This is a genomic window from Planomonospora sp. ID91781 (assembly GCF_015711595.1).
GTDB classification, from domain to species: domain Bacteria; phylum Actinomycetota; class Actinomycetes; order Streptosporangiales; family Streptosporangiaceae; genus Planomonospora; species Planomonospora parontospora.
This window is the reverse complement of record NZ_JABTEY010000002.1, coordinates 115344-171105: the sequence shown is the minus strand read 5'-3', so window position 1 is coordinate 171105 and position 55762 is coordinate 115344. Positions and strand designations below refer to the sequence as shown.

Sequence of the window (55762 nt, the reverse complement as noted above, 5' to 3'; positions counted from 1 at the left end):
TGGGCAAGAGGTACGGCAGGCGCTGGGCGCTGCGCGAGTGCACCGTCGACGTCCCGGCGGGCCATGTCGTCGGGCTGGTGGGCCCCAACGGGGCCGGCAAGACCACGCTGCTGAAGCTGGCCGGCGGTCAGCTCGAGCCGACGGCCGGCGACATCACGGTGCTCGGCGGCCGGCCCGGGGCCACGCCCGCGCAACTGGCCAGGGTCGGGTTCGTCGCCCAGGACACCCCCGTCTACGCGGGGCTGACCGTCGCCGACCACCTCCGACTGGGGGAACGGCTCAACCCCCGCTGGGACGCCGCCGTGGCACGGGAGCGCGTCGCGCGGCTCGGCCTCGGTCCCGGCCAGCGGGCGGGCAGGCTGTCGGGCGGCCAGCGCGCCCAGCTCGCCCTCACCCTGGGCCTGGCCAAGCGGCCCGAGCTGCTGATCCTGGACGAGCCGGTCGCCGCGCTCGACCCGCTGGCCCGCCGCGAGTTCCTGCAAGGGCTGATGGAGGCCGTCGCCGAGCACGAGTTCAGCGTGCTGCTCTCCTCCCACCTGGTCTCCGACCTGGAGCGGATCTGCGACTACCTGATCGTGCTGGTCGACTCCCGCGTCCGGGTCGCCGGGGAGACCGAGAAGCTGCTGGCCACCCACCACCGGCTCACCGGCCCGCGCCGCGACCCCGGCCGGCTCCCCGCCGACCAGCACGTCGTCTCCGCCAGCCACACCGACCGGCAGAGCACGTACGTGGTCCGCACCGACGCCCCCATCCACGACCCCGCCTGGACGGTCAGCCGGCTCAGCCTGGAGGACCTCGTCCTGGCCCACATGGACGGGCGTCCCGCCGAGAGCCGGCGCGCCACCCTGGAGGTACAGCGATGATCTGGCTGACCTGGCGCCAGTTCCGCGGTTCGGCCGCGATGACGGCCGCCCTGCTCGTCGTCCTCACCGCCGCCCTGACGCTGACCGGCCCGGACCTGGCCTCCCGCTACGCCACCGGGATCGCCTCCTGTACGCAGGACGACTCCTGCGCCCGCTTCTACGACCGCTTCTTCGACGAGTACCAGCTGCCGTTCCTGGCCGTCAGCCTCGTCGTGCTGCTCCTGCCCGCCCTCGTCGGGCTCTTCTGGGGCGCACCGCTGATCGCCCGGGAGCTGGAGGCGGGCACGCATCTGCTGGTGTGGAACCAGAGCGTCACCCGCGGCCGCTGGCTGGCGGTCAAGCTCGGGCTCATCGGCCTGACCGCCGCGGCCGCCACCTGCCTGTGCGGCCTCGTGGTGACCTGGTGGTCCGGCCCCCTGGACAAGTCGGCCTTCCCGGAACTGGCCGTGATGGCGCCCCTGGTCTTCGGCGCCCGCGGCATCGCCCCGATGGGGTATGCGGCCTTCGCCTTCGTCCTCGGCGTGACCGTGGGCATGCTGGTGCGCCGCACGCTGCCCGCCATGGCCCTCACCCTGGCCGCCTTCGCCGCGATCCAGCTCGCCATGCCGCTGCTGGTCCGGCCCCACCTGATGCCCCCGGTCACCTCGACCTTCGAGATCAGCGAGGCGAACGTGTCCGGCATCGGCATCCAGGGGGACACGGGATCCGCGCACGTCGTGCTGGGACCGGCCGTTCCCGGGCACGCCGGGGCCTGGGCCCTGTCCAGCGACCTCCTCGATCCGTCCGGGCGCGTCATCGCCGGCCGCGGCGAGGAGGGCCCCGTCAAGGTCTCCACCACGTCGGGCCCCTGCGCGCCGGCGGCGGGACCGCCGAACATGGGGGCATGCCTGGCCGAGGCCAGCCGCCTCGGCTACCGGCAGCGGGTGACCTACCACCCCCTCGACCGCTTCTGGCCCTTCCAGTGGATCGAGACCGGGATCTACGCCCTGCTCACCGCCGGCCTCACGGGGTTCTGCTTCTGGTGGATCCGCAGGCGGCTGTCATGACCGGGCCGATCGAGGCCGTCAACGGACACGGCACCCCGGCCGGGCTACCGGTGGAGGGCGCATGACCGCCGTCAGGACCGCCGTCAGGAGCGGGGCCGCCGGACTCGCCCTCCTGCTGGCGGCGGCCTGCACCACGCCGACGCCGCCGCGCGGCCAGGCGGGCGCGGCGGCCGGTGCGGTCTGCGCGCCGCCCCGGGCGATCCCCGGGGCGGAGACGCCCACCACGATCGACGTCGTCGAGCAGGCGTACTTCTGCATCCTCGGCAACCACCACCGCGGCGCCGCACTGGACGCCCGCGCGCTGCTGACCGCCGGGTTCGCCGCCCTGACCCGGGAGCTCAACCGCAACGGGCGCGACGTGCCCGAGGCGACCATGCCGGCGCTGACCGGTGACCGGAAGGCCGACTGGGCCGCCTTCGAGGCCGCCTACCGCACGACCACCGACCAGGTCCCCGCCCTGCGCGACGAACTGGCCGTCGTCACCCTCGAGGCCGTCGTGGCCGCCCTCGACGACGACCACGCCCGCTGGGCGCACGACATCGAGCGGCAGCGGCACCCCGACCACTACGACGGCGACGGCTACGGCCTGGGCCTCCAGACGAACGTCACCGGCTCGGAGGCGAGCGGCGCCCCCGGCCCCACCATCCCCCCGCTGTTCGTCACCGCCGTGCAGGGCGGCGCCGCGCAGGCCGCCGGACTGCGCCCGGGCGACGTCATCGAGTCCATCGACGGCTCGGCGCCCTTCATCGACGGCAGGGCCGGCCCCGCGATCGCGGCCCTCTACCCGCAGTACCCGCAGGCCCGCCCGGTCCGGCTGCGGCTGCTGCGGCAGACCACCGGCCGCCGCTGGTCCGTCACGCTCGCACCCGGCCTCTTCCCGCAGGATCCGGCCACCCTGCGGGCGGTGCGGGCCAAGCTGCTGGACGGCGACGTCGCCTACGTACGGATAGCCGGATTCGCCCCCGATTCCGCCGACCGGGCCCTGCGGGCCGTCTCCCGGCTGCGCACCGGCCGGACGCTGTCCGGCGTCGTGCTGGACCTGCGCGGCAACGGCGGCGGCAGCCCCTCGGAGGCGACCCGGCTGGTGAGCGCGTTCGCCCGCGGCAAGGTCACCGGTTACCAGTGCACCGCCGACGACAGGTGCGAGAGCATGCGGACCGACGACACCGTCGAGCCGCTCGGCCTGCCGCTGGTGGTGCTCGTCGACCGCGGCTGCGCCTCGGCCTGCGAGCACTTCGGCTCCGCGGTCAAGGACCTGCGCGCCGGCCGGCTGGTCGGCACCAGGACCGCCGGCATGATCTCCGGTCCGGCCCGGTCGTACCTGCTGGCGAACAACACCCTGCTGGCCTTCCCGTCCAAGCGCCACCTGGGATCCCGCCGCCAGGTGATCGACCGGATCGGCGTGCCGCCCGACCACCACGTGCCCCTGACCGCCGAGGACGCGGCCGCTGGGCGCGACCCCGCCCTGACCAAGGCCCTGGCCTTGCTGCACAAGTGACCGCACAAGTGAACGGACTTCTCCATGAGACAGCTCCTGGCGGTCGCCGCGGGACTGGTCGTCCTCGCCGCGTCCGCCTGCTCCGCACCCGCACCGCCCCGGTCCGCCGTCCCGTCGGCCGCACCGACCGGCCCCGCCGCCCTTCCCGCCCCCACCGGTACCCACCCGGTCGGCACCACCGCCCTGTACCTGAAGGACACCTCCCGCCCCGATCCCTGGAACCTCGACGCCGGCGCCAGAGAGCTCAAGGTCACCCTGTGGTATCCGACCGGGCGGCGGGACGGGCGGCGCGCGCCGTACATGACGGCGAAGGAGTCGGAGCTCTTCCTGAAACGCTCGAGGATCACCGGCGTGCCGTACGACACGCTGAGCAGGACCCGGACGAACGCCCTCGAAGACGCCGGCCCCGCGGGGCGGGGGCTCCCGCTGGTGGTGCTCTCCCCCGGCTTCACCAAGCCGGTGAGCACGCTCACGTCCCTGGCCGAGGACCTGGCCAGCCGCGGGTACGTCGTGGCCGGGATAGACCACCCCTACGAGAGCTATGCCACGACCCTCCCCGGCGGGCGGGTCGCAGAATGCCTCGCCTGTGACAGTGACACCGACCCGGGCTTCGGCACGGGTGTGGTCCAGGGCCGGGCGGCCGACGTCTCCTTCGTGCTCGACCGGTTGCCATCGGAGTGGGACGGCGCCGAGGTGATCGACCGCTCCCGGATCGCGATGGCAGGTCAGTCGATCGGCGGTGCCGCCGCCCTGGCGACCATGGTGGCGGACTCCCGCGTACGCGCCGGGATCGACATGGACGGCACCACCTACGCCCGGATCCCCAGGAGCGGCTTCTCCCGGCCGTTCATGTTCATGGGTGCGCCGCAGCACGTCCCCGGGGGCCGCGACACCTCCTGGGACCGCGACTGGGAACTGCTGGCCGGGTGGAAGCGCTGGCTCGTGCTGTCGCGTGCCGAACACCATTCCTTCACCGACCTGCCGCTGCTGGCGGGCGCCCTCGGCATCAGGCCCACCCCGGGCGCCCTGCCCGCGGCGCGCTCCGCCGAGCTCACCCGCACGTACGTGGCGGCCTTCCTCGACCGGCACCTGAAGTCGCGGCGGCGGCCCCTGCTGGAGGGGCCCTCGTCGCGCCATCCCGAGGTCGCGTTCTGCCCCGCGTCGTGCGGCCGGTCCTGAGCCCCGGCTCCCTGAAGGTCCGGCTGCCCCGGCGCAGCCTGACGCGTATGCGCCTGTCAGTCCAGTCGGACGGCCTGGTCGAGGAAGACGACGCCGTCGATCGTGTCGAGCCGGGCCGGGTCCAGCGGGAAATAGGCGAAGTCCCGGGAGACGCGAGGGACGGGCTCCGTGACGGCCTCGGCCAGGCGGCGGGCGTCGACGAGACAGCGGTCCCACGGGAGCGCGGACAGCAGGCCCTCGACGGTGTCCGGGGGCGGGGCGTCGTCGCCGGCCGTGCCGAAGGCCGAGGCCAGGAAGGCGTACCGGCCGCCCAGGTGCGCTTCGGCGATCGCCCCCGCGCTCCACCACTCCAGCACCTGGTCGCCGAACGGCATGAGGCTCTTGTTCCGCTGCAGGTGGACGTTGTGGGCGAAGACCAGGGCCGGGCCGCGCCCGGCGACGGCACGCAGGTTGGCGGCCATCATCGCGTCCCGCAGGGCCGACAGCCGGGTCCACCGTGCCGGGGACGCGTCGGCCATCCAGTGGTGGTAGCGGAGCAGGCCGACGGCGGTGCGCCCGTACAGCTCCGCCCGCTCCCGGTCCTGCGCGCTCAGCCCCGGCGCCTGCGTGTCGAGCAGCGCCACCAGGTCGTCGGCGATCAGCCGCAGCCGCCGGGCCTCGTCGGACCGGCCGATCGACCGGGAGGGGTCCCTGACCGCGGCCTCGCTCGCCCACCGGTCGTCCGGGCCCAGCAGCGTGTCCAGGGTCTCCCGGCTGCAGGGCAGCGGGCCGTCGAGGAGGTCGCAGAGGGCGGTGAGCGCCTGGCGCGGGCTCGCCGCCCAGTACTCCAGGGGACCGTCGATCCCGAAGAACCGGAGCTTCTCGTCGTGCTCCTCGTTGTACGCCCGCATCCAGCGCACGAGCTCGCGGTTGGCCGGGGACGCGCCGAAGCCGTGGCTGAAGCCGCGTTCCATGACGTCGTCGAGCGCGCCCGCGCCCGTCGTGATGTGGTCGTCGACCACGAGCCCCATGAGGCAGTCGCTCTCGATGGCGAACGACCGGTATCCCTCCTGCTCGACCAGATGCCGGAAGATCTCGTTGCGCGACTCGCCCAGTTCTCCCACGAAGTGCCTGGCCTCGCCCAGGCCGAGCAGCAGGGGCTCGGCGGGAAGCGACCGGAGGAACGCCGAGACGCCCGGGCCGTCGAGCGGCCGGGCCGTGTCCTTGATGTCCATGCCTTCAACGGTATCGTTGAACATTCGGTGTAGACTTTTCGGAGGAAATCCCCTCTCCGACCGTGATGGACCCTCAATCGGTGATGCATCCATGAGACCGGTGGACCTGGCGCGGGAGCACGGCCTGTCCACCCAGGCGATCAGGAACTACGAGGACGCCGGCATCCTGCCCGCCGCCGGACGCACCCCCCACGGCTACCGCACCTACACGCCGCTGCACGCGCAGGCCCTGCGCGCGTTCCTGTCCCTCGCGCCCGGGCACGGCCACCGCACGGCCACGTCGATCATGCAGGCGGTCAACCGGGGCGCCGCGGAGGACGCGCTGCGGCTCATCGACGAGAGCCACGGCCGGCTCCTCGACGACCGCCGCACCCTCCAGGCCGTCGAGGCCGCACTCCGCGATCTGGCGCCCGTGCCGCAGGAACGCGGTGACACGTTCATCGGCCCCCTGGCCAGGAGACTCGGCGTCCGTCCCGCCACCCTGCGCAAATGGGAGAGCGCCGGGCTGGTCCGGCCGCGCCGTGATCCGCGGACGGGCTACCGGGTCTACGGCGCGGCCGACGTGCGGGACGTCCGGCTGGCCCACCAGCTCAGGCGGGGCGGCTACCTGCTGGAGCAGATCGCCCCGCTGATCGCCCAGGTCCGCTCCGCCGGAGGCGTCGCGCCGCTGGAGTCGGCCCTGCGCGACTGGCAGGCCCGCCTGTCCGCCCGGGGCCGGGCCATGCTCAAGGGCGCCGCCGACCTGGAGGCTTACCTCCGCGTCCGCGGACCGGGAACGTCCGCGTAGCCCGGGTGCCGTCGCCGCGGCGTACGGCGGGGGCCGGGCCGAGCGGGTCCGGCCGCTCGGCCGTGTCGGCGCACGGCCGCCGGACGCGCTCCGGCCCGGCGCCGGAGGCCTCAGGAGGCGTCGCGGTACAGGTCCCGCCTCTCGGGCAGCGGATCGAGGCCGGCCGACCGGTAGGTGGCGACGGCGCTGGCGTTGGAACTCGGGCAGCAGACGAGCACACTGGACGAACCCGACTGCTGGAGCGCGCGCGCCGCGGCGACCGTGACCGCCCTGCCGTAACCGCGACCGCGGTGTGCCGGGTGCACCCCCATCGGCTCGATCAGCCCCGGCCTGCCCTCACCCGCCGACCACACCGCCACGGCCGCCACCGCCTCCCCCTGCTCGTCACGGACGATCAGGCAGCGCGCGCCGGCGTACGGCGCACCCGCCGCCATCGCGTGCCAGCGCTCGCCGGTGAACGTCGACCCCTCGAACGACGCCCGCACGACCGCGGCCCACTCGTGCGCCCGCTCCGGCCCGATCACCTCGACGCGGACGCCGGGATCCGGCACAGGCGCGCCGAGGTCACGCCGGAGCGGCGTCCACGGCTCGCCGCTCTTCCAGCCGTGCTCGGACAGCAGGTCCTGGACCACCGCGCCCGTCGGCGCCTCGACGTATGCCTCGCCCCCGGGCAGCACGCCGCACTCAGGCGCCGACACGTCCTCGGCCACCCGCCGCGCCAGCTCCTCGTCCCGCAGCACCTCCGGTGCGAACGCCAGCCGCAGCAACTCCGCACCGTCCAGCAGCCCGACCGCCAGGACCTCCCCGGCCCGGCTCCAGGTCCGTACGGCTTCCGCCGTCCGCTCCGCGCCGAACCGCCAGAACCACCCCACATCCCCCGGATGCAGTTGCAGGGGCTCCCCGTCGCACTGCCACTCCCCCATCACCCGCACCACGTCGCCGAGCCCGTCGACCTCCGGCCTGCCCATCTCGATCGCCATCCCCCGATCACACACCACCCCTCCGCCCCTCCGCACCGGGATTTCCCGCGGGTGATCAGCGGCCGGCGCACCGGACCGGAGGCCGTGCGCCGGCGTGGAGACGTCCACCGGCCTGGTCCGCTGTCGGCCGGCGACGTCACCGCATCCGCGCTCCTGCCCGAGCCGTCGGACGGCCCCCGCCGCCGCCGGCTGCGGCAGAGCCGCCGATCTCCGGCCGGAGGGTCAGCCGGAGAACCTCTCCGCGCGCTCCCGGGCCCACCGCGCGGCCTCGGCCGCCTGGTCGCCGGTGAACGGCGCGCCGGGCATCCGGCTCAGCCGCTCCACCTGCTCGGCGAAGCGCAGGTGCTCGCGGTGGGCGTGTTCCCGGCAGGGAAGGCAGGTGACGCTCTCCGGACGGGGCGAGGTCATCGCATAGGGCACCTGGAGCCCGCAGCCGGTGGTGACCGTGCTCGGCGCGTCGGGCACGAGCCCCAGCGACGACACGATCACGTTGCGGAAGGCGGCACCGGCCTGCACCGCTCTCTGCTCGACGTGGATGTGCGGATCGGTCTCGCTCATCTGCGGCGCCTCCGTCCGGGTCGTCCCGGAATCAGGCTAACCGGTGTCCCCGATGAAGACCGGCCGGACCGGTGCTCGTCGCGGTCCCCGGTTCCGCTGGTTCCGCCGGTTCCGCCGGGCATAGACTCACCACCGAAGAAGAGATCTTGAACAGGAGGAGGGGGTTTGGACAGGCCGAGGCCGCGGCCCGGTGCCCGGGCCGTACGGGAAGACCGACCGTTCCTCCTGGTCACGGCGGTGCCGTACACGCTGCTGGCCGCCCTCGCCGCTTTCAAGGTGATCGCGCGGTACCCGGCGGGCGACCGGCTCCTCGTCGACCTGGGCCTGTGCGGGCTGGCCGCGGCGTGGATGCTCGGCATGTTCACCCTGCGTCCCGCCTGGTGGGAGCGCCCGCGGATCATGGGGGTGTTCTTCACCGGACTGCTGGTGATCACAGCGGTCCTGGTGGTGCGGGATCCCGCGTTCGGGCTGTTCACCCCCGCGCCCTACATCTACGCCTTCACCGTCCTGCGCTGGCCGTGGCGGCTGCCGGGCGTGGCCGCCACGGCGGTCGTGGCCGGCACCGCGCAGGCCTCCGACGTGCCCAAGACGACCGCTTCCGGCCTGACGCTGTACCTGTCCATCGTCGTCGCCAACATCGTCCTCATGGGCGGCACGGCCTGGGTGCTGCGGCGCGCCGAACGGGAGAAGGAGCAGCGCGAGCAGGTCCTCGCCGAACTGAGCGAGACGAACCGGCGGCTGGAGGCGACGCTCACCGAGAACGCCGGGCTGCACGCCCAGTTGCTCGCCCAGGCACGGGAGGCGGGGGTCCTCGACGAGCGCCAGCGGATGGCGCGCGAGATCCACGACACCCTGGCCCAGGGGCTCACCGGGATCATCGCGCAGCTGCAGGCGGCCGAGCAGATGCACGAGGTCCCGGCGCCGTGGGTCCGGCCCTTCGAGGCGGTCAAGACCCTGGCCAGGGAGAGCCTGTCCGAGGCCCGGCGCTCGGTCGACGCACTGCGACCCGAACCGCTGGACGGCGGGCGCCTGAGCGACGCGCTCGCCCACGTCGCCGACCGGTGGTCGAAGCTGCACGGGCTCGCCGTCCAGGTCACGACCACCGGCACGGCGCGGGCGATGACGCCGGAGGCCGAGTTCGCGCTGCTGCGCACGGCGCAGGAGGCGCTGGCCAACGTGGCCAAGCACGCGGGCGCCACCAGGGTCGGGGTGACGCTCTCCTACCTGGAGGACGAGGTGGCGTTGGACGTCCGCGACGACGGCAGGGGCTTCGAGCCCGCAGATCTCGGTGCGGCCGCGGCCGCGGGCGGCGGCCCGGGATCGCCGTCCCGCGGCGGCGGGTTCGGCCTGACCATCATGCGGCAGCGCGTCGAAGGGCTGTCCGGGACCTTGCGGATCGAGTCCGAGCCGGGCGCCGGCACCGGGATCTCGGCCTGTGTCCCCCTTCTTCCGGCAGGGAGCCGCGCATGACCGATCAGGTGACCGAGCCCCCGGTCCGGCTGCTGATCGCCGACGACCATCCCATCGTCAGGGACGGGCTGAGCAGCATGTTCGCCTCCGCACCCGGGTTCCAGGTGCTCGGCGAGGTCGCGGACGGCGCCGCGGCCGTACGGCTCGCCCAGGAGCTCCGGCCCGACGTGATCCTGATGGATCTGCGCATGCCCGGCATGGACGGGCTGACCGCCATCACCGAGCTGGCCAGGCTCGGCGTCACCGCGCGCGTACTGGTCCTGACGACCTACGACACCGACACCCACGTCCTGCCGGCGATCGAGGCGGGCGCGACCGGCTACCTGCTCAAGGACTCCCCCCGGGAGGAGCTGCTGCGAGGTGCGCGCGCCGCCGCCAGGGGTGAGAGCGTCCTGTCCCCCTCGGTGGCCGCCCGGCTGATGAACCGGGTCAGGACACCCGCCCCGCAACTGCTCAGCCGACGGGAAATCGAGATCATCGAACTCGTGGCGGCCGGGAACACCAACCGCGAGACGGCCAACCGGCTGTTCATCACCGAGGCCACGGTCAAGAGCCACCTGCTGAACATCTACGCCAAGCTCGGCGTGAAGGACCGCGCCGCCGCCGTCACCGAGGCCTTCAACCGGAGGCTGCTCATCCCGCGGACGCCCGACCGGTCCTGACCCCGGAGATCCGCGTCACGTCTCCAGCGCCGCCGTCTCTCCTGCGGGGTGCGGCCCGGTCGGCGCGAGGGTGCGCAGCCGGTCGGCTGCGCACCTGGCCGGAGCGGACCGGAGCCGCGCGGAGCGCCGGTTTCCCGGCCGCTCGCACCGGGCCTCTGAGCCGGGAGCCGCGGGGTGTGACCGCCGGCGGCGGTCACAGGGTGCGCAGGAAGCCTTCGAGGATCTCGTTGAAGAGTGCCGGGCGCTCCATGTTGGGATAGTGGGCGGCCCCGTCGACGGAGACCGCGCGGCCGTCGGCGACGGTGCGGACGAGACGTTCCGCCATGCCGATGTGGTCGGGCGAGTCGGCGGTGCCGTTGACGGCCAGCACGGGGACGCCGATCCCGGCGGCGCGTTCCCAGGTCTCCCGTACGGGGACGAGCAGGTCGGGCTCACCGGCGGCGTGCTTGGACATGGTGCCCCGGGTCATCCGGCGCAGGCGGCCGACGACCCCGGGATCGAGGTCGTCGAGGGTACGGTGCGGACCTGCGGCGAAGAGCGTGAACGCCTCGACGGAGGCGTCCAGGTCACCGGCGGCCATCGCCGCGTGCCACCTGGCCCGGACCCGGGTGGTCCAGGGATCGGTGAAGTACGGCTCGCTGGTGCCGGCGCCGCTGACGACTACGGCGCCGACCAGTTCGGGGTGCTCCAGCGCGGTGTCGACCGCGGTGGACGCCCCCATGGAGACTCCGACCAGGACCGCGGGACCGGCCTCCAGGTGGCGCAGCAGGGCGGCGAGGTCGTCGGTGAGCCGGTACGGCTCGGTGGCGTTGGCGGACCGGCCGTGGCCGCGGGCGTCGGGCGCGATGACGCGGTGGCGCCGGGCGAGGGTCGGAATCTGGTCGTCCCACATGCCGTGGTCGAGGAAGCCTCCGTGCAGCAGGACGAGAGGGCGGCCGGTACCGGTGTCGAGCCAGAACAGATCCTTCATGACACCTAAGGTGTCATCTTTGGCGAAAGATGACAACTTCGGTGTCATCATGGTGGGGTGAGCGAAGCAGACCGCGGCCCGGCCTCCACAGAGCCGGCAGACCGGCTCATCGAGGTGTTCGACCTGGTGGGACCGCTGTACCGGCGCGCCCATCGCAAGGTCGAGCAGGACGCGCCCATCGAGGGGCTGTCGGTCGGGGTGCGGGCCGTGCTCAACCTGCTCCGCGAGCACGGCCCGATGACCGTCCCCCAGATGGGCCGGGCCCAGGCGCTGAGCCGCCAGTTCGTGCAGCGCACGATCAACGACGCGGCCGCGCGACACCTGGTCGAGTCCGTGCCCAATCCGGCGCACAGGAGGTCCTCGCTCATCCGCCTGACCGGAGAGGGCCGGGCCGCCATCACCGCGGTGATCGAGCGCGAGCGGGCGGTGCTGCGCCGGATCGGCGGCGACCTGACCGACGCCGAGATCGCCGCGTGCGTCCGCGTGCTGTCGCGTCTCCTCCGGCACCTCGACGACGTCGAGGTGGACTGACGGGCCTCCCTCGGGAAGACCCCGATGGCCGGGTTCGGTGCGCCGGGTCGCGGCCGGCCCGCCCCGCCCGCCCGAGCGCGGTCGTCCGCTCACTCCCGGTCCGATCGGGAGGTGGCTGCGGCGGCTCTGCGGGTACGGGCCACGGGAAAGGGGGTTTCTGCGGTGGCGGGCACGCAGCGGGACGCGGCGCTGGTGGCGCTGTTCGACGAGATCACGACTCTGGCGCAGGCCAGCGACGACTTCGAGGCGGCCGCCCACGCGACGCTGGGTTCGGTCTGCGAGCTGATCGGCTGGCCGCTGGGGCATCTGTGGGTACCGGCCGACCTGGGTGACGACTTCGTCTCGGCCGACATCTGGGCCGGCTCGATCGAGGACTTCCCGGCGCTGCGCGAGGTGACGCTGCGCACCCTCTTCTCTCCGGGGACCGGCACCATCGGCCAGGTGGTGACCACCGGCAAACCGGTCTGGTCGCGTGACGTCACCGCCGATCCGCTGTTCTTCCGTGCCCAGCAGGAGCGCGACCTCAGGGTGCGGGCCGCGTTCGCGTTCCCGGTTGTGGCCGCCGACGGGGTGGCGGCGGTGCTGGAGTTCTTCTCCGAGCAGGGGGCCGAGCGGGACGAGCCGCTGCTGCGGATGCTGACCGCCCTCGGCCACCAGCTGGGCCGGGTGATCGACCGCCAGCGGGTCCACCAGCTGGTCGAAGGCAACCGGCACCGCCTGCGGCAGCTCATCGAGACCTCCATGGAGGCGTTCATCTCCATGGACGCCTCCGGGCGGATCACCGAGTGGAACGCCGTGGCCGAGCGCATGTTCGACCGGCCCCGCCAGGAGGCGCTGGGCCGGTTGCTGCACGAGACGATCGTGCCGCCCCGCTACCGCAAGGCGGAGGAGGCCGGCCGGGCCCGGTTCCTGTCCACCGGGCGGTCGAACGTGCTGGGGCGGCGTCTGGAGCTGGCCGGATGGCGGCCCGACGGCAGCGAGTTCCCCATCGAGATCGTCGTGTGGGCCACCCGCGAGGACGGCGAGTGGGCCTTCCACTCGTTCGTGCACGACATCACCGACCGGCGCCGTGCCGAGCGCGCCCTGCGGGAGGCCTACGAGGCCGAGCAGGCCACGGTGGCGCGCCTGAAGGAGCTGGACGCTGCCAAGGACGCCTTCATCGCCACCGTCTCCCACGAGCTGCGCACCCCGCTGACCTCTCTGATCGGCTATCTGGAGGTCATGGCCGACGCCGACGCCGGAGTGGTGGAGGCCTCGCCGCCGGGCCGCAGGATGCTGGACGCCATGATCCGCAACGCCGCCCGGCTGCAGGATCTGGTCGAGGATCTGCTGGCGATCAACAGCATCAACCCCGACCGCCTGGAGGTCGACGCGGCTCCGGTGCCGGTCGGCGAGATCGTCGAGGAGGCGGTGCGCGTCACCGCCGCCGCGGCCCGCGACAGCGGCCACGGCTTCCAGGTACGGCTGGACGCCGGGGCCGGGCACGTCCCCGGCGACCGGGACCTGCTGGTGCGAGCGGTCGGCGCGCTGCTGTCGAACGCGGTCAAATACTCGGCCACCGGCACGCCGATCACCGTACACGCCTCCGCCGCCGGGCATCAGGTGGCGATCGCGGTCACCGATACCGGGGCCGGCATCGACGCCGACGAGCTGCCGCACGTGTTCGAGCGCTTCTACCGCACCCGGTACGCCCACGAGCACGCCATCCAGGGTGTCGGGCTGGGGCTGACCATCGCCGGGGCGATCGCCGAGGCGCACGGCGGCACCATCACCGCCGTCAGCACCCCCGGCGAGGGCTCGACCTTCACGCTCAACCTGCCCGTCTCGGCGCCCGGTCGGCCAGGAGGACGCGGTGGCCGGCGGACGGTCGGCGGCCGTACCGGCCGATCGGCCTGATCGGCGAGGTCACGGCCGGGCCGGAGTGCCGTACCTGCACCTGATCCCGCAGGGAACGGTCATACGTACATATGTACATTCTGTGTGTACACTAGTACGTATGACATCTGATAGGGACGACCGCTCGATGCGCGAGCGCATGCTCGCCGGTGACCCGTACATCGCCGACGACCCGGAGCTGGCCGAGCACAGTCTGCGGGCCATGGACCTGATGGACGCGTTCAACACGACCTCGGCCCGCGATCCGCAGGAGCGGCGCCGCCTGCTCACCGAGCTGCTCGGCGCGATCGGTGAGGGCACGGAGATCCGGCCGCCGCTGCGGGTCGACTACGGCGGCCACATCCGCATCGGTGCCCGGTCGTTCGCCAACTTCGGTCTCGTCGCCCTGGACGTCGCGCCGATCACCATCGGTGACGACGTGCAGATCGGCACGAACGTCCAGCTGCTCACCCCGACGCACCCGGTCGATCCGGAACCCCGCCGGGCCAAGTGGGAGGCCGCCGCACCGATCACCATCGGCGACAACGTGTGGCTGGGCAGCGGGTCGATCGTCCTGGCCGGGGTCACGATCGGGGAGAACACCGTCGTCGGCGCCGGCGCCGTGGTCACCCGCGACCTGCCGGCGAACGTCGTGGCGGTGGGCAACCCCGCCCGCGTGATCCGCACGATCGAGCCCGGCACGGCATGAGCGACCCCGCCGCCCCCCCGCGGCCGCCCGCTCCCCGGCGGCGCCGGCGGCACGATCCCGGACGGCGGGACCGGCTGATCGACGCCGCCCTGACGGTCATCGCCGAGCGCGGCGTCGCCGCGACGACGCACCGGGAGATCGCCCGCGCCGCCGACGTGCCGTTGGGGTCGATGACCTACCACTTCACCTCCCTGGAGGAGGTCCTCATCGAGGCGTTCACCCGGCACGCCGAGTCGGCGGCCCGCGTCTTCGACGAGCGGCTGGGCGCCGCCCGGGACCGCGACGCGGCGGTCGAAGCCGTCGTCGCGCTGGTCTCGGACGACCTGCTCGGCTCGGAGCACGACCTCGTCCTGGCCGTGGAGCTGTACGTGGCGGCGGCGCGCAACCCCGCCCTGAGAGCCGTCACCCAGGCCTGGATGGCGCGCAGCCGCCAGGCACTGGAACTCCACTTCGACGCCACCACGGCCCGGGAGCTCGACGCGCTCATCGAAGGGCTCGTGCTGCACAGCGCCCTGTCGACCGACCCGATGACGCCCGAGCAGATCCGCCACGCCATCCACCGGTACCTGCGCTGACAATCCCGCCCCTGCTCCGCCTGCACCTCCGTGACCGGAAGACCGGTGTCCTCCGCCGGCGGAGCAGGCGACACGTCGTCAGCCGATCAGCGTCACGATGACCGCGCCCAGGTCCGGGCCGCCGATCACGCCCTTCGCCGGGATCAGCGCCCGGGTGAAGTACCCGTACAGGCACTTGTCGGAGCCGTCGCAGTGCTGCGCGCCGGTCAGTTTCGACGGCTCGGAGGCACCGGGCAGCGCGTAGCCGGTCACCACGAACGGAGCGAAGCCCTCGATCGTGTACGTGGTGTGCTGGCCGGTTCCGGCGACGCCGCGGAAGATCGGCAGGTAGGTGACCGCCCCGTCGGCGCGCAGCCGGGGCAGGAGCGACCTGCAGGCCTGGGACGCCGACACGCCCGGATCCCCGCCGTAGGTGCCGTCGGCCTCCACCAGGACCGAGCAGTCGTCGTCGGCGTCGTCCAGCCAGCCGAACCCGCCCGGGGTGTCACCACCGGAGCCGCGGGTGGTGCAGCGCCCCGGCGAGGTGGTGTGCAGGCGCAGCACCGTCTCGGCCGCGGCGGGCGCGGCCTGCGGCGGGGCGGGGGCGAACGCGGTGCCGCCCGCGGTGGCGTCGTTCCACTCGCACAGTGAGACGGTCACACCCAGGCCCCGGATCCGCAGCGGCGGCCCCCAGGCGGCGCGCGCGCACGCCCGCACCCGGGTCCCGGCGTAGTCGCCGCGCCCCAGCAGCGTCCGGGCGAAGACCGGCGGCAGCAGCGTCCGGCCGTCCGGCATTCGCGACAGCGTGCGCACCTCGGCGTAGGTCGCGGTGACCGGCGCGTCGCCGAGGCAGGCCGTCAGGTTGGCGGCCGGCGGCGGGCAACCGGGCAATTCTCCCCGCCCGGTCCGCCCGCACACCGTCTCGACCGCCGAGACGCCGTCCTTGGCGTTGGCGTCGGCGTACCGCTGCGCGACGGCGTGCGGTGACGGCCCGCACCGGCCGCCGTCGCGCGCGCACTGCTCGGCGACCGCCATGGCGGCCGCGTCCGCGCCGCTCAGCAGTTCCTCCCGCTCCAGGTACAGCCGGCCCACGTCGATGGTGAGCGCGGCCATCGCCAGCAGCACCCCGCCGGCGAGCAGCACGCACAGCAGGACGGCGACGCCGCCCCCGTCATCCCCGCGACGCGGGCGGACCGGCGGATTCGGGCGCGCCCGCACGACTCCGGACGCCCGTCCGGGCCGCCGAGCCGAACGCCTCGTTCCCATTCCCGCCTCCGATGCCTTTACGTGACAGATCGATCACGCTAAGCCGCAGTGAGGTGCGGAACGGTTGCGGGACGGTTGCCCGCCGGGTGCGGCCGCAGACGGTGCCCGGCGGCTTTCCAAGAAAACCCCGTTCCGGATGGAACGCTCGCTCTCGCCGGAATGACCGTCCCGTTCGCCACGGGGCGGCGCCGGGAAGCGATCCGTTCAGCCGGTCGCCGGCCGGCCTGCGAGGTAGACGGCGAGCGGCCGGCCCAGCGCGGCGATGTCCCGGGTCGGGTCGCCGTCGACCACCAGGAGATCCGCGTCGTGGCCGGTCCGTATGCGGCCCTTGCGGTCGCCCACGCCGCAGGCGCCGGCGGCGGCCGAGGTCGCCGCGGCCAGCGCGGACGTCTCCGGCAGGCCGGACCTGACGTACTCGCCGAGGGTGGCGGGCAGCAGCCCGTGCGGCTTGGCGGGACCGATGCCCCCGTCCGAACCGGCCACCAGGCGCACTCCACCCCGGTGCAGGCGGGCGACGGCCTCCTGCAGGACGGCCTCGGTGATGCCTGCGCGCTCGGCCATCGCCACGACCTGCGGCGGCACCACCACGCCCGGGTCCGACCCCAGGGTCGCGCAGACGGCGACCTGCGACCCGGCGAGCGCGGCGAGCAGCGCGTCGTCGAGCCGGACGCCGTCGGGGGTGAGGCAGGTGCAGTGCTCGATGCCGTCGACACCCGCGTCCAGCGCCTGCCGTACCGCCGCGAGCGCGTGGGCGTGCGCGGTGATCGGCAGCCCGAGCGCGTGCGCCTCGGCGACCGCCGCCCGCAGCTCGTCGTCGGTGAACTGCGGGCTCATCGTGTCGGTGCCCGGTGTCAGCACGCCGCCGCTCGCCATGATCTTCACGATGTCGGCGCCGCGCTCGGCCCGTAGCCGTACGGCTTCGCGCAGCCCGTCCGCGCCTCGCGCCTCGCCCCCCATCGACCCGCAGTGCCCGCCCACGCTGGTGATCGGCGCACCGGCCGCCACCACGGCCGGCAGACCCGGCCCGCCCCTCGACCGCCAGGCCGGTACGGCGTCGCGGTGGTCGCCCAGATCACGCACGGTGGTGACGCCTGCGGCCAGGTGGGCTCGCAGGGACGCCTCGATGGTGGCGTCCGTCTGCTCTTCCGTGCGCCCGGCGAGCCGGTCGAGCGCGCCCGGGCCTCCGTCGGCGCACAGGTGCACGTGCGCGTCGATCAGACCGGGCAGCAGGGTGCCGTCCGGCAGGTCCCGCACCGGCCACCCGCCGGGTACGGCCGGACCCGCCTCCACACCGGCGATGCGACCGTCCTTCACCAGCACCACGGAGACCCCGTCGAGCAGCCGCTCCCCGTCGAAGACCCTCGCCACCCGAATCGCCAGAGAAGTCACCGGATCACAGTAGGACAGGAGCGGTGACGCCGTCTCCCGGAGCGGCGGCGGCTCTGCGGCCGGGCACCGTTCCGGGAGCGGCGGAGCCCCTGCCGGCCCCGATCGGCAGCCGCGAGCGTCGGTCAGATGGCCGTCCGGCCGCCGTCGACGGTGATGGTGGCACCGTGCACGAAGGCCGCGCCCGGTCCGGCGAGGTAGACCGCGGCGCTTGCGATCTCCTCCGGCACGGCCGGGCGCCCGGCGGGGAATCCGCTGGTGAACTCGTCGAGCCCGGCGCCCATGGGCGCGGTGCCGGGGGTGCGGGTCGGGCCGGGGGCGATCGCGTTGACGTTGACGCCGGACGGCCCGAACTCCGCCGCCCACGACTTGGTCAGCAGTTCGAGCGCGGCCTTGGAGGCACCGTACAGCCCCATGTTGTCGGTGCCGAGGTGGGCGGCGATCGAGCTGATGTTGATGATCCGGCCGCGGCCCTGCGCCGCCATGAGCGGGGCGAGCGCGGCGGTCAGGAAGTAGGGGGCCCGCACGTTGAGGTTCATGGTGGCCTCGAACGTCGCCTCGTCGGTCTGCGCGGTGCCGCGCACCGGGTAGACGCCCGCGTTGTTGACGAGCACGTCGACCGGGCCGTGCGCCTTCACCGCCTCGACGAGCGCGGCGACCCCGCCGGACGCACCGAGGTCCGCGATGACCGGCGAGGCGGTGCCGCCGGACGCGGCGATGCCGGCGACGACCTCGGCGGCGCGTGCCGCGTCGCGCCCGGCGACGAGCACGTGTGCGCCTTCGCGGCCGAACGCCTCGGCGATGGCGCGGCCGATGCCGGAGGTCGCTCCGGTGACGAGCGCGCGGGAACCGGTGAGTTGCATGAGGGGCCTCATTCCGAGCAGTAACTGGACTGTACGGTCCACTCTAATCACAATTGGACTGAACGGTCCAATCAGTTGGTAGGATCGGAACGTGCCGGAGGAACCCAGGACCGAGCGCGGACGGCGCACCAGGGAGCGCATCGTGGCCGCCGCCGCGGGCCTCGTCGAGCGCCAGGGAGTCGAGGCCACCAGCCTCGACCAGGTCCTGGCCGAGGCCAGGGCCAGCAAGAGCCAGCTGTACCACTACTTCGCCGACAAGCAGGCGCTGGTCCGCGCGATCATCGCCTGGCAGACCACGACGATCATGGACGGCATCGCGGAGCACCTGGCCGCGATCGACTCCTGGACGGGCCTGGACGCCTGGTTCGACGCGCTGGTCGCCCACCAGCAGGCCCTGGACTGCCGCATCGGATGCCCGATCGGATCACTCGCCGCCGAACTCGCCGACACGGACGAGCCCGCCCGCCAGGACCTCGCCCGCTCGTTCGACGCCTGGGCCGCACAGCTGCGCACGGTGCTCGACCGGCTGCGCGACCGCGGCCTGATCCGGGCGGACGCCGACACGGCGACGCTGGCCCAGTCCACCCTCGCCGCGATCCAGGGTGGCCTCCTGCTCGCCAAGACGACCCGCGACCCGCAACGGCTGCGCGCCGCCCTCACCGCCGCAGGCGGCTATCTGCGCTCCCTCGCGCCGCCGCCCTGACGTCCCGGCACTCCGGGACCACGGACCGCGACGGCCGACTCACCCGCGCTCCTCCGCAGGAATCCCGAGGTCCGTCCGCCCCGGCGGAGAAGCGGGCCCCGCCCCGGGCGGGACGCATCGGCGGCCGGTCCCGACCCCCGCGGACGGAGGCACCCGCGGACACTCCCAACAATTGAACGGATCGTTCAAAACAAGTAGTTGACAACCGCTCGTGTTCTGATCATCCTGGTCGCATGTCGTCGATTCCCGAGCAGCCCGCAGATCCCTTCACACCCCCGCCCGCGGGGCAGGCGCGAGCGCACCGCGAGTACGCGTCGCTCCTGCGCATCACCGAACGGCACGCGGCCACCGACGCGCAGCGCCGGCGGCAGGTCCATCCCTCGGTCCTCGGACCGCACGAGGCCGTCAGGATCGTGTCGTTCCTGCTCAGCGGGGCGGCGCTGCCGGACGACGGCGAGCCGGAGGTGGATCGGGCCGACATCGTCGCCGCCCTGACCCTCGTCCCCCAGGCCCGTGCGGAGGCGGACGATCTGGAGGCCGGGCTCATCCGGATGGCGCGGGGCCGCGGCATGACGTGGCAGGAGATCGCCTTCGGCCTCGGACTCGGCACCCCGCAGGCCGCCAGGCAGCGCTACGAACGGCTGGCCGGACGGACGACCGCCTCCGGATCACCGGACGACCGCTCCTGAGGAGCGCCGGACCGGTTACCGGCGGCCGTCCTGACCGGCGACGAGCCCGCCCTCGTAGGCGGCGATGACGAGCTGGGCCCGGTCCCGGGCCTGCAGCTTGGCCAGGAGGCGGCCGATGTGGGTCTTGACCGTGCCGACGGTGAGGTGCAGGTGCTCGGCGATCTCGGAGTTGGACATGCCCCTGCCGACGAGGGCGAGCACCTCGCGCTCGCGCTGGGTGACGTCGCCGAGGTCCCGTACGGCCGGGGCGGGGCGGGAGCCCTGCAGGAACTCGGTGATGAGCCGGCGGGTCACGGTGGGCGCGAGCAGCGCCTCACCGGAGGCGACGATGCGGATGGCGGCCAGCAGCTCGGTCGCGGCGGCGCTCTTGAGCAGGAAGCCGCTCGCCCCGGCCTGCAGCGACGCGTACACGTATTCGTCCAGATCGAACGTGGTCAGGATCAGTACGCGCGCGCCGGCGCTGACGGGGTCGGCGCAGATGCGCCGGGTCGCCTCGATGCCGTCCATGTCCGGCATGCGCACGTCCATGAGGACGACGTCGGGCCGGTGCCGGCGGGCCAGGAACACGGCTTCGGCGCCGGTGCCGGCCTCGCCCACGACGGCCAGCCCCGGGGTGGCGTCGATGAGGAGTTTGAAACTGTCGCGGATCAGCACCTGGTCCTCGGCGAGCAGGACCCGGACGGGCCGGAGCGGGTCGTGCGGGGCGACGTCGGTGCTCATGTCCTCGATGCTCATGCCGTCCGTGCTCATGTCCTCGATGCTCATGCCTGGGTGCCGTCCGGGTCGTAGGGCAGCCGGGCCGCCACGCGGAAACCTCCTTCGGGCCGGGGCCCCGCCTCGAACGCGCCTCCGTACATCTTGGCGCGCTCGCGCATGCCGATCAGGCCGTGGCCGCCGTGGTCCGCCCGCGGCGGACGGCCGTGGCGGGGGCCGTCGTCGACGACCTCGATCACGGCCTCCCGCCCGTCGACGTCGACGGTGACCGCGCAGCGGGTGGGCCCCACGTGGGTGACGACGTTGGTCAGGGCCTGCTGCACGATCCGGTACACCGACACCGCGACCGCGGCGGGCAGCGCGGCCTCCCCTCGGACGGTCAGCTCCACCTCGACCCCGGCCGAGCGGGCGTGGGCGGCCAGCTCGGGCAGGTCCCCCATGCCGGGGACGGGCATGGGGGCCTGGTGGGGATCTCCGTCGGCGCGCAGCAGGTCGAGCACCCGGTGGATCTCGGCCAGTGTGCTGCGGCTGGTCTGCTCGATGACGGCCAGCGCGGCGCGGGCCTCCTGCGGGCGGGCCTCGGCGACGTGGTTGGCGACGGTGGCCTTGACGGTGATCAGGCTCATGCTGTGGCCGATGATGTCGTGCAGTTCCCGGGCGATGCGCCTGCGCTCGTCGGTCACCGCGGTGTCGGCGAGGTGGCGGACGAGGCGGGCGGTCGTGTTCCGCTTCCAGCGGACGACCGTTCCGACGGCCCACGCGACGGTCAGCAGCACACCGGTCGTACCGATCTCGATCGGCCAGGCCGGCCGTATCTCACTGGGGGTCGCCGCGGGTTCGAGGCCGGGGAACACCTGCGCGTAGAAGACCAGGATCGCGGTCACCGCGGCGGACAGGCAGGCCGCCAGAGCCACCGCCGACCATGCGATCGGAGCGGTGGCGGCCACCAGGTACAGCACGAGCACGGTCGGCGCGAAAGTCAGCCAGATCGCACCCACCGCGACGGCGCCGGCCATGGTCGCCACCGCGGCCGTGGCGCACGCGAGGGCGAGCGCGGCCCGAGGCCGGCGCCGCCGGACGGCGATCGGGAAGCTCACGACCGCCGCCGCCGGCCAGGCCGACCAGGCGGGCCACGGCGACGACGGCCCCGGCGGGTCGACGAAGGCGTACCTGATGATCAGCGCCAAGGCGACCGCCACCACCGCGTCGGTGACGACCTTCCCATCGAGCCGCCGCCCAGTCCATTGCATGGACAGGACGGTATCGCCTTACCGATCATGCGGCATCCGCCCACGGTAGGACAGCCGGGTCCGTCCGGGGTCATACCGCCGGGCGGAGGTTCCGACCCCGGTCGGATGTGCCGGACCGGATCACCGGCCCGGCGCGCTAGTGTCCGTCGCGTCCGTCGCGTCCGCCTGGGCGCCCGGACAGCCAGGTCCGCAGGTCGGCGACCTGCGCCTGCTGGGCGACGATGCCCGTGGCCGACGCCACCCGCAGCTCGGGGTGGACGGCGCGGGCCTCCGGCTCCAGGAACTCCATGATGCCCCAGAGGTGGTGCGGGATCATCATCCGTGCGAACTCGACGTCGAACCGCCTGCCCGCGGGGACCTCCCGCAGTTCCGCGACCATCATCGCCAGTTCCTCGTCCAGGTCCTCGATCTCCCGGCGGGCCTCTCGGGGGAGCCGCTGCACGGCCTGCCGCGGGGTGAGCCCGTACCAGTCGCGCAGCCAGCGGGTGAACTGCCCGATCTGGAAGCCCTGGAAGGCGATGATGTTCTCGGAGTGGGTGCGGAGCTGCGGGTCGACGCCGCGCTGGAGATGCAGCCGGGACATCTCGACCCCGGCGCGGTGGTGCGGGATCATCTGCGCGAAGAACGCGATCTCCAGCAGATCGCCCTCCAGCTTGGCCAGGGTCTCCCCGAAGTCGTAGGCCCTCGGCGGGGTGGGATACGGCTGGAGGTCGGAGTCGTGGTCGTGGTGGCCCCGGGGCGCGGCGACGCGGGACGCGGTCGGCACGGCGGCACGCGGCCTGTCCGGCGCGGCGACGCGGGACGCGGCCGGCGCGGCGGCGACGTTCGGAGCGTTCCACGTGACCGCGACGGAGCTGCCGGGCGAGGTGCTCCAGGCGATCGTGACGGGAACGACGATCGCCCCGGCGGCGACGGCCGTGGCGACGGCGATGTTTCGGCGGAGAGCGGTCAGGCGCATGCTGCGGGCACCTCTTCTGGGTCGGTGAACGGGTCGGCTGAACGGGCCGTCCGGACGGGCGGCCGGATCGCCGGGTCCCCCGGATCACGTGCACGGCGACCGGCCAGTCGCCGCCGTTGACCGGGCACCGCCGTCGGCCGGCGTCCCCGCAGGCGTCCCTCCCGTCCGCCCGCTGGGCGGGCGGGTGCCGCACCGTCACGCGTGATCGTCGTGTAACCGCGCCGCGCGCTCAAGCGCGACACGGGGCCGCGCGGGCGGGTGGCGGAACCCTGACGTGATCACGACCGAGGGCGGGCGGGACGGACCAGGAGGACGTAAAACGCAGGGCCGCGGATGACCCCGGCGGCTGCGCGCCCGGATAACCGGTTGCCCCCCGCGCGAGCCGCCTGTTCTACTCGCCATCGGCGGTTCCGCCCGCCGGCTACCGAGGAGGCTCGATGAGGCGCACGTCCATGTCCATCCGGAACACTCCGACCCTGTGCGCAAAGGACATGACGTTTGGTCACCTCATCGACCGCATCGACCTCGGGGAGGGCCTCCGCTAGGCGCCTCCTCCGTTCCCTTCTCCCGGGGCCCGGCCCGGCCGCGCTCCTGGCCCTGGCCGTCACGGCCGCCGCGACCCTGCCGCTCGCGGCGCCGCAGCTCACCCGCCGGTTCGTCGACGACGCGGCCGCCGGCGCCGGCCGGCTCACCCTCATCGCGCTGGGTTACCTCGGCCTGGCCGTCGCCGGGCAGGCCGCCCGGCTGGTCACCGCCTGGCTGGCCGGCAAGGTGGCCTGGGACGGGACCGACCGGCTGCGCGAACGGCTGGCCGAGCGGCGCTCGGACGCGGTGGGCAGCGGCATCCTGGCCGGTACGGGCGCGGCGTTCGCGGCGGGCACCGCGCTCATGCTCGCCCTGTCGGGCACGCTCAGCACCGGCACCGCGGTGCTGCTGCTGCAGTACACGCTCATGGTCCGCACGCCGTTCGAGCGGCTGATCGACCAACTGCGCCGTTACCAGACGGCCGTCGCCGGCCTGGCGCGCATCGGCGGCCTGCTGGCCGAACGGCCCGCGCTGCGGGTGCCCGCCGCCCCCCGGCCCCTGCCCGCCGCCGGACCGCTCGGCCTGGAACTGGACGCCGTCGGTTTCGCCTACGACGGCGAACCCGTGCTCAGGGACGTCACCCTGCGCCTCGCGCCGGGTGAGACGCTCGGCCTGGTGGGCCGCACCGGCGGCGGCAAGACCACCGTCGCCCGCCTGGTGGCGCACCTGTACGACCCGGTGGCGGGCGCCGTCCGGGTCGGCGGGGTGGACCTGCGCGAGGCCGATCCGGCCTCGGTCCGCGGCAGGGTCTGCATGGTCACCCAGGACGTCCACCTGTTCACCGCGAGCGTCCGCGACAACCTCGCCCTGTTCCGGTCGCACCCCGGCGACGACCGCCTGCGGGCGGCGCTGGCCGAGGCGGGGCTCCCCGGCTGGGACCTGGACGCCCCGCTCGGCGCGGTCTCGGCGGGGCAGGCACAGCTGCTGGCCTTCGCACGGGCCCTCCTCGCCGACCCCGGGCTGGTGATCCTGGACGAGCCCTCCAGCCGCCTCGACCCGGCCGCCGAACGCGGCCTGCAGCGCGCCATGACGCGGCTGCTGACCGGCGGGACCGGGGTGGTCATCGCGCACCGGCTCGCGTCGCTGTCCCACGTCGACAAGATCGCCGTCGTGTCCGACGGCGAGATCACCGAGTACGGCGCGCGCCGGGACCTGCTGGCCGACCCCGGCAGCCGGTTCTCCCGCATGCTCGCGGAGGCGCGCCGATGAGCCCCGTCACGGCGACGGCCCTCGCGCTGATCCGCTTCGATCTGCGCCGGCACGACCGGCTGCGCCGCGAGGCGGCGGTCAGGGACCGGCTCGCGACCGACCTGCTGGGCACCGCGACCGGCGCGAACGTCGAGGTCGGCATCGGCCTGCTCCTGCTGCTGGCCGCCCCGGCCATGCGCCGCGGCGACTTCACCGTGGGCGACCTGGCGCTGTTCACCGCCTATGCGGGCTGGCTCACCGCGCTGCCGCGGACCATCGGCTCGATCCTGGCGCGCATGCCCCAGGCGGCCGTCTCCGTCCGGCGGCTCACCGAGCTCATGGGCCCGGGAGAGGACCTGTCGCGCGACGGCGGCGTCCGGCTCGACCGGGACCACCCGGCCGTGCTCCCCCCGGCTCGCCACGACCCGCTGCGGGTGCTGCGGGCCCGGGGCCTGACCACCGCCCGCGGCCTGCACGGGGTGGACCTGGAGATCGAACGGGGATCGTTCACGGTGGTCACCGGCGCGGTCGGCGCGGGCAAGACGACGCTGGTGCGCGCCCTGCTGGGGCTGGAACCGCTGACGGCCGGGACGATCCGCTGGAACGGCGCGCCGGTCGCCGATCCGGGCGCCTTCATGATGCCCGGCCGCGTCGCCTACGCCGGGCAGGTTCCGCGGCTGTTCTCGGCCTCGCTGCGGGAGAACCTGCTGCTCGGACGGTCCGCCGAAGGACTGGAGCGGGCGGTGCGGCTGGCGGCGTTCGACCTCGACCTGGCGCGGATGCCGGGCGGGCTGGACGCGGTCGTCGGTTCCCGGGGCGTACGCCTGTCGGGCGGCCAGGCGCAGCGGGCGACCGCCGCGCGGGCGCTGGTCCGCTCGCCGGACCTGCTCGTGGTCGACGACCTGTCCTCGGCGCTGGACGTGGAGACCGAGCGGCTGCTGTGGGAGCGGATCAGCGGCGTCACCACGCTGCTGGTCGTCTCCCACCGGCCCGCCGTGCTGGAGCGGGCCGACCGGGTCGTCGTCCTGGACCGGGGCCGGGTGGCGGGTCGCGGGCCGTTGGCCGAGCTGCTGGAGACCTGCCCGGAGATGCGACGGCTGTGGTCGCTCGGCCCGCTGGACGAACCGGGATCGTCGGCGGTGCCGTGACCGGTGACGGCCCCGGGACGGGCCCGCCGCCTCCGGGGCACCGGTCAGGCGGTGTCCGCGGGCTCGCCGCGCCCGTCCACAGGCCCGCCCGGCCGGTTTCCCGCGGGGAGGACCGCGACGGGAAGCAGGTGCGGGCGCTTGGCCGTACGGCCGTCGCCGGAGGACCGGCCCCGCAGGCGCCTGCCGAGCCAGGGGCCGAGGAAGGCGGCGGCCCAGCGCAGTTCGACGGCCGCGGCCCGCCAGCCGGAGGAGACGGCCGCCGGGGAGGGCAGCGGGTGGGTCCAGTCGTCGCCGCTGCCGGGCAGCCCGAGCGCGTGGGCGACGGCCGCCGCGATCCGCTCGTGTCCGAGCGGGCTGGCGTGCAGCCGGTCCCGGCTCCACAGCCGCGGATCTGTGACGACCGCGTGGTGGGAGGTCTCGGCGACGACGACCCCGTGGCGCAGCGCCGCGGCGCGGATGCGCCGGTTGAGCGCGGCGGCGCGCGGGGCGGCCGGACGGGCGAGCGGGGTGATCCGCGTGATGTCGGGGAAGGTGAGGGTCGCCACGAGCGCGCCCTGGGCGGTGAGCTCGGCGAACATCGCCTCCAGGTGACCGGCCACCTCGTCGGCGTCGAACCTGGGCCGGAGCAGGTCGTTGACCCCGGCGACGACGGTGGCCAGGTCGGGGCGGAGGGCGAGGGCGGGGCCGAGCTGCTCGGCGTGGACCTGGGAGGCCAGGCGTCCGCGCACGGCGAGGTTGGCGTACCGGAGACCGGGGCTGGTCTCCGCGAGCCGGTCGGCCAGCCGGTCGGCCCAGCCGCGCAGGCCGCCGGTCTCGTCGCCGTCGCCGAGCCCCTCGGTCTGGCTGTCGCCCAGGGCGACGTAGCGCAGGTACTCACTCCCGGGCATGGGCCGCCCGCCTCTCTTCCAGGATCGCCGCGCTCCGGCGGCACCAGTCGCGGTTGCCCTGCTCGAAGGCGAGACCGCGCAGACACGTCAGGTAGGGGCCGATCCGCTCGCCGTGCCGCAGGAACTCCTCCTCGCTCCGGCCGCCGCGCAGCTTGCGCAGCAGGCCGCCGAGCAGCCGGATCTTGGCGTCGGCGAAGGCGGCCCGCTCCGTGAGCCGCGCGATCACCTCGCCGGCGTCGACGTGGTCGGCGGCCTGGACCTTGACGAGCAGGTCGTCGCGGATGAAGGAGGGTTTGCCGTCGGCCGCCGCGAACCGCTCCAGCTCGGCCAGACCGGCGTCGGTGACGGTGAACACCCGCTTGTTGGGCCGGGTGTCCTGCACGATCTCGCGGCCGCTGACGAGGCCGTCCCGCTCCAGCCTGGCGAGCTCGGCGTAGAGCTGCTGGGGAAGGGCGTGCCAGAAGTTGGCCACCCCCAGGTCGAACGCCTTGGCCAGCTGGTAGCCGCTGAGCTCCCCGTCCAGCAGGGCCACCAGCACGGCGTGCCGCAGGGCCATCGGTGCCGCCTCTCATTCCGACCAGACAGGCCAGTGCATCATAGTCAATTATAAGACTAATCACATTCTTGACCGTTCGCGAATCTCTTCGACGGCGACCTCGAACCGGCACCCCAGGTAACCATCTGATTACAAGAAGTCCTCTTGGTGGGCAACGTTCCGGCGACGAGGCAAAAGTGAAGACCTCCCAGTCCCGTCGGGTCTCGAGGTGCTCATGTCAGTTTCTCCAGGTGAGGAAACCGCCGCTGCCGCCCCGGCCGCCCTGCGGCCGCGGACGGGAACAGGACGAGGGGCCCACCGGCGTCCGGCCCGGGTGAGCGCCGGCACCGCGGCCGTCACCGCGCTGGCCGGGGCCGCCGTCGTCTACACGGGCGTGCTCGCCCCCACCGGCGCCGAACCGCCGCCACCCGCGGTCTCCGCTCCCGCCGCCACCCCCACGCCCGTCCCCCCGACCGCGGCGGCGCCGTCCGCCCCGGCGGCCGCCGCCTCGACGCCCCCGGCCCCCGAACCGGCGCCCCGCGAACACCGCCCCATGGTCCTGGCGAGCGCCCCGGCTCCCGCCCCCCAGGCCTTCCGCGTGCCCGGAGCCGTACCCCCGCCGAAGAGCACCGGCAGGTCCCGGCCCTCACCGCGCCCGTCACGGGCGGCCACGGCACCCTCGCGCCCGGCCGGGCCGTCCACCGACGCGCCGCGGCCCGCTCCCCGATCGGTGCCGGGTCCCGACACCGGGCACGACCGCGAGCACGACCGGGGGCGGGAGCACGACCGGGGGCGGGAGTCCGGCCAGGGGCGGGAGTCCGGCCGGGAACGCACACCGGAACGCGAACGCGACGCGCCCGCGCGCCCGGCGACCCCGCCGTCTCCCCCGTCGCCCCCTCCGGCCGCACGGCCGGAGGCTCCGGCTCCGGCTCCGGACGATCCGAGGCCCGAGCCGATGCCCGAGCGGACCTGCCGGCTCGGCGTCCAGGCGGATGCGGCACTGCTCACGATCGGCGTGTGCCTGTGACGGAGCGGACGCGCGGTTCCGCCTCCGCCCCGCTCCGCCGCGCCCCACGGCCCGTCCCGCCGGGAACCCCTCCCGGCGGGACGGGCCCGCCTCCTCAGAGGCCGTTCTCGACCAGGAATTTCTCGATCAGCTCCTGCCACTCCGCGGGCCGCTCGGCCATCACCACGTGCCCGGCGTCCACCTCGGCGTAGCGCGCCCCGGGGATGCGGTCCGCCAGATAGCGGGAGTTGGCCGGGTCGACCAGGATGTCACGCGTCGTGGCGATGACCAGTGTCGGCACCGCGATCCCGGCCAAGTCCTCCCGGGTGTCGGCGGACCGGCCCAGCGCCGCCTGCTCCACCACCCCGAGCGGAGGCCCCGCGGGGCCCGGGTCCAGCAGCTCGGCGAACTGCTCGGCGGGCAGCCCGTTGAGGAACTCGACGCTGAAGCCGTTCACCGTGCGCATCCGGGCGAAGCCCTCGGCGTCGCCGCGGGTCAGCAGGTGCTCCCAGAGACCCAGGGAGAGGTCGATCTGGTGGTCCGCCCTGGCGAAGCCCGCCGTCAGCACGAGTCCCCGCACCCGTTCCGGGTGACGGGCCGCGGCCCGCACCGCGACGGTGGTCCCCAGGGAGAAACCGATCAGGGTGAAGGACTCCACCCCGGCGTCGACCGCGGAGGCCACCACCGCGTCGGTCAGCTCGTCCAGAGTGAGGCCCGCAGCCGCCCGGGGAGTGGCTCCCGAGCCCGGGTAGTCGGGCCCGACGACGGTGTGGCCCTCGGCCAGGACAGGTATCAACGCCCCGTAATTGTCCGCGACGCTGCCGCTCGCGCCGTGGGCGAGCAGGATGCCGGGGCCGGAGCCGACAACGGTGGTGGAGAGTTCGGGAATCCGTTTCATGTCCACGAGGTTGGGGCTTCACATCGGTGTGAAGGTCAAGTCCCTGTGGAGGGAAAGTGATGCTGATCGGTGAACTGTCCCGGCGGACCGGTGTGAGCACCCGTCTGCTGCGCTACTACGAGGAGCAGGGCCTCCTCCACCCCGAACGGGACGGCAACGGCTACCGCCGCTACCGCCGCGAGTCCGTCGAGCGGGTCGCCCGCATCCGCGAGCTGCTCGACGCGGGCCTCCCCACCGAGACGATCCGCGACTTCCTGCCCTGCGCGGAGAACGGGCCGGAGCCTTCCGGCTGCGCCCGCTACACCGACATGCTGGACTCCCACCGCTTCCGCCTCGCCCGGGACATCGCCGAGCTCCAGCGCCGCCACGCGGCCTTGACCGCCTACGCCGACACCCTGCGCTCGGGGTGAGGGACCCGGCAGGCCGGTCCCCGCACACCGCCGGGGCGATCGCCCGCCGGTCGGGCGACGCCGTGCGGAACACGGCCCGGCCGGCCCGGCGCCACCGGTCAGACGGCGCTGGCCGACCCGGCGCCGCCGGTCAGACACCGCCGGTCAGACGGCGCCGAGCGGGCGCAGCCATCGGACGGGGACCCGGACCGGCACCGCCAGCGGCATCGCCACCGCCCGGCCGGCGTCGTCGCACAGCTCGCCGCGCACCCGGTAGGAGACACCCGGCTGCAGGCCGAACGCGCCGACCTGCTCCGGCGTGAGTTCGAGGTCGACGCCGTCGGACTCCACCACGCGCACCCCCTCGGCCAGGTGCGGGCCGCAGGCGGTGACCGTCATCGTGAAGGTGCCGCCGCGCAGCGGGCCGTACTCCCGGTGGAGCGCGGCGCCCAGGTCGCCGTGCGGGTCGTCGGCGGGTGACAGCTCGTCGGGCACGCGCACCAGGTATGCGGACCCGGCCACGATGCCCCCGGCGGGCCCGCCCGCACCGCCGTCCTCCTCCCCCGCGTCGTCCTTCCCGGTGAGGACCGGCCCCGCCGCGGCGGGCGGCCGGAGGACGGCGTCCGCCGCGGCGCGGCCGGGCGGCCAGACGTGCCGGGCCCGTACGGCGGGCTCACCGGCGGCCGGGGCCCAGGCGGTGGCCTCCAGCCGGTCCAGCCGCCTGCGCACGGCGGCCAGCTCCCGGCCGTGACGCGCGATCCCCCATGACTCGAAGGCCCGGCGGCCGCCCCCGCGGAACCGGAGGGAGCTCCGGCGCAGCATGGGCAGCGTGAGCACCACCCAGTAGGCCGCGGTGACGCCGGTCGCCGCCCAGCGGGTCTGCGGCGCGCTGCCGGCGGCCACCATGGTCAGGCCCGCGATCCCGTACAGCGTCCAGCCCACCCGGGCGCCCCACGACCGCCACAGCACCGCCGGCAGCCACATCGCGCAACCGGCCACCGCCCAGGCCCACTCGATCTGCTCCACGGTGACGGCCAGCCCGCCCGCGTGCTCGGTCAGGTAGGAATGGACGGGCCGGGTGAAGACCTGCGTCCAGGCGGCGTCGCGCAGGAGCCGCAGGCCGTCCGCGAGCAGCGGCGGGAGCACCGCCACCAGCCAGACCAGGACCGGCACCGCCAGGAGGACGGCCGCCCCCGCGGCGGCGACGCGCCGGCCGCGGTGCGCGCCGTCGCCGGAACGGCCGCGCGCCCCGCGCCGCAGCCGTTCGCAACGGTCGATGACATGGCCGAGCGGGCGCAGCACGGCGGCCTCCTTTCCGGGATCGCGGTCCTCCGTCCCCGCCCGGACGGCGTTCCCGGATGGCTTCTCGTGCGCTCCGGGACGGCCTCCGTCCGTGCGGACGGTGGTGCCGCCGGTACGGCCGCGCGCGACGACGCGGGACCTATCGCGACACCAGACCATTGAAGTCGTTTTAGTTAATATACGTCCCCTTTGAGAACTATCTACCCATTTGATAGCCGTCGCCGAGGCGGCCAGGCGGAGAGCGGCGGGGATCTCCTCATCGCCCGGGCGGCCGTCCGGGCCTGACGCCAGGCACCGCGGAACCCCAGGAGCACGGAGCGGAAAGGACGGCGGGGCGGAAGCCTTCGATCTTCCTCGCCACTTTCAAGCTATAGCGGAGAGGGGGGCTTGCGGCAAGGCCCCGGTGCCGGTCCAGAATTCGAGGCCGCAGGCCGGACCGGTGCACGCCGCACGGAGGCGGACGCGCGTGCGGGCTCCGCGCCTGACCGTGCGGCGGCCGGCCGCGACCGGGGCCCTCACGTCGGCCGTGACCGGGGCCTTTACTCGGAAGGGGAGTTCTCCATGCGTGTTCTGCTGTCGGCGATAGGGTCGCGCGGCGACGTCCAGCCGGTGGTGGCGCTGGCGGTGCGGTTGAGGGCCCTCGGCCAGGAGGCCCGCGTGTGCGCGCCGCCCGACTTCGGCGAGTGGGTCGAGGGCCTGGGCATCCCGTTCACGCCGCTGGGCCCCGAGCTGCGCCCGACCGGGAAGGCCGACCCGGCGGCGCCCCCGCCCTCGCCCGAGCAGCGGCGCCGGATGGTGGAGGGCACGATCGCCGTCCAGTTCGAGACGCTGCCGGCGGCCGCCGAGGACTGCGACGTCATCGTGGCGGGCGGCTACCTGCTGCCGGCCGCCCGTTCGGTGGCCGAGCGGATGGGGATCGGCTACGTCTTCGCCGGTTACTGCCCGATCGCCCTGCCCTCCCCGCACCACGCGCCGCCCCCGCTGCCGATGCAGGGGGACGCGCCGGCGGACAGCGCGGCCGACAACCGCACTCTCTGGGAGCGGGACGCCCGGCGCTGGAACGACCTCTTCGGCGCGGCGCTCAACGCGGTACGGGCGTCGGCCGGCCTGGCTCCGGTCGATGACGTGCGGAGCCACATGCTCACCGACCGGCCCTGGCTGGCCGCCGACCCGGCCCTGGCGCCCTGGCCCGGCGCCGGGGATCCGGGCGTCGTCCAGACCGGCGCCTGGATCCTGCCGGACGAACGCCCGCTCCCCGCGGAGCTGGAGGCGTTCCTCGATGCCGGGGAACCACCGGTCTACTTCGGTTTCGGCAGCATCCGCGCTCCGCGGGACCTCGGCCGGAACATGGTCCGGGCGGCCCGCGCGGCCGGCCGCCGCGCGGTCGTGCTCCGCGGATGGGCCGGCCTGGAGCCGCCGGACGACGGGCCCGACTGCCTGTCCATCGGCGAGGTCAACCAGCAGGCGCTCTTCCGGCGGGTCGCCGCCGCCGTGCACCACGGCGGCGCGGGCACCACCACCGCGGCCGCACGGGCCGGAGTGCCGCAGGTCGTCGTCCCCCAGCAGTTCGACCAGCACTACTGGGCGCAGCGGATCGGCGACCTCGGCGCAGGGACCGCGCACGCGCCCGGCGCGCCGACCGCCGGTTCGCTGGCCGAGGCCCTCGACCGCGTCCTCCGGCCGGAGGTGGCCGCCCGCGCCCGATCCGTCGCCGCCGCGGTGCGCACCGACGGCGCGGAGACCGCCGCACGGCTGCTGGCGGACGCCGGCGCCCGAAGCCCTTCCTGAAACCGCCGCCGGGGTCCCGCCCGATGCCCGTCCCGAAACCGCCGCCGGGACCCCGTCCGAAGCCCGGGCGCGGGTCCGGGCGCGGGTCCGGGCGCGGGTCCGGGCGCCCCGGGAGGATCCTCCCGGGCGGTCTGCGCGCGGGTCTGGCGGAGGCCGCCGCGACGGGGCACCATGGCGGGATGGCCGAATCTTCACGAGTCGCGGCGGCGCTCCTGCTCACCACCGCGCTGCTCGCCGGCTGCGCGAGCGGAACGGCCGCGCAGCCGGCGGAGAGACGCTCCACGCAGGACCCGCACGCGTCCGCGAGCGGCCGGGCGGCCCCGTCCGCCGACCACGCCGCCACGCTGGCGAGCCTGCGCAAGGTCGACGACCACCCCCTGTGGACCATGCGCTACCGGGGCGGCTACGACCGCTTCGCGGAGATCGCGCCCGCACTGACGCCGACCGGCTTCGGCTGCTCGCTGTTCTCCGCGCACGGAGATCCCGCCGCCCCGGTGTTCGGCCGCAACTTCGACTACGACCACCAGCCCGCGCTGCTGCTGTTCACCACGCCGCCGGACGGCCACGCGTCGGTGTCGATGGTGGACGTCTCCTATCTCGGCCTGAAGTCCGAGGCCGACTTCACCACCGCCGCCGGCCGCAGGGCGCTGCTGCAGGCCCCGCTGCTGCCGTTCGACGGCATGAACTCCAAGGGCCTGGTCGTGGGCATGGCCACCGTCCCCGCGTGGCAGCCGGGCTCCGACCCCGCACGGCGCACGGTGGGCAGCGTCCGCATCATGCGGCTGGTGCTGGACGGGGCCGCGACGGTGGACGAGGCCCTCGCGGTGTTCGGGCGCCACAACATCGACCCCTCCGACAGCCCGCCGCTGCACTACATGGTCGCCGACGCCGCGGGCCGGTCGGCGATCGTCGAGTTCGTCGACGGTGAGATGGTGGTGCACAGAGGGCGGGGACCGTGGCAGGCCATGGTGAACTTCGCCGTCACGGGGTCCACCGAGCAGAGCCGGCAGGCCGACCACCGCTACCGCACGGCCACCGCGGCACTGGAGGCCGCCGGAGGCGGGCTGTCGGCGGCCCGCGCCATGGACCTGCTCGCCCGCCTCCGGCAGGGCCACACCCAGTGGTCGATCGTCTACGGCGGGAAGAGCGGCGAGGTACGGCTGGCCACCGGCCGCAGGTACGGCACCGTGCACGAGTTCCGGCTGCCGATGGGCTGAGGACGGCACCGCCCGCCGCGCGATCCGCGGGGTGACGTGGAAGACCCGGCCCAGGCCGGCACCGCCCGCGCGACCGCGGGCCGATCGGGCAGACTGGCCCGATGGCATACGGCGAAGACGCGGCGACCGTTCACGCGTGGGCCGCTCTCGGCGGCCGGGACGAGCTGGCCGAGGCGGTCTCCTACGAGGGGGCGGGCGGAGTGCTGCCGGCCCGCCTCCCGGTCCGCGAACTGGCGCGGGCGAGCGTGGGCGTGTGCTCGCTGGCCGCCGCGGAGCTGCTGGCGCGGCGCAACGCCGTACCGGTCCCCGCGGTGCGGGTGCGGGAGGCGGCGGTGGCCACGGCCTTCACCAGCGAGCGGCACCTGCGGATCGACGGGCGGGCTCCGACGCCCTTCGCCCCGCTCTCCGGCTTCTGGCGCGCGTCCGACGGCTGGGTGCGCACCCACGCCAACTACCCGCACCACCGCTCCCGGCTGCTGGACGCCGTGGACGTCGGCGAGACCGGGGACGACCGGGCGCTGGCCGAGGTCTTCGCCGCGCGGATCGCGACGCGGCCGGCCCGGTGGATCCAGGAGACCGTCTACGCGGCCGGCGGCCTGGCCGTGGCCGTGGCCGACCCCTCCCCGGCCGCGCTCCCGCTCGTCGAGACCCGGCTCGCCGCCGGGAGCGGGCCCCGGGTTCTCCCGCCCGCGTCGCTGCCGGCCTGCGGGACACGGGTGCTGGACCTGACCAGGGTCATCGCCGGTCCCGTCGCGACGCGTACGCTCGCCCTGCTGGGAGCCGACGTGCTGCGCCTCGACCCGCCCGGCATCCCCGAGGACGCCGACTCCCACGCCGACACCGGGATGGGCAAACGCTCGGCGCTGCTGGACCTGTCCGCCCCCGAGGGGCGGCGCGTCCTGGAAGACCTCCTCGGCTCGGCCGACGTCGTGGTCACCGGCTACCGGCCCGGCAGCCTCGACCGGTACGGCCTGGCCCCCGACGCGCTGCTCTCGCGCCGCCCCGGACTGGTCGTCGCCCAGCTCTGCGCCTGGGGGTGGTCGGGACCCTGGGCCGGACGGCGCGGCTTCGACAGCCTCGTCCAGGCGGCGAGCGGCATCGCCGCCGTCGAGTCCGCGGCCGACGGCCGTCCCGGCGTGCTGCCCGCGCAGGCCCTGGACCACGCGACCGGCTATCTGCTCGCGGCCGCGGTCCTGCGGGCGCTGAGCGACCGGCAGCTCACCGGCGGCGGGCGGCTGCTGCGGCTCTCCCTGGCGGGCACCGCCTCCTGGCTCCTGCACGGCATCCGCCCGGTGCCCGCCGAGGGCGGGGCCTACGACCCGCGGCCCTGGCTGGCCGAGACCGCCTCGCCGTACGGAGCGCTCCGCCACGCCCTCCCCCCGGTCGCCTACGACGGCGCGCCCGGAACATGGAGCCGCCCGCCGACCCGGTGGGGAGGCGACCGTCCCGTCTGGGCCGGCTGACCGGCCGGGCCCTACCGGTCCGCGAAGCCGTCCAGAGCGGCCAGGACCTCCTTGCGCATCGTGCCGCTGCCGGTGTGGCCGGAGTCCTCCACGACGACGAGCCGCGCGTCGGGCCAGGCCCGGGCCAGCTGCCAGGCGGTGTCCAGCGGCGAGCCCAGGTCGAAGCGGCCGTGGATGAGCACGCCGGGGATGCCCGCCAGCCGGTGCGCCTCGCGCAGCAGCACCCCCTCCTCCAGCCAGGCGGCGTTGGAGAAGTAGTGGCTGCAGATGCGGACCATGGCCAGCAGGTCGGCGGGCGGCTGGTCGCTGTAGGCGTTCGGCTTGCCGTTGACCTCCAGGGAGATGACCGTGTCCTCCCACGCCGTCCAGTCGTGGGCGGCCTTGGTCCGCACCGCGGGGTCGGGGTCGGAGACCAGCCGCGCGTAGGCGGCCAGCAGGCCCGGCAGGTCGTCCGGACCGCCGCCGCGGACGGCCTCGGGGACCCCGTCGCGGAAGCGCTCCCACTGCTCGGGGAAGAACCGCCCGACACCGCGGTAGAGCCAGTCGATCTCGGAGCGGCGGGTCATGGTGACGCCGCAGACGACCATCTCCGACACCCGCTCGGGATGGGCTTCGGCGTAGGCGAGCATCAGCGTGGAACCCCACGACCCGCCGTACAGCAGCCACCGGTCGACGCCCAGGTGCTCGCGCAGCCGCTCCATGTCGGCGATCAGGTGACCGGTGGTGTTGGTCGTCAGGTCGGTGGCCGGGTCGGCGGCGTGCGGCAGGCTCCGGCCGCAGTTGCGCTGGTCGAACTGGATGATGCGGTAGCGCTCGGGGTCGAAACCGCGGCGCTGGTTCGGCGTGCAGCCCGAGCCGGGTCCGCCGTGGACGACGAGTGCGGGTTTGCCCGCGGGGTTCCCGCAGACCTCCCAGTGGACGAGGTGGCCGTCGCCGGTGTCGAGGTGGCCGTGGTCGTGGGGCTCGATCGGTGGGTACACCGCCCCAAGATACAACAGCACTGTTACATCTATGAACCCCGGCCGATCACCGGACCCTGCGGCGCCGGGCGCACCCGGACCGGGTCTCACGTCGCCTGCGGCGGCGGTGCGGTCACTCACCCGGGCACGCCCGGCCGGGTGGCCGGTCGGGTCGGCGTCGACGGCCTCGCCCCGCATTGTCGGTGACGGTCAGTAACATCGGCCTCCTGACGACGAGGAGGCCGCCATGACCCATCTTCTGAGCGTTCCCGTGCTGGTCACCACGGACCTGCCGCCGCAGACGGACCTGGCCGCCTTCGGGCGCGTGCTGGCCGGCGCGGTCGCCGCCCTGCCCTCACACGACGGCGCGCCCTACCCCGGTCACCTGCACGGCCGGGTGTTCTGGCTGGACCGGCCGGCACCCCCGGCCGAGTCCGGGGCTCCGGGCCCCGTCCCCGCCGACCTGCGTTTCGCCGCGCTGCTCGGGTTCCTGTCGGCCGCCCCCGGGACCTCGCGCCTGTCCGCCAGGGAGGTTCTCGCCGACGCCCGCGCGGCGATCATCGCGGCCGTCACCGCCGCCTACGGCGACCTGGGCAGCGCGCCCGCGGTGCTGGCCATCCGCTCCCAGGACGTGCGCGAGCGCACCCCGGAGACGGCCCTCACCGTGGTGACCCCCGACGCCGACTCGTCCCTGATCCGGGCCGCCCGTACGCAGCCGGTGGGCTGAGCCGCCCGCCCCGCGGGCGGCGGGACGAACGACAGCGAGCCGGACGACGGCGAAGCGGGCGGCGGGGCCGGGAGCGGACCGGCGGGTGCGCACCGGGCGCGACCGGGTCAGTCGTCGTCCGGCTCGCCGCTCTCCTGCTCGGCGCCCTCCTGGCCGTCGTCCTCGGTGTCGGCCGCCACCGGAACGATCTTGCCGGTGGCGGCGTCGACGGCTATCGTCCGCTCGGCGCCCTTGCCGTCGGCGACCTCGACCTCCCAGGTCGCGGCGGCGCCCTCGGTCTCCAGCTCCGAGGAGACGATCCAGCCCCCGCTCACCTGGGACAGCGCGGTCTTCTGGGCCTGCTCCGCCAGGACGGCGGGCTTGACCGCGGGAGCCGCGTCGTCGTCGCCCTGCGGAGCGGGAGAGGCCGTGGCGGCCGGCGCCGGGGAGGCCGGAGCGGCCTCGTGCTGCTCGGCGAAGGCGACGCCGCCGCCGACCGCGAGGACGGCGAGGGCGAGTCCGGAAAAGACGATCACTGGCTTGCGCATGGGGGTTTCTCCGTATCCGTGAGAAGAGTCCGTGGTGAGAGTCCGCCAGGGGCGGTCCGGGTGAGGAGCCGGTCAGGCCGCGGTCGCCCGGCGGGTCCCGCCGCGGCCGTGGCCACTCTCCGAGAGTGCCTCTGCGGGCGATAGCGGGATGCTGCGGAGTTCCTAAGGAATCGTTAAGCCGTCCCCGGCCCGAGTTCGAGGGTGACCTCCGCTCCCCCCGAAGGCGAGGAGCCGGCCCGCAGCCGCCCGCCCGAGTCCTCCGCCGTCCGGCGCGCGATGTCCAGCCCCAGGCCGGTGGAGGAGCCCCCGCTCACCCCGCGGCCGAGCGGGGCCGGATGGGGGAAACCCGGCCCCCGGTCGGCGATCACCAGCCGGGCCCCGCCCTCCGGCCGGGCCGTCAGCGTGACGGTGAACGGCGTGCCGTCGGGGGTGTGGGCGAACACGTTCTCCAGCAGCAGATCGACGCAGGCCGCCAGCTCCGGGCCGCTGACCCCCACGGCGATCGGCCCGTCGGCGAGGTCGAGGCCGAGCGGCCGCTCCTGGTCCTCCGCCAGCGCCGACCAGAAGGCGACCCGCTCGGCGACCACCCGGGCCGCGTCGCAGCCGCGCACCCCGTCCCGGTCGAACCGGCGGGCCTCCCGGATGACCTGGTCGACCATGCGCTCGACGCCCGCCACCGCCTGCCCCACCCGGGCCGCCTCCTCCGCGTCCCGCATCGTGTCGACCTCCAGCCGCAGCGCCGCGACCGGCGTGCGCAGCCGGTGGGACAGGTCGGCCACCGCCTCGCGCTCGTGGGCGAGCAGCTCCCGGATGCGGGCGGCCAGGTGGTTGAGGGCGGCGCCGACCTCACGGACCTCCGGCGGGCCCGCCGGGTCCACCCGCGCGGCCAGGTCACCGCGGGCCAGCCGCCGGGAGACCTCCGCGACCTGCCCGACCGGCCCGGTCAACGAGCGCGCGAGCCGGTCGGCGACGGCGATGCCGACGGCCAGCAGCGCCAGCCCGATCAGGCCGAGCACCAGCCACGCCCACCCGACGCCCTGCCGCAGCCGGTCGGCGCCGACGAACGCGCGCACCACCGTGGGACCGCTCGCCCCGCCCTGCACCGCCACCAGGATCTCCCTGCCCTGCGGGGTGTCCACGGTGATGCTGCGCCCGCGCGCGGCCAGCTCCACCCCGGGCCCGCGGGGCGCGGCGGCGCCGAGGAACCCGTGTCCGGGCAGGAAGACCGTGATCGGCACGCCACCGGAGCCCTGCGCCTGCCGTACGGTGGCCTCCAGCGTGTCGCGGTCGCCGAGGGCCGCCGCGGTGGCCACCGACTGCGCCCAGGTGGTCGCGGCGGCCGTGGCCCGCTCGGCCGCCAGCGTCCGCACCAGCACGGCCAGCGGGACCAGGAAGGCGATCAGGACCAGCGAGGTGGTCGCCACCGCGAGCAGGGCCAGGCGTCGTCTCATCGCGGGGCCCTCACGCCCCCGGGTCGACGAGCTTGACGCCGACCCCGTGCACGGTCTGCAGGTAGCGGGGGCGGTGGGCGCTCTCACCGAGCTTGCGGCGCAGCCACGACAGGTGGACGTCGACGGTCTTGTCGCCGCCGCCGTAGGCCATCCGCCACACCTCGGCCAGCAGTTCCCGTTTGGAGACGACCTGCCCGGGCCGGGCCGCCAGGTAGTGCAGCAGGTCGAACTCCTTGGGCGTCAGCTCCAGTCGCACCCCGTCGAGGAACGCCTCCCTGCCCGCCTCCTCGATGAGCAGGCCGCCCACCCGCACCGGCGCCGGCTCGGCTCCCTCGGTGCGGCCGCGGCGCAGCACCGCCCGGATCCGAGCGTCCAACTGGGCCGCGCTGAACGGCTTGACGACGTAGTCGTCGGCGCCGGCGTCCAGCGCCCGGACGATCTCCGGCTCGGCGTCGCGCGCGGTCGCCACGATGACCGGGACGGCGCTGACGGCCCGGAGCATGCGCAGGACCTCGCAGCCGTCGAGGTCGGGAAGGCCCAGGTCGAGCACGACCAGATCGGGCCGCTCCTCCAGCGCCCGGGTCAGCCCCGGCATGCCCGCGCCCGCCGAGGTCACGGCATGGCCGTGACCGGTCAGCGCGCGGGTCAGCGCCGAGCGGACCCGGGCGTCGTCCTCGACGAGCAGCAGGTGGGCCACGGCAACACGCCTGCCTCTCCTGGAAAGCGATGATTCCGACGAGGATGGGAAGTTCCCCGTGGAACGCGGAAGACACCGGAGGGCGCCGACAGATGCGGGCGGGCAGGCGGGACACGGCACCGGGCGGGACCAGCGGAGCGGTGCGCCGCCGCACGGGGCACGGCGGCGCACCGCTGAGCCGGCGCGCGTTGCTGGCCGTCGGCGGCTGGCTCGCGGCGGCCGCCGCCACCACCGTCGCCGGGCTGTGGGCGCTGTCCCTGGCCGGCGACGACCTCACCGGCCAGGCCGTCCGCTCGATGACCCTGGAGGAGGTCGAGCGGGCCCTGGCCACCGCCTCCGCGGCCCCAGCCGTCCCGCCCGCCGCCGCGACCGGGCCGTCCGCGGCCACCGGCGGCTTCTCCTACGCCGAGGGGTCGGTGACCGCCGCGTGCGACGCGGGCCGGGCCCTGCTGCTGTCGTGGACGCCCGCCCCCGGCCACGGCGTCGACGAGGTCGAGCGCGGCCCGGCCCCGGCCGTGTCGGTGGTCTTCGAGTCCGACGACCGCACCACCACGGTGACCGTGACGTGTCCGTCCGGGGCGCCCGCCGCCGAGGTCCGCTCCGCCGCCGAACATGACGACTGACTCCGCCGGAGCGGACCGGGGCAGGACCGGGCCGGGCCGGGCGGCCCCACCTCAGGTCCTCGGGCCGCGCTTCACCCGCTTCACCCGGCTCAGGTCCTCGGGCCGCGCCTCGGTTCTTCGGGCCGCGCTTCACCCGTCTCAGGCGCTCGGGAGGTACGGGCTCACGGAGCGGGGGTCGCCGTCGGGGTTCCGCCGGGGGCCGGCGGCGGGTCGGTGGGCGTGGCGGTCGCCGTGGAGGTCTCCGTGGGCGTCGCCTCCGGAGGGACCGTCGGGGTCGCGGTCGGCATCGCCGTGGGGGTCGCGCTGGCGGTGGGAACCGGCGTCTGCGGCGGCGTGGGGCAGGGGGCGGGGGTCCGCCACTTGACCGCGCCGGGCGGCCACTGCCGCTGGTACCACCAGCCGCGCCGGTGCTTCTTCGCCGGCCGGGACAGGTCGTAGACGTAGGCGGCCGTGGCCGACTCCCCCTCGCGCGTCGCGGTCAGGACCACCCAGTCGTCCTGGCGGACCGGGCGGTCGCCGCGCCTGCCCGCGACGACGCGGGTGTCGTCGGTGAGCGCGTACACCTGCTCGAAGCCGTCCGCGCTGCGCACCGCGAGCGAATCATCGGCCACGGCGGTCACCTGCCCCGTCTGGGCGAAGACCGTCGTGAACACGCACGGGTCCTCCGTGCCCACCAGGAACTCGCCGTGCACCGCGCCGGCGAACTCCAGCGGGTGCACGGTGGGCAGCGCGGGCACGGGCGCCGGCGCGGGCGGCAGGGGGGTCCCGGGGGCGGTCGGGCTCCCGGTTGGGCTCGCTGTCGAGCTCCCTGTCGGGGCCGGAGTGCCGGTCGGCGCCTCGGTGGCCGTCCCCGTCGGCGCCGGGCTCTGCGGCGGCGGGGGCGCGGGCGTGGCCGCCGAGGCCGCGGCCGCGCCGAGACCGCCCGAGGCCAGCAGCGCCGCGGCGGTGGTGAGGATCAGCGGCCGCGGAAGGCCACGGCGGGCTCCGCTCGCGCCGACCCGCTTCCGCCCGTTCCGTCTGTCGTGATCGGTCGGTGTCACCAGGTTCTCCCGTCTGCGGTATCCGGTTGAACACCCGCCGGCCGGGACGGCGTGGGACCACCGCCCGTTCGCTCCGCCGCGGATGACGATCGCGGCGGATCCGCCGTAACGGTGATCTTTCGGCGGGCACCCCGAGGCACTTCCCCCTCCCGCACGGCCCATGCGACCGCTCCGGCGACCGGCCCCGCCCGCCCGCCGCCTTCCACCAGCTCACCCTCGAGATCCATCCGATAGAAAAAACACCGAAAAATCCGGCAGAGGCGGCCAGGCGCCGCCGGAACGTCCCGCTCCGCTCCCGCTGCGTTCCCCGCCGCGGTCACACCCACGGCCACCGCATCAGCGTCAACTCCTGCCCCAGCCGGTTTCTCCAACCTTGACGCGCCGTGCGCCGTACGCCCCGCCCCGCCCGGGTATCCCTCCCTCCGCCCGACCGCCGCCCCGCGGCACGGCGTGCCGGGACACCACCGGCGACCAGGAGAGACACCCGACATGACGCCTTCTGCGACGACCACCCGGCGGCACGCCCCCGGACGGCCGCGATGACGAGCACCCTCGCCCGCACGCCCTCCTCCCCCACCCCGCCGCCGCGCCCCCCGCGTATCCCGCGGCACCCGCTGACCCGCCCCGCCGCCCTGCTCGGGCTGGTCGCCGCGCTGTACGGCACGGCCCAGCTGGCGATCGTCTCGCCCCGCATGGGCATCGGCTGGGACGAGGCGATCTACGCCAGCCAGTTCGCCGCGCACGCGCCCCCGGCCGAGTTCAGCGCGCCCCGCGCCCAGGGCGTGCCCCTGCTGGTCGCCCCGGTGACCGCGCTGACCGACTCGGTGACCGCGCTGCGCCTCTACCTCACCGCGCTGTCCTCCCTCGCCCTGTACGGCGCCTTCCTGATCTGGACGCGCGTGCGCCCCGGCTACACCGCCCCGCTGGCCGCGCTGCTGTTCGCCGGCTGCTGGCTGTCGCTGTTCTACGGCAACGAGGCCATGCCCAACCTGTACGTGGCGCTGACCGCCGTCGCCGCGACCGGCCTGCTCTGCCTGCCCCACCGCTCCCGCGCCGCACTCGCGGGCCTGGCCGCCGCGATGGCAGCCATGGCGCTGCTGCGCCCCTCGGACGCGCTCGTCGTCGCCGCGCCCCTGGCCGCCGCGGCGCTCCTGACCCGCCCGCGCCGCCCGGCCGCCCTGGCGGCCGTCGCCGCCGGACTGGCCGTGGGCTGGGGCGAGTGGCTGCTGGAGGCCGAGCTGCGGTACGGCGGTGCGGCCGCCCGGATGCACGCCGCCGGGCGGGCCAACCTGACGGGCCTGACCGTCTCCGTCACCGAGCACGCCGGCGCGCTGGACGGCCCGTCCCTGTGCCGCTGGGGCACCGACTGCGGCGACGTCTCCCCCCTGGCCCTGACCTGGTGGCTGGCGATCCCCTTGATGGCCGCGGTCGGCCTGTGGACCGCCTGGCGCGACCGGCGCCGCCCCGGCCCCCTGCTGCTGGCGGCGGCCGTCGCCGCGGCGAGCGCCCTGCCGTACCTGTTCTACGTGGGCTATGCCGCCCCCCGCTTCCTCATGCCCGCCTACGCGCTGCTGGCGCTGCCCGTCGCGGCCGGCGCCCTCGCGCTGGTACGGCGCAGCCGCCCCCCGCTGCGCCCCCTCGCCGCCGCGTTCACCGCCGCCGGGCTGCTGGCCCACCTCGCGCTCCAGGGCGCCTACGCGCACCGCATGTCGGCCATCGCCTACGAGGGCCGCGAACGGGTACGGCTGGCCACCGCGGAACTGCGCCGCATGGGCGTGCGGGCCCCGTGCACGGTCTACGGCCAGTCCGGCGTCCAGATCGGCTACCTGCTGGGCTGCCGCTCGCGGGGACTCGTCCGCGACTTCCCCCGCACCCCGCCCGCCCCCGTCCGGCGGGCCCTCGACGCGGGCGACCGGCTGCTGCTGGTCTACCGCGGCACCGCTCCGCCCCGCTACGCCGCCGGCTGGCGCGCGGTGAGGCTGCCCGGCGGCTGGCGGGCGCGCTTCTCCCCCGCCTGGGACGACTGACGTCACCCGTCCAGCAGGCCGAGCACCGCCCGCTGCAGGCGGGCCGCCCGCCCGGCCGGGGTCCTGGCCTTCAGCAGCGGCAGGACCACCCGGTAGCGGCCGGTCCTGCCGAGCGCCTCGAACCGCGCGGCGGCCTCCGGGCGGGCCGCCAGCGCCTCGGCCAGATCGGGCGGGACGACCGCCTCCCGCTGGGCGGCGTAGGCCGCCGCCCAGCGGCCGTCCGCCCGGGCCGCGGCGACCTCCGCCAGGCCGGGCGGGCGCATCCGCCCGGCCGCGGTCAGCGCCTCCACCCGCTCGACGTTCACCCGGGACCAGGCGCTGCCACCGCGCCGCGGCGAGTACCGCTGCAGGAAGCGCCGCTCGTCGCAGGACCTGCGGTGGCTGTCGATCCAGCCGTAGCACAGCGCGACCTCCAGCGCCTCCCCGATCGTGATCAGCTCCTCGCCCGACCCCTTCCTGGCGATCTCCAGCCAGGCCTCGTCCTCCGTCGCGTGGTGGCCGGCCAGCCACGACTCCCACTGCGCGGCGTCCGCGAAACGCATCATCAGCCCAGAACCTCCAGGTAGTGCCGGTTGTACATGACGCCGAGCACGTTGCCGAACGGGTCGACCACCGAGGCGGTGACGAATCCGGGACCGTACTCGGTGAGCGGCATGTACGGCGCGGCCCCCATGTCCAGCAGCCGGTCCAGGGCCGCCTGCACGTCGTCGACGTGCCAGTGCAGCACCACGCCCCCGGGACCGGCGCCGTCCGCGCCCGGCGGGGCGTAGCGCCGGTCGATGAGCCCGACCTCGGTCTGCCGGTCGCCGATCCTGAACTCGTAGTAGGCGGCCGGCCGCCCGCCGCCGGGCCTCTCGAAGTACGGCTCGACGCCCAGCAGCTCGGTGTACCACTTCCTGGCCGCCTCCAGGTCGTCGGCCCAGAGGTTGACGGTGGCCGGTCCTCGCAGCATCTGAGTGCCCCTCTCGTTGCTCTCTTCCCCGGACACTAGAAGCCCTTGCGGAACGTACGTTTCCTCAACTCCTGGCAGACTGAGAAGATGTTGGAAACCTCGGTCCGGCTCCTGCGGCTGCTGGCCCTGCTGCAGTCGCGCCCCGACTGGCCCGGCCCCGAGCTCGCCGACCGGCTCGGCGTCACCACCAGGACCGTGCGCAACGACATCGAGCGGCTGCGCATCCTCGGCTACCGCATCCACTCGGCCACCGGCACCGCGGGCGGCTACCGGCTCGGCGCCGGCGCGGCCCTGCCCCCGCTCATCCTCGACGACGAGGAGGCCGTGGCCGTGGCCGTCAGCCTGCACGCCGCGGCCGCCGGCACGGTGACCGGCCTGGAGGAGACCTCGCTGCGCGCCCTGACCAAACTCCAGCAGATGCTCCCCTCCCGGCTGCGGCACCGCATCGACGCCGTGGGCGCGGCCACCGTCTCGGTGGCCGGCCGCGGCCCCACCGTCGACGCCGCGACGCTCACCGCCGTCGCCGCCGCCATCCGCGACCACGAGCGGCTGCGCTTCGACTACCGCGACCACGGCGGCGCCACCGGCCCGCGCACCGCCGAGCCCCACCGCCTCGTCTACACCGGCCGCCGCTGGTACCTGCTCGCCTGGGACACCGGCCGCGCCGACTGGCGCACCTTCCGCGCCGACCGCATGACCCTGCGCACCCCCAACGGTCCCCGCTTCACCCCCCGCACTCCCCCCGACGACGCCGCCACCCACGTCATCCGCGGCGTCGCCTCCACCGCCTGGAAGCACCCGGCCCGCGTCCGCCTGCACGCCCCCCTGGACCGGATCTCCGAGGTCCTCCCGCCCACCGCCGGCCTCCTGCACGACGACGGCGTGCTGGAGACCGGCGGCGAGTCCCTGCACAACGTGGCCGCCTTCCTCGGCACCCTCGGCGTGCCCTTCACCGTCCTGGATCCGCCGGAACTCCGCGACCTCCTGCGCACCCTCGCCGACCGCTACCGGGAGGCGGCCGGCTGAGCGCCCCGCCGCCCGGCCCGCCGACCGGCCCGCCGACCGAGCCGCCGGCGGTGCCCGCCCCGCCCCTCGGCGCGTACGGCGGGCACCGCCGGAGCCTCACCCTTCGAGACCCGCCAGCGGATAGGTGACCTCGGCCAGCAACCGCTGCCCGGCGGTGTTGGGGTGGAAGTAGTCCCAGCGGCTCATGTGCGACAGCTCGAACGGGTAGCCGAACACCGCCCCGCCGTCGTACCGGCAGCCGGCCTGCTCGGCGCAGACCCTCGCCAGCACCGCGTTGAAGTCGGCCACCCGCTGGCGCACCCGCTCCCGCCGCTCCACGTCCGCCTGGTCCGTCGAGCGCGGCCGCGCCAGCATCGACTGGCAGATGTTCAGCGCCGCCCACGCCGCCCGGGCCGAGGAACTGCCCTTGCCGACCTCCCACAGCCGCCTGATGTCGGGGATGCTCGCCACGAGCACCGTCGCCTCCGGCAGGCCGTCCGCGAGCGTCCGCATCGCCGTACGGAACCTCGCCTCGAAGTCGGCCACCGACGTCATCCCCGCCTCCGACGAGGTGCAGGCGTCGTTGGCCCCGATCAGGACCGTCACGTACCCGGCCCCCGCGGCGACGGCCCGCTCGGCCTGCCCCTGCAGATCGGCGACCTTGGCCCCCGAGCGGCCGACGTTGTGGGCGACGGGGTCGGCACCGGCCTCCTGCAGCCGCCGGTAGTGGCTGTGCACCGACGAGCTCGAGCCGGTGGACCAGGACCTGGACGGGCAGTCGACGTAGAAGCCGCAGGCGTTGAACCCCCGCGTGATGGAGTCGCCCATCGAGGCCATCGAGGTGACGGCCTGCGACGCCTGCGCGGTCTCCGCGGCGACCGCCCCCGGGGCGAGCGCGGCGGCCAGTGCGGTGAGAAGGACGAGTGCCCGGCGCGGAATCTTCAATCTGGCCTCCTGGGGTCCTCCCCCGATCAGCTGGATGCTCAGAATGTCCGCCCGCACCACCGGATTTACAAGCTCACATTACAAGTTACTGACCTGTTAGTAATATTCGTTCCCGGCTCCGGGCCGGACCGCGGGCGACGGCGGAACCCCTCACCCGGCCGCCGGGGAGCGGTCCAGCGCCAGGTGCACCGCCAGCCCGCCCAGCACGGTCCCCATCAGCCGGCGCTGCACCCGCGCCCACAGCGGCCGGCCGCCGAGGAACGCCGCCAGCGAGCCCGCCGTCAGCACGAACACCCCGTTGCCGGTCACCGCCACCGCGATCTGCGTGAGCCCCAGGACCAGGCTCTGTCCCGCCACGTCGCCCAGCGCCGGATCCACGAACTGCGGCAGCAGCGAGACGTACATGACCGCGATCTTCGGATTCAGCAGGCTGGTGACCAGTCCCATGGCGAACAGCCGCGCCGGCCGGTCCGGCGGAAGCTCCCGCGACGCGAAGACCGACCCCCCGCCCGGCCGCACCGCGCACCAGGCCAGCCAGAGGAGGTACGCCGCCCCGGCCAGCTTGATCGCCGTGTAGGCGGCCGGCACCACGGCGAACACCGCGGTGATCCCCGCCACCACCGCCACCAGGTAGAACACGAAGCCCGCCGCCACCCCCAGCAGCGAGACGAGCCCCGCCCGCCGCCCCTGCGCCACCGACCGCGACACCAGATAGACCATGTTGGGGCCCGGGGTCAGCACCATCCCCAGAGCCACCGCCGCCATGCCCGCCACACCGCCCGCAGAGACCATGGGCCCATCATCGACCGGCGGCACGACCCGGAGAACGGCCAATCCGCGGCAATGGCCTTGAATCCGAGGACCGTTCCGGAGACCCGCGGCCGGGCCGGTCTCCGGCGATCAGACGAACCGCACCCCCCGCACCTGCGCCGACGGAGCGAACAGCTCCAGCATCCGCATGCCCTCCGCCTCCAGCTCCGCCCGCTCCGCCGCCGTCACCGGAACGAACGGCTCCACCTCCAGCACCGCCTCGCCCCGGCCGGACGCCACCCGCCACAGCCCCCGCACGAATCCGTCCACCAGCACCGTCGCCTTGATGATCCCGTTCACCGTGAACACCCGCCCCCGGTGCTCGTCCGCCATGATCCGCGTCCGCGTCCGCGCCGAGAAGGACAGCAGCATGTTGTCGAACTCCGCCAGGTAGCGCACCGGGGCGGGCACCTCCGGATCCGGCAGCACCGCCTCCGGCAGGTCCACCACCTCGGTCCCGTCCTCGGTCGTGAAGACCCGCAGGCCCATCCCCCGCACGACCTCCCCCAGCCTCGTCATCCCCGACCACTGCTGCACGTCCATCACCGACGCCGGACCGTAGGCCGCCAGGTAGCGCCGCACCATCTCCGCCGGCCCCGCCGCCCCGTCCAGCGGGCGGCCCAGCCACGCCTCAGCGCTCGTGTGCGCCGGCTGCCCGCCCACCCCCCACACGCCCCGCGGCGGCACCTGCACCAGCGGCACCGTCTCCCGCACCGCCGCCACCAGGTCGGCGGGATCACGATCAGGCCACCGCCCGGCCAGCGCCGCCCCCAGCTCCCGGAAGGTCAGCGGACGCTCCTCCACCAGCTCCCGCCCCACCCGCCCGACCTCCGACGGCTCCAGCCCGGCCAGGCCCTTGCGCCCGCGCAGCCCCCGCTCCATCATCGGCGCCAGCAGGGGGCGCAGCGCCAGGCAGTCCTCCGCCGTCACCAGGTGGATGGTGGACCGCATCAGCGACAGCCGCACCACCCTCCGGTCGTACAGCAACCCGGACAGGTCGTCGGGCTCGAACCCCTCCAACCGGCTCCGCAGCCCGACGTACGGCGGGGCCGGGGCCTGCGCCTGCATGCCGTACAGGTGCCGGACCGCGTCCAGCGCGGGCAGGTCCGCCCGGGAGAGCAGCAGCTGCCGCTCCAGCGTCGCGCGGTTGAGCGCCCGCCTGCTCAACGTCTCCGGCATGGGGTTCCTCTCGATCGGCTGCCGGAGATCATATCGGATCGGAACGATCTATTCCAATACGGTCTAGACCCGGTCCAGCGGGCGGTGCGGCGGCGGCGGCAGCTCCACCCCGACCGCGTCACCGGAGCGCACCACGCCGCCGGCCACCACCACGCCCATGATCCCCGCCTTGCGCACCACCCGGCCCTGCGCGTCCCGGCCCACCACCTGCCGGAGCAGGCCCGGCCGGAACCCGTCGATCTGCGCGCAGGGATTGCGCAGGCCGGTCACCTCCACCACCGCCTCGTCCCCCAGCCGCAGCAGCGCGCCCACGGGCAGGGCGAGCAGGTCGACCCCGCGCGTCGTGACGTTCTCCCCCAGCTGCCCCGCCGCCACCGTGAACCCCGCCGCCGCCAGCTCGTCGTGGAGCTCGGCGTGGATCAGGTGCACCTGGCGCAGGTTCGGCTGCGCCGGGTCCTGCGCCACCCGTGAACGGTGCTTCACCGTCACGCCGCAGTGCGCGTCCCCCTCGACCCCGAGACCCGCCAGCAGGCGGATCCCCGCCTCGTTCGGCTTGCTGAAGAGGTGCTCGCCGCTGCGGCTCACCGCCACGACCGTTCCGTTGCCCATGGGGCCGATCCTGCCCTGCCCCCTCGCCGCTGTGAAGTCCTCCAAGATCGTTCTGTGACGTCCATGTACCTTTACGCTGTAGATCAATAGATGGCGATAGGATCTCCCCCGATGAGCCTGCCAGCCGTACCCCCCGCAGAGACCGGGCCCGCGGTCGAGCCCGCGCGCGACCCCTACCGGGTCTACCTCGACTCCCTCGCCAGCCCCGAGTCCCGCCGCACGATGCGCGGCTGCCTGGACCGCCTGGCCGTCCTCATCTCCGGCGACGAGGCCGCCTCCGGGGCCGGCCAGCCCTGGCACCTGCTGCGCTACGAGCACACCGTGCGCCTGCGCGCCCTGATGACCGAGCGCGGCTGGTCCCCCTCCTACGTCAACAAGCACCTCGTCGCACTGCGCAGGGTGCTGCGGGAGGCCTGGCGGCTCGGGCGGATGAGCGCGGAGGAGTACCAGCGCGCCGCGGACCTGCCGACCGTCGAGCACACCCGGCTGCCCGCCGGCCAGCACGTCCCCGCCGAAGTCGTCGGCGCGGCCCTGGCCGCCTGCGAGGCCGACGACTCCCCCGCCGGCGTCCGCGACGCCGCCCTGCTCGCCGCGCTGTACTCCACCGGCTGCCGCCGCGCCGAGATCGCCGGGCTGACGCTCGGCGACTACGACCCGGCCTCCCGCTCGCTGCGGGTGCGCGGCAAGCGCGACAAGGAGCGTCTGGTCTACCTCACCTCCCAGGCCGTCGGCCGGCTGGAGCGCTGGCTGGCCGTGCGGGGCCGCGCCTCCGGAGCACTGTTCTGCCCCATCGGCAGAGCGGGTTTCCTGCGCTTCCGCGACGGCGGGCCCGCGGCCATGACGGGCCAGGCCGTCGCCGACATCCTGGCCCGGCGGCTGGCCCAGGCCGGAGCCGCACCGCGCACCCCCCACGACTTCCGCCGCACCTTCATCGGCGAGCTGCTCGACGCGGGCGTGGACCTCGCCACCACCCAGGCGCTGGTCGGCCACTCCTCCCCCGCCACCACCGCCCGCTACGATCGCCGCCCCGAGCGGCGCCGCCGCGAGGCCGTCGACCGGATCACCCTCCCGGCCGCCGAGCCCCTGTAGCCGCGGCCGTCCGCGTCCGGCACCCGCCCGTTGCGGCGCGAGACGGCTCCTGCGCATACCGTTACAAAAGACAAGGGGAATATATAGGCCATATATGGGTGAAACCGGGGAGGGCGGAAGCCATGGGGACGGTCGGAGATCTGGGTGACGCGCAGGCGCTGCAGGCGATCCTGGAACGGGCCCGCGACGCCTTCATCTCGTTCGACGCCGCCGGGACCGTACGCGCGTGGAACGCCGCGGCCGAGCGGCTGTTCGGCTGGCCGGCGGCCGAGGCCCTGGGCCGGAGCGTGACCGCCCTGATCGCTCCGCCCTCGCTGCGCCACCGGTACGACGAGGGACTGGCCCACCTGCACGAGCACGGCGCCTCCGACCTGCCCGACCACCGCCTGGAGCTGACCGTCGCCGACCGGGCGGGCCGGGAGTTCCCCATCGAGATGGCCCTGCAGGTCGACGACCGGCCCGGCGGGCCACTGCTGCACGCGTTCGTGCACGACATCAGCGACCGCCGCGAGGCCCGGCGCCGGCTGGAGGAGGAGCGGACGTTCCTGCGGGCGCTGCTGGACAGCCTCCAGGTCGGCGTGATGGCCTGCGACGGGGACGGCCGGCTCACCCTGTTCAACCGAGCGGCCCGCGAGCTGCACCGCGTGCCGGGCGATCCGCCGGGCGGGAGCGACGGTGACTGGCCGCAGGACCGGAACCTGTTCGCCCCGGACGGGCGCACCCCGCTCCGGCCCGAGCAGGCGCCGCTGGCCCGGGCCCGGGCCGGCGAGAACGTCGACGGCCAGCACCTGGTGATCCGCCCGCCGGAGGCCGAACCGCGCCGCTGCGTGGTCAACGGCCGCCCCATCACCACCCCCGACGGACGCCGCCTGGGCGCGGTCTCCGCCCTGCACGACATCACCGACCAGCACCGCGCCCAGGTGCTGCGCGACGCCCAGCACGCCGTGGCGCAGGCGCTGGCCGAGGCGGTCTGCAGCGAGCAGGCGGCCGCGCGCGTGCTCACCGCGGTCACCCGGGCGCTGGACTGGTCCTACGGGGAGTACTGGCAGATCGATCCCGACCGCAGCGCCCTGGTCCGCGCCGGTGCGTGGCACAGGCCCGGGCTGGCATTCACCGGTGACCCCACGGAGGCGGTCCGGCGCGGGCAGGGCCTGCCCGGGCGGGTGTGGGCCACCGGCCGGACGGTCTGGATGAGCGATCTGAGGACCGAGCCCCGCCCCTTCCCGCGCAGGCGGGAGGCGCTGGAGGCGGGTCTGCGCTCGGCCATCGCCCTGCCGGTCCGCAGCGGCGACCAGGTGCTGGGGGTGCTGGTCTTCTGCAGCGAAGCCGTCCAGGAGCCCGACGACGACCTGGTCGCCCTGCTCGACGGCGTCTGCGCGCACGTCGGCCGCTTCATGGAGCGCCGCCGCGCCGAGGAGCTGGCCCTGGCCCTGGCCGCCAGCCGCCGCCACTTCGACCAGGTCGTCTCCCAGCTCGACGACAACGTCTGGACCATCGAGATCACCCCCGACGGCCGGGCCCGCTCGGTCTACCAGAGCCAGAACGCCGCCGGCGTGTTCGGCGGCCGGGTCCCGGAGGGCGCCGACATCTCCGGCCTCCTGCGCCGCCACGTCCACCCCGAGGACCTGCCCGCCTACACCGCCTTCGACGAGAAGGTCAACACCGGGATCCCGGCGCAGGTCGAGTGCCGCGTCATCGGCCTGGACGGCGCCGTCCGGTGGATCTGGATCCGCAGCACGCCGCGCCGCGAGGACGGCCGGCTGTTCGCCGACGGCATCTCCACCGACGTGACCGAGCGCCACCGCCTGGCCGAGGAGCGCGACCGGATGAAGGACGAGCTGGTCGCCCTGGTCAGCCACGAGCTGCGCAACCCGGTCGGCGCGATCCGCGGCTACGTCGAGATGCTCGTCGACACTCCGGGGCTGACCGGCACCCAGCGCATGTTCGCCGACGTCATCGACCGGACCAGCGCCCATCTGCTGGACCTGGTCGACGACCTGCTGGACCTGGCCCGCCTGGACGCCGGGCACATCGCCATCGACCCGCGCCCGGTCTCCCTGGCCCGGCTGGTGCGCCAGGCCGTCGACGACCACCGGGCCGCCGCCGCGGCCAGGCACCTGACCGTCGCCACCGACCTGGCCCCGCACCCGCCCGTGCACGCCGACCCGGTACGGCTCCGCCAGGTCCTCGACAACCTGCTCTCCAACGCCGTCAAGTACACCCCCGACGGCGGCGCCGTCACCGTCGGCCTCGGCGGCGACGACGCGGACCGGGCCGCCGTCGTCACCGTGGCCGACACCGGCATCGGCGTCCCGGCGGAGGAGTACCCGCAGCTGTTCGGCCGGTTCTTCCGTGCCTCCACCGCGCAGGAGGCCGGGATCAAGGGCACCGGCCTGGGCCTCGCCGTCACCCGGGCGATCGTCGAGGCGCACGGCGGGACCGCCGCCGCGGCGCCCCGGAAGGGCGGCGGCACCGTCTTCACCGTCCGCCTGCCCGCCGCGTCCTCCCCGCCCGGAGCGCACGGGCGACCACATCCGGCGCACCGGTAACCGGGAAGTGGAATAACCACCCCCCTGCGTCCGTTAGAGTCATCGTGCCGATGTGGTTTGTGTCCCCCGGGCCGCAAATTACCGCCTTCACGGAATACCGTTCGGCTGGAGCCGTGTTGTGCCTCTCGCCGAGGAGGCGACCGCCACATCGGCACTAAACGTTCCGCCCCGCGGGCGCTCCGGCGCCCGCGGGGCGCTTTTCTTCGCCCTGGCGCCCCTCTGTGTCCCCGGCGTCCCCTCTGTGCCTTTCGGGCCCCCGGCTTTGGACCAGGGCTACAAACATCAAAGCTTGGCTTGTGAGGATGTCCACACCCGCCGGTCACCAGGCCACCGCCTACTGTGGTGTTCTTCCGTACCGTGAGGAGAGTCCGTGCTCTACCGCCTGGCCAAGACCGTCAGCTCTCCCTTCCTGCACCTGCTCTGGCCGACCACGGCCACCGGAGTGGAGCACGTGCCCGCCGCCGGGCCGGCCATCCTGGCCTCCAACCACCTCTCGGTCCTCGACTCGACCTTCCTGCCCCTGGTGGTCCCCCGCCAGGTGCGTTTCGTCGCCAAGCAGGAGTACTTCACCGGCAACCCCGTCACCGCCGCGTGGATGCGGGCCACCGGCCAGATCGCCATCGACCGGCAGAGCCCCACCGCCGCGCAGGACATGCTCGACGCCGCGGCCCGGGTGCTCAAGGACGGCGGCCTGTTCGGCATCTACCCCGAGGGCACCCGCTCCCCCGACGGCCGCCTCTACCGCGGCAAGGTCGGCGTCGCCTGGCTGGCTCTGGCCACCGGGGCGCCGGTGCTCCCGGTGGCCATGTCCGGCACCGACAGGGTGCTGCCGATCGGCGCGTCGGTCCCGCGGCTGGGCCGGGTCGGGGTGCGGATCGGCGAGCCGATGACGTTCACCGGCTCGGAGAGCAGCGCCCGCGACCGCCGCAGGGTGACCGACGAGATCATGGCCGAGATCCAGCGCCTCTCCGGGCAGGAGTACGTGACCGCCTACGCCCCCCGCCGCACCCAGGACAGCTGATCATATTTCGGCACATGTCGGATTGGTCAGGCTAGGGTGGTGCGCTGAGCTTCGGCGAACGGGGGTGGCCAGATGCCGCGCGGCAGGACGATAGCGATCACGACGGTGACCACCGTGCTGGTGGCGGGTGCCGCCGGCGGCGGAGCCTGGTGGTACCTCCACACGCGCGGCACCCCGCAGGAGACCGCGCAGCGCTTCACCCAGGCCTGGCAGCGAGGCGACCAGGCCGCCATGCGGGCCGAGCTGGGCACCGCCGATCCCGCCTTCGCCCGCGCCTACGACGACATGCGCAAGGGCTGGGCGGTGGAGGGCACCGCGATCCGGCTCGACTCGGTCCGCGAGACCGGCGACGACACCGCCCAGGCCGCCTACACCGCCACCCTCCGGCTGAAGAACGTCGGCGAGTGGAGCTACTCCGGGACCATCGACCTGGCGGTCGTCGACCGGCACTGGAAGGTCGACTGGTCCCCCAGGGCGGTCCACCCCGACCTCACCGCCGGATCCTCCTTCGCGCTGAAGACCGACTGGCCCGAACGGGCGGCCATCACCGCCGCAGGCGGCGAGCGCATCGACGGCGGCGACGTGGGCGGCTCGGTCCAGCAGCTCGTCGGCTTCCTCGACAAGGCCACCGACAAGGACGTCAAGAAGCTCGGCTCCTCCTACAGGACCGGCCAGGCCGTCGGACGGGGCGGCCTGCAGGAGAGGTTCCAGCAGCGCCTGGCCGGGACCCCGAGCACCCAGATCCAGCTCGTCGGCACCGGCGGCGCGGCCGGGACCGCCAAGACCGTCGGCACCATCGAGGGCGAGAAGGGCGAGCCCCTGGAGACCAGCCTGGACCTGCGGGTCCAGAACGCCGCGGCCGGAGCCGTACGCGACCTCGACAAGACCGCCTCGATGGTCGCGGTCGAGCCCTCGACCGGGGAGATCCTCGCCGTCGTCAACAACAAGGGCGGCTTCAACCGCGCCCTGAACGGCGCCTACCCGCCCGGCTCCACCTTCAAGGCGGTCACCGCCGTCGGGCTCCTCGAAGCCGGTGTGGGCCCCGGCGACAAGGTCACCTGCCCCAAGGACGTCAACATCGGCGGGCTGCCGATCCGCAACTCCCACCACGCCGCGTACGGCTCGGTGACCTTCTCCGACTCCTTCGCCCACTCCTGCAACACCACCTTCGCCCCGCTGGCCAAGGAGCGGCTGGGCGCCGACGAGATGGTGCGGACCGCCGAGCTGTTCGGCTTCAACGAGCAGCTCGACATCGGGACCGCCGAAGTACACGGCGGCAAGATCCCCCGAGCCGAGAGCGACGCCGAACTGGCCGCCGAGTCCTTCGGCCAGGGCCGCATCACCGCCAGCCCGCTGATGATGGCCTCGGTCGCCGCCGCGCTCGCCGACGGCACCTGGCGTCCGCCGACCCTCGTGCCGTCTGCCGCGCAGAAGCTCGAGCCCCGGGCCCTGCCCGAAGGCGTCGTCGGCCCGATGCACCGGATGATGTCCGCCGTGGTCACCAAGGGCACCGCCGAGGGCGCGGGCCTTCCCGCGGGCACCCGCGGCAAGACCGGCACCGCGGAGTACGGCCCGCAGGACGACCTGAAGACCCACGCCTGGTTCATCGGCTTCAGGGGCGACCTGGCCTTCGCCGTGATCGTCGAGGAGGGCGCGGGCGGCGGCACGGACGCGGCCCCCGTGGCCGCGGCGTTCCTGCGCGCCCTGGACTGACCCGCCCCCGCTCCGGCCGCCCCGCGCGTCCGCTCAGAGCGGGAGCGCGGCGGCGTCGTGACGCAGGACCATGATCAGCAGCGTCGCGATCAGGGTCGCGATCAGCAACCAGCTGACCATGATGACGACCGTCGAACGGCGCGGGCGCCTGCGCAACCGCCCCGCCCCGCCTCCGGGATCCCCCCGGCGGCGGCCGCCCTCCCTGCGCTGGACGCGCTCGTTGAACGACTCCAGCCGCGCGGCCAGCCGCGGGTCCTCGTCGACGAGGTGACGCTCGATCTGCAGCAGCATTCGCTCCTCGTCTTTCGACCAGGCCATGCCGCACCTCCCCGGAATGCAAGGCGTGTGCCGACGTTCTGCCCAATCATGAAGATCGTTATCCGTTCCGAGGGCTGCGATTTACCTCTTCTTTGCCTGCCCGCCGCACGGGAACGGGAGACGATTTCCGGAGCCGCTCCCGCCCCGCACCGGAGCCCGCAGAGGACATCGGGGACGGACCCGGAGACGTCACCCGCCCCTCCCCTCCCGATGGATGGCCAACCCCCGAAAAGGGTACGAACAGGCTTGATGCACGCGATCAGCTGCATCGCCGTACAAAAAACCAGGGGGAGAGAATGGTCGAGAAAAAGAAGCCCGCCAAGGCCTCGGGCAAGCAGAAGAAGGCCGCGATCAAGGCCACACGCGAGGCGAAGCAGGCCAAGCGGCAGG

54 protein-coding genes (1 of these 54 running past the window's edge) are annotated in these 55762 nt (G+C 74.7%); 28 read left to right on the top strand and 26 right to left on the bottom strand.

Going from position 1 to position 55762, the window contains the following annotated elements; genetic code table 11:
- The 4 genes from HS048_RS19970 to HS048_RS19955 all read left to right on the top strand — a co-directional run.
- On the top strand, positions 1-863 hold the 3' portion of the coding sequence (locus tag HS048_RS19970; RefSeq protein WP_196468213.1) for an ABC transporter ATP-binding protein. Its footprint begins 28 nt before the window's first position; the window shows 863 of its 891 coding nt (coding positions 29-891); its start codon lies off the left edge, out of view; it ends in the stop codon at positions 861-863.
- Positions 860-1909, top strand: a complete 1050-nt coding sequence (locus tag HS048_RS19965) for an ABC transporter permease subunit (RefSeq protein WP_196468212.1) — start codon at positions 860-862, stop codon at positions 1907-1909. Before HS048_RS19970 ends, HS048_RS19965 begins: the two co-directional genes overlap by 4 nt.
- 61 nt (positions 1910-1970) lie before the next feature.
- Positions 1971-3407 (top strand): S41 family peptidase, encoded by a 1437-nt coding sequence (locus tag HS048_RS19960; protein ID WP_196468211.1) that lies wholly within the window; start codon positions 1971-1973, stop codon positions 3405-3407.
- A 24-nt stretch (positions 3408-3431) separates the two neighbouring features.
- Complete coding sequence (locus HS048_RS19955; RefSeq protein WP_196468210.1) at positions 3432-4586, top strand: alpha/beta hydrolase; 1155 nt, start codon at positions 3432-3434, stop codon at positions 4584-4586.
- A gap of 56 nt (positions 4587-4642) precedes the next feature.
- Here HS048_RS19955 and HS048_RS19950 read toward each other — a convergent pair whose 3' ends face one another.
- Positions 4643-5800, bottom strand: coding sequence for an erythromycin esterase family protein (locus tag HS048_RS19950; protein ID WP_230881796.1), 1158 nt, complete (start codon positions 5798-5800; stop codon positions 4643-4645).
- Between the two features lie 91 nt (positions 5801-5891).
- Here HS048_RS19950 and HS048_RS19945 point away from each other — a divergent pair, with 91 nt between their 5' ends.
- The gene (locus HS048_RS19945) at positions 5892-6587 is read left to right on the top strand and encodes a TioE family transcriptional regulator (RefSeq protein WP_196468208.1); all 696 of its coding nucleotides are present in this window, start codon (positions 5892-5894) and stop codon (positions 6585-6587) included.
- 110 nt (positions 6588-6697) lie between these two features.
- Here the strand turns inward: HS048_RS19945 and HS048_RS19940 are convergent, their stop codons facing one another.
- Both HS048_RS19940 and HS048_RS19935 read right to left on the bottom strand, forming a co-directional pair.
- Positions 6698-7567 carry an N-acetyltransferase gene (locus HS048_RS19940; protein ID WP_230881795.1) on the bottom strand — a complete coding sequence of 290 codons (870 nt, stop codon included), beginning with the start codon at positions 7565-7567 and terminating at the stop codon, positions 6698-6700.
- 222 nt (positions 7568-7789) lie between these two features.
- Positions 7790-8125: a hypothetical protein gene (locus HS048_RS19935; protein ID WP_196468207.1), complete on the bottom strand. Its 336-nt coding sequence runs from the start codon at positions 8123-8125 to the stop codon at positions 7790-7792.
- Between the two features lie 165 nt (positions 8126-8290).
- Here HS048_RS19935 and HS048_RS19930 point away from each other — a divergent pair, with 165 nt between their 5' ends.
- Both HS048_RS19930 and HS048_RS19925 read left to right on the top strand, forming a co-directional pair.
- On the top strand, positions 8291-9595 hold the full coding sequence (locus HS048_RS19930; protein ID WP_196468206.1) for a sensor histidine kinase: 1305 nt from the start codon (positions 8291-8293) through the stop codon (positions 9593-9595).
- Positions 9592-10257, top strand: coding sequence for a response regulator transcription factor (locus HS048_RS19925; protein ID WP_196468205.1), 666 nt, complete (start codon positions 9592-9594; stop codon positions 10255-10257). The genes HS048_RS19930 and HS048_RS19925 overlap by 4 nt, the downstream gene beginning before the upstream one ends.
- 193 nt (positions 10258-10450) lie before the next feature.
- On the opposite strand, the gene HS048_RS19920 is transcribed toward HS048_RS19925, so the two are convergent.
- Positions 10451-11227, bottom strand: coding sequence for an alpha/beta fold hydrolase (locus HS048_RS19920; RefSeq protein ID WP_196468204.1), 777 nt, complete (start codon positions 11225-11227; stop codon positions 10451-10453).
- A 57-nt stretch (positions 11228-11284) separates the two neighbouring features.
- On the opposite strand from HS048_RS19920, the gene HS048_RS19915 reads away from it, so the two are divergent.
- From HS048_RS19915 to HS048_RS19900, 4 genes are all read left to right on the top strand, one after another.
- The gene (locus HS048_RS19915; RefSeq protein ID WP_196468203.1) at positions 11285-11758 is read left to right on the top strand and encodes a MarR family winged helix-turn-helix transcriptional regulator; all 474 of its coding nucleotides are present in this window, start codon (positions 11285-11287) and stop codon (positions 11756-11758) included.
- Positions 11759-11920: 162 nt separating this feature from the next.
- Positions 11921-13654, top strand: coding sequence for an ATP-binding protein (locus HS048_RS19910; protein WP_196468202.1), 1734 nt, complete (start codon positions 11921-11923; stop codon positions 13652-13654).
- A 100-nt stretch (positions 13655-13754) separates the two neighbouring features.
- Positions 13755-14342, top strand: a complete 588-nt coding sequence (locus HS048_RS19905) for a sugar O-acetyltransferase (protein WP_230881794.1) — start codon at positions 13755-13757, stop codon at positions 14340-14342.
- The gene (locus HS048_RS19900; RefSeq protein WP_196468201.1) at positions 14339-14917 is read left to right on the top strand and encodes a TetR/AcrR family transcriptional regulator; all 579 of its coding nucleotides are present in this window, start codon (positions 14339-14341) and stop codon (positions 14915-14917) included. The genes HS048_RS19905 and HS048_RS19900 overlap by 4 nt, the downstream gene beginning before the upstream one ends.
- A gap of 78 nt (positions 14918-14995) precedes the next feature.
- Here HS048_RS19900 and HS048_RS19895 read toward each other — a convergent pair whose 3' ends face one another.
- The 3 genes from HS048_RS19895 to HS048_RS19885 form a co-directional block, all read right to left on the bottom strand.
- Positions 14996-16114: a pilus assembly protein TadG-related protein gene (locus tag HS048_RS19895; RefSeq protein ID WP_196468200.1), complete on the bottom strand. Its 1119-nt coding sequence runs from the start codon at positions 16112-16114 to the stop codon at positions 14996-14998.
- Positions 16115-16366: 252 nt separating this feature from the next.
- Positions 16367-17551, bottom strand: coding sequence for an amidohydrolase family protein (locus HS048_RS19890; RefSeq protein WP_196468199.1), 1185 nt, complete (start codon positions 17549-17551; stop codon positions 16367-16369).
- Positions 17552-17673: 122 nt separating this feature from the next.
- Positions 17674-18411, bottom strand: a complete 738-nt coding sequence (locus HS048_RS19885; RefSeq protein WP_196468198.1) for an SDR family NAD(P)-dependent oxidoreductase — start codon at positions 18409-18411, stop codon at positions 17674-17676.
- Between the two features lie 91 nt (positions 18412-18502).
- On the opposite strand from HS048_RS19885, the gene HS048_RS19880 reads away from it, so the two are divergent.
- Both HS048_RS19880 and HS048_RS19875 read left to right on the top strand, forming a co-directional pair.
- Positions 18503-19114, top strand: a complete 612-nt coding sequence (locus HS048_RS19880; protein WP_196468197.1) for a TetR/AcrR family transcriptional regulator — start codon at positions 18503-18505, stop codon at positions 19112-19114.
- 233 nt (positions 19115-19347) lie between these two features.
- A complete protein-coding gene (locus HS048_RS19875) occupies positions 19348-19803 on the top strand; it encodes a DNA-binding protein (protein WP_196468196.1) in 456 nt (151 codons plus the stop codon).
- Between the two features lie 15 nt (positions 19804-19818).
- Here the strand turns inward: HS048_RS19875 and HS048_RS19870 are convergent, their stop codons facing one another.
- The 3 genes from HS048_RS19870 to HS048_RS19860 form a co-directional block, all read right to left on the bottom strand.
- Positions 19819-20523: a response regulator gene (locus HS048_RS19870; protein ID WP_374058798.1), complete on the bottom strand. Its 705-nt coding sequence runs from the start codon at positions 20521-20523 to the stop codon at positions 19819-19821.
- 41 nt (positions 20524-20564) lie between these two features.
- Positions 20565-21767: a sensor histidine kinase gene (locus HS048_RS19865; RefSeq protein WP_068900776.1), complete on the bottom strand. Its 1203-nt coding sequence runs from the start codon at positions 21765-21767 to the stop codon at positions 20565-20567.
- Positions 21768-21903: 136 nt separating this feature from the next.
- Positions 21904-22725: a DUF305 domain-containing protein gene (locus HS048_RS19860; protein ID WP_196468195.1), complete on the bottom strand. Its 822-nt coding sequence runs from the start codon at positions 22723-22725 to the stop codon at positions 21904-21906.
- Positions 22726-23223: 498 nt separating this feature from the next.
- Between HS048_RS19860 and HS048_RS19855 the strand changes: the two genes are divergently transcribed.
- Positions 23224-24519: an ABC transporter ATP-binding protein gene (locus tag HS048_RS19855; RefSeq protein ID WP_196468194.1), complete on the top strand. Its 1296-nt coding sequence runs from the start codon at positions 23224-23226 to the stop codon at positions 24517-24519.
- Entirely contained in the window at positions 24516-25646 is a 1131-nt protein-coding gene (locus tag HS048_RS19850) for an ABC transporter ATP-binding protein (protein ID WP_196468193.1), read from the top strand. Before HS048_RS19855 ends, HS048_RS19850 begins: the two co-directional genes overlap by 4 nt.
- Before the next feature lie 44 nt (positions 25647-25690).
- On the opposite strand, the gene HS048_RS19845 is transcribed toward HS048_RS19850, so the two are convergent.
- Positions 25691-26533, bottom strand: a complete 843-nt coding sequence (locus tag HS048_RS19845) for an SGNH/GDSL hydrolase family protein (RefSeq protein WP_196468192.1) — start codon at positions 26531-26533, stop codon at positions 25691-25693.
- Positions 26520-27089 carry a PadR family transcriptional regulator gene (locus HS048_RS19840; RefSeq protein WP_196468191.1) on the bottom strand — a complete coding sequence of 190 codons (570 nt, stop codon included), beginning with the start codon at positions 27087-27089 and terminating at the stop codon, positions 26520-26522. Before HS048_RS19840 ends, HS048_RS19845 begins: the two co-directional genes overlap by 14 nt.
- 313 nt (positions 27090-27402) lie before the next feature.
- On the opposite strand from HS048_RS19840, the gene HS048_RS19835 reads away from it, so the two are divergent.
- Positions 27403-28095, top strand: a complete 693-nt coding sequence (locus HS048_RS19835; protein WP_196468190.1) for a hypothetical protein — start codon at positions 27403-27405, stop codon at positions 28093-28095.
- Between the two features lie 94 nt (positions 28096-28189).
- On the opposite strand, the gene HS048_RS19830 is transcribed toward HS048_RS19835, so the two are convergent.
- Entirely contained in the window at positions 28190-28972 is a 783-nt protein-coding gene (locus HS048_RS19830) for an alpha/beta fold hydrolase (RefSeq protein ID WP_068901011.1), read from the bottom strand.
- 59 nt (positions 28973-29031) lie between these two features.
- On the opposite strand from HS048_RS19830, the gene HS048_RS19825 reads away from it, so the two are divergent.
- On the top strand, positions 29032-29382 hold the full coding sequence (locus HS048_RS19825) for a MerR family transcriptional regulator (protein WP_068900762.1): 351 nt from the start codon (positions 29032-29034) through the stop codon (positions 29380-29382).
- A gap of 144 nt (positions 29383-29526) precedes the next feature.
- Here HS048_RS19825 and HS048_RS19820 read toward each other — a convergent pair whose 3' ends face one another.
- Positions 29527-30663, bottom strand: a complete 1137-nt coding sequence (locus tag HS048_RS19820; RefSeq protein ID WP_196468189.1) for a hypothetical protein — start codon at positions 30661-30663, stop codon at positions 29527-29529.
- A gap of 561 nt (positions 30664-31224) precedes the next feature.
- Between HS048_RS19820 and HS048_RS19815 the strand changes: the two genes are divergently transcribed.
- The 3 genes from HS048_RS19815 (at position 31225) to HS048_RS19805 (ending at position 35131) form a co-directional block, all read left to right on the top strand.
- A complete protein-coding gene (locus tag HS048_RS19815; protein ID WP_196468188.1) occupies positions 31225-32451 on the top strand; it encodes a glycosyltransferase in 1227 nt (408 codons plus the stop codon).
- 179 nt (positions 32452-32630) lie between these two features.
- On the top strand, positions 32631-33668 hold the full coding sequence (locus HS048_RS19810) for a linear amide C-N hydrolase (protein ID WP_068900756.1): 1038 nt from the start codon (positions 32631-32633) through the stop codon (positions 33666-33668).
- A 101-nt stretch (positions 33669-33769) separates the two neighbouring features.
- Positions 33770-35131 carry a CoA transferase gene (locus HS048_RS19805; protein WP_196468187.1) on the top strand — a complete coding sequence of 454 codons (1362 nt, stop codon included), beginning with the start codon at positions 33770-33772 and terminating at the stop codon, positions 35129-35131.
- An 11-nt stretch (positions 35132-35142) separates the two neighbouring features.
- Here the strand turns inward: HS048_RS19805 and pip are convergent, their stop codons facing one another.
- Positions 35143-36111, bottom strand: a complete 969-nt coding sequence (pip, locus tag HS048_RS19800) for a prolyl aminopeptidase (protein WP_307832564.1) — start codon at positions 36109-36111, stop codon at positions 35143-35145.
- A 226-nt stretch (positions 36112-36337) separates the two neighbouring features.
- On the opposite strand from pip, the gene HS048_RS19795 reads away from it, so the two are divergent.
- Positions 36338-36817, top strand: a complete 480-nt coding sequence (locus HS048_RS19795) for a hypothetical protein (protein WP_068900752.1) — start codon at positions 36338-36340, stop codon at positions 36815-36817.
- A 107-nt stretch (positions 36818-36924) separates the two neighbouring features.
- On the opposite strand, the gene HS048_RS19790 is transcribed toward HS048_RS19795, so the two are convergent.
- From HS048_RS19790 to HS048_RS19780, 3 genes are all read right to left on the bottom strand, one after another.
- Positions 36925-37344 carry a PepSY domain-containing protein gene (locus tag HS048_RS19790; protein WP_196468185.1) on the bottom strand — a complete coding sequence of 140 codons (420 nt, stop codon included), beginning with the start codon at positions 37342-37344 and terminating at the stop codon, positions 36925-36927.
- Between the two features lie 173 nt (positions 37345-37517).
- A complete protein-coding gene (locus HS048_RS19785; RefSeq protein WP_191896624.1) occupies positions 37518-38795 on the bottom strand; it encodes a HAMP domain-containing sensor histidine kinase in 1278 nt (425 codons plus the stop codon).
- A 10-nt stretch (positions 38796-38805) separates the two neighbouring features.
- Positions 38806-39492: a response regulator transcription factor gene (locus tag HS048_RS19780; protein ID WP_068900746.1), complete on the bottom strand. Its 687-nt coding sequence runs from the start codon at positions 39490-39492 to the stop codon at positions 38806-38808.
- A 140-nt stretch (positions 39493-39632) separates the two neighbouring features.
- Between HS048_RS19780 and HS048_RS19775 the strand changes: the two genes are divergently transcribed.
- Positions 39633-40115 (top strand): hypothetical protein, encoded by a 483-nt coding sequence (locus HS048_RS19775; protein WP_307832563.1) that lies wholly within the window; start codon positions 39633-39635, stop codon positions 40113-40115.
- Between the two features lie 161 nt (positions 40116-40276).
- On the opposite strand, the gene HS048_RS19770 is transcribed toward HS048_RS19775, so the two are convergent.
- Positions 40277-41155: a hypothetical protein gene (locus tag HS048_RS19770; protein WP_196468184.1), complete on the bottom strand. Its 879-nt coding sequence runs from the start codon at positions 41153-41155 to the stop codon at positions 40277-40279.
- Positions 41156-41694: 539 nt separating this feature from the next.
- Here HS048_RS19770 and HS048_RS19765 point away from each other — a divergent pair.
- Positions 41695-43182 carry a hypothetical protein gene (locus HS048_RS19765; protein ID WP_196468183.1) on the top strand — a complete coding sequence of 496 codons (1488 nt, stop codon included), beginning with the start codon at positions 41695-41697 and terminating at the stop codon, positions 43180-43182.
- A gap of 2 nt (positions 43183-43184) precedes the next feature.
- On the opposite strand, the gene HS048_RS19760 is transcribed toward HS048_RS19765, so the two are convergent.
- Positions 43185-43727 carry a YdeI family protein gene (locus HS048_RS19760; protein WP_196468182.1) on the bottom strand — a complete coding sequence of 181 codons (543 nt, stop codon included), beginning with the start codon at positions 43725-43727 and terminating at the stop codon, positions 43185-43187.
- Positions 43727-44134 (bottom strand): VOC family protein, encoded by a 408-nt coding sequence (locus tag HS048_RS19755; RefSeq protein ID WP_196468181.1) that lies wholly within the window; start codon positions 44132-44134, stop codon positions 43727-43729. The genes HS048_RS19760 and HS048_RS19755 overlap by 1 nt, the downstream gene beginning before the upstream one ends.
- An 87-nt stretch (positions 44135-44221) precedes the next feature.
- Here HS048_RS19755 and HS048_RS19750 point away from each other — a divergent pair, with 87 nt between their 5' ends.
- Positions 44222-45160, top strand: coding sequence for a YafY family protein (locus tag HS048_RS19750; RefSeq protein ID WP_068901006.1), 939 nt, complete (start codon positions 44222-44224; stop codon positions 45158-45160).
- Between the two features lie 96 nt (positions 45161-45256).
- Here the strand turns inward: HS048_RS19750 and HS048_RS19745 are convergent, their stop codons facing one another.
- The 4 genes from HS048_RS19745 to HS048_RS19730 form a co-directional block, all read right to left on the bottom strand.
- The gene (locus HS048_RS19745) at positions 45257-46084 is read right to left on the bottom strand and encodes a GDSL-type esterase/lipase family protein (protein WP_068900737.1); all 828 of its coding nucleotides are present in this window, start codon (positions 46082-46084) and stop codon (positions 45257-45259) included.
- 150 nt (positions 46085-46234) lie between these two features.
- Complete coding sequence (locus tag HS048_RS19740) at positions 46235-46876, bottom strand: LysE family translocator (RefSeq protein WP_068900736.1); 642 nt, start codon at positions 46874-46876, stop codon at positions 46235-46237.
- A 108-nt stretch (positions 46877-46984) separates the two neighbouring features.
- A complete protein-coding gene (locus HS048_RS19735) occupies positions 46985-48073 on the bottom strand; it encodes a winged helix DNA-binding domain-containing protein (RefSeq protein ID WP_196468180.1) in 1089 nt (362 codons plus the stop codon).
- Positions 48074-48136: 63 nt separating this feature from the next.
- Positions 48137-48682 (bottom strand): MOSC domain-containing protein, encoded by a 546-nt coding sequence (locus HS048_RS19730; RefSeq protein ID WP_068900732.1) that lies wholly within the window; start codon positions 48680-48682, stop codon positions 48137-48139.
- Positions 48683-48793: 111 nt separating this feature from the next.
- Here HS048_RS19730 and HS048_RS19725 point away from each other — a divergent pair, with 111 nt between their 5' ends.
- From HS048_RS19725 to HS048_RS19710, 4 genes are all read left to right on the top strand, one after another.
- A complete protein-coding gene (locus HS048_RS19725; protein ID WP_196468179.1) occupies positions 48794-49771 on the top strand; it encodes a tyrosine-type recombinase/integrase in 978 nt (325 codons plus the stop codon).
- Between the two features lie 122 nt (positions 49772-49893).
- Entirely contained in the window at positions 49894-52320 is a 2427-nt protein-coding gene (locus HS048_RS19720) for a PAS domain S-box protein (RefSeq protein WP_196468178.1), read from the top strand.
- 370 nt (positions 52321-52690) lie between these two features.
- Complete coding sequence (locus tag HS048_RS19715) at positions 52691-53341, top strand: 1-acyl-sn-glycerol-3-phosphate acyltransferase (RefSeq protein WP_068900723.1); 651 nt, start codon at positions 52691-52693, stop codon at positions 53339-53341.
- Between the two features lie 72 nt (positions 53342-53413).
- Positions 53414-55054 carry a penicillin-binding transpeptidase domain-containing protein gene (locus tag HS048_RS19710; RefSeq protein ID WP_196468177.1) on the top strand — a complete coding sequence of 547 codons (1641 nt, stop codon included), beginning with the start codon at positions 53414-53416 and terminating at the stop codon, positions 55052-55054.
- Between the two features lie 33 nt (positions 55055-55087).
- On the opposite strand, the gene HS048_RS19705 is transcribed toward HS048_RS19710, so the two are convergent.
- Positions 55088-55372 carry a DUF3040 domain-containing protein gene (locus HS048_RS19705; RefSeq protein ID WP_068900719.1) on the bottom strand — a complete coding sequence of 95 codons (285 nt, stop codon included), beginning with the start codon at positions 55370-55372 and terminating at the stop codon, positions 55088-55090.
- Positions 55373-55762 lie beyond the last annotated feature (390 nt).

What these genes read in the sequence shown, in the direction of transcription:
- HS048_RS19965 (WP_196468212.1), top strand. Translation starts at nt 860, where the DNA reads ATGATCTGGCTGACCTGGCGCCAGTTCCGCGGTTCGGCCGCGATGACG.
- HS048_RS19960 (WP_196468211.1), top strand. Translation starts at nt 1,971, where the DNA reads ATGACCGCCGTCAGGACCGCCGTCAGGAGCGGGGCCGCCGGACTCGCC.
- HS048_RS19955 (WP_196468210.1), top strand. Translation starts at nt 3,432, where the DNA reads ATGAGACAGCTCCTGGCGGTCGCCGCGGGACTGGTCGTCCTCGCCGCG.
- HS048_RS19950 (WP_230881796.1), bottom strand. Translation starts at nt 5,800, where the DNA reads ATGGACATCAAGGACACGGCCCGGCCGCTCGACGGCCCGGGCGTCTCG.
- HS048_RS19945 (WP_196468208.1), top strand. Translation starts at nt 5,892, where the DNA reads ATGAGACCGGTGGACCTGGCGCGGGAGCACGGCCTGTCCACCCAGGCG.
- HS048_RS19940 (WP_230881795.1), bottom strand. Translation starts at nt 7,567, where the DNA reads ATGGCGATCGAGATGGGCAGGCCGGAGGTCGACGGGCTCGGCGACGTG.
- HS048_RS19935 (WP_196468207.1), bottom strand. Translation starts at nt 8,125, where the DNA reads ATGAGCGAGACCGATCCGCACATCCACGTCGAGCAGAGAGCGGTGCAG.
- HS048_RS19925 (WP_196468205.1), top strand. Translation starts at nt 9,592, where the DNA reads ATGACCGATCAGGTGACCGAGCCCCCGGTCCGGCTGCTGATCGCCGAC.
- HS048_RS19920 (WP_196468204.1), bottom strand. Translation starts at nt 11,227, where the DNA reads ATGAAGGATCTGTTCTGGCTCGACACCGGTACCGGCCGCCCTCTCGTC.
- HS048_RS19905 (WP_230881794.1), top strand. Translation starts at nt 13,755, where the DNA reads ATGACATCTGATAGGGACGACCGCTCGATGCGCGAGCGCATGCTCGCC.
- HS048_RS19900 (WP_196468201.1), top strand. Translation starts at nt 14,339, where the DNA reads ATGAGCGACCCCGCCGCCCCCCCGCGGCCGCCCGCTCCCCGGCGGCGC.
- HS048_RS19885 (WP_196468198.1), bottom strand. Translation starts at nt 18,411, where the DNA reads ATGCAACTCACCGGTTCCCGCGCGCTCGTCACCGGAGCGACCTCCGGC.
- HS048_RS19875 (WP_196468196.1), top strand. Translation starts at nt 19,348, where the DNA reads ATGTCGTCGATTCCCGAGCAGCCCGCAGATCCCTTCACACCCCCGCCC.
- HS048_RS19870 (WP_374058798.1), bottom strand. Translation starts at nt 20,523, where the DNA reads ATGAGCACCGACGTCGCCCCGCACGACCCGCTCCGGCCCGTCCGGGTC.
- HS048_RS19865 (WP_068900776.1), bottom strand. Translation starts at nt 21,767, where the DNA reads ATGCAATGGACTGGGCGGCGGCTCGATGGGAAGGTCGTCACCGACGCG.
- HS048_RS19860 (WP_196468195.1), bottom strand. Translation starts at nt 22,725, where the DNA reads ATGCGCCTGACCGCTCTCCGCCGAAACATCGCCGTCGCCACGGCCGTC.
- HS048_RS19850 (WP_196468193.1), top strand. Translation starts at nt 24,516, where the DNA reads ATGAGCCCCGTCACGGCGACGGCCCTCGCGCTGATCCGCTTCGATCTG.
- HS048_RS19845 (WP_196468192.1), bottom strand. Translation starts at nt 26,533, where the DNA reads ATGCCCGGGAGTGAGTACCTGCGCTACGTCGCCCTGGGCGACAGCCAG.
- HS048_RS19840 (WP_196468191.1), bottom strand. Translation starts at nt 27,089, where the DNA reads ATGGCCCTGCGGCACGCCGTGCTGGTGGCCCTGCTGGACGGGGAGCTC.
- HS048_RS19830 (WP_068901011.1), bottom strand. Translation starts at nt 28,972, where the DNA reads ATGAAACGGATTCCCGAACTCTCCACCACCGTTGTCGGCTCCGGCCCC.
- HS048_RS19825 (WP_068900762.1), top strand. Translation starts at nt 29,032, where the DNA reads ATGCTGATCGGTGAACTGTCCCGGCGGACCGGTGTGAGCACCCGTCTG.
- HS048_RS19815 (WP_196468188.1), top strand. Translation starts at nt 31,225, where the DNA reads ATGCGTGTTCTGCTGTCGGCGATAGGGTCGCGCGGCGACGTCCAGCCG.
- HS048_RS19810 (WP_068900756.1), top strand. Translation starts at nt 32,631, where the DNA reads ATGGCCGAATCTTCACGAGTCGCGGCGGCGCTCCTGCTCACCACCGCG.
- HS048_RS19805 (WP_196468187.1), top strand. Translation starts at nt 33,770, where the DNA reads ATGGCATACGGCGAAGACGCGGCGACCGTTCACGCGTGGGCCGCTCTC.
- HS048_RS19795 (WP_068900752.1), top strand. Translation starts at nt 36,338, where the DNA reads ATGACCCATCTTCTGAGCGTTCCCGTGCTGGTCACCACGGACCTGCCG.
- HS048_RS19790 (WP_196468185.1), bottom strand. Translation starts at nt 37,344, where the DNA reads ATGCGCAAGCCAGTGATCGTCTTTTCCGGACTCGCCCTCGCCGTCCTC.
- HS048_RS19785 (WP_191896624.1), bottom strand. Translation starts at nt 38,795, where the DNA reads ATGAGACGACGCCTGGCCCTGCTCGCGGTGGCGACCACCTCGCTGGTC.
- HS048_RS19765 (WP_196468183.1), top strand. Translation starts at nt 41,695, where the DNA reads ATGACGAGCACCCTCGCCCGCACGCCCTCCTCCCCCACCCCGCCGCCG.
- HS048_RS19760 (WP_196468182.1), bottom strand. Translation starts at nt 43,727, where the DNA reads ATGATGCGTTTCGCGGACGCCGCGCAGTGGGAGTCGTGGCTGGCCGGC.
- HS048_RS19755 (WP_196468181.1), bottom strand. Translation starts at nt 44,134, where the DNA reads ATGCTGCGAGGACCGGCCACCGTCAACCTCTGGGCCGACGACCTGGAG.
- HS048_RS19750 (WP_068901006.1), top strand. Translation starts at nt 44,222, where the DNA reads ATGTTGGAAACCTCGGTCCGGCTCCTGCGGCTGCTGGCCCTGCTGCAG.
- HS048_RS19740 (WP_068900736.1), bottom strand. Translation starts at nt 46,876, where the DNA reads ATGGTCTCTGCGGGCGGTGTGGCGGGCATGGCGGCGGTGGCTCTGGGG.
- HS048_RS19735 (WP_196468180.1), bottom strand. Translation starts at nt 48,073, where the DNA reads ATGCCGGAGACGTTGAGCAGGCGGGCGCTCAACCGCGCGACGCTGGAG.
- HS048_RS19730 (WP_068900732.1), bottom strand. Translation starts at nt 48,682, where the DNA reads ATGGGCAACGGAACGGTCGTGGCGGTGAGCCGCAGCGGCGAGCACCTC.
- HS048_RS19725 (WP_196468179.1), top strand. Translation starts at nt 48,794, where the DNA reads ATGAGCCTGCCAGCCGTACCCCCCGCAGAGACCGGGCCCGCGGTCGAG.
- HS048_RS19720 (WP_196468178.1), top strand. Translation starts at nt 49,894, where the DNA reads ATGGGGACGGTCGGAGATCTGGGTGACGCGCAGGCGCTGCAGGCGATC.
- HS048_RS19710 (WP_196468177.1), top strand. Translation starts at nt 53,414, where the DNA reads ATGCCGCGCGGCAGGACGATAGCGATCACGACGGTGACCACCGTGCTG.
- HS048_RS19705 (WP_068900719.1), bottom strand. Translation starts at nt 55,372, where the DNA reads ATGGCCTGGTCGAAAGACGAGGAGCGAATGCTGCTGCAGATCGAGCGT.